Raw genomic sequence first — 51108 nt, forward strand, 5'->3', positions numbered from 1 at the left:
TGCTATTGGCCTTAAATCAACGATAATAAAACTTGCGATATGATCAATTAAAATAGTTTCTTTACCGCCAATATCAACAGACAAGAAAAACATAATGATACCGATAAGACTTAAGAAAAATATTTTAACTAATGTAAAAATACTAATATCACGCCCATTTTCTGCCACATTCTTATTAGTAGCGTCCATACAATCCTCCGAAGTACAACAAATTAAAGTTTGCTACTATGCTATGAATTGTAATGCTCTTATTTGTATTGTATCTGGCACTTTCAAATTCACTACATATTTTGGATACTATCATACTTCATTTATTTGTCTTCACATTTTTATCAGACATCATATTTTATTTTAAAATAAACGATAAATTAATATAAATAACAATTAATTAACCAATAAAATCATTATAATTTTGTCTAGACAAAATAGCATCTCCATAAGAGAACTTGACAGCTAGATCTTTAAGTGATTTTATATATCCAACGTAAATTCAAGAATTAAGAGAACATGAATACACTAACATTTCAACCAATGATGATGCTTTAGAGGGTTACTCACTGAGTGACTCTCGAAACTGTATGAGTCACTCTAAAGCCCCATTGATTGTATTGTTAAAGCCAGAGTGATTAAACACTCTGGCTTTTTTAATGGATATTATATTTTGAGGAGAAAAATATGCCTGTCGTTATTCCAGAAGATTTACCCGCTACCCAAATTTTAAAGGATCACGGCATCTTTGTGATGAACTCTGAACGAGCTCAAAAACAAGATATTCGCCCAATTAAAATTTGTATTCTAAATCTAATGCCCGATAAAATTACAGCTGAAACTCAACTTTTAAGCAAACTCAGCAACGGAACATTACAAGTTGATATTACTTTAATGGCCATTGAAAACCATACTTCTAAAAATACTAAACAATTACATTTAGATACATTTTATAGTTATTTTAATGACATTAAAGATCAATATTTTGATGGCATGATCATTACGGGCGCCCCCATAGAGCTACTAGATTTTAAAGATGTGACTTATTGGGATGAATTAAGCACAATATTTGAATGGAGTCGTGAACACGTTTTCACATCGCTTTATATTTGCTGGGGTAGTCAAGCTGCTCTAAAATATTTTTATGATATAGATAAACGTACTTTTCCTGAGAAATTAACAGGTGTCTTTCCGCACATTAAAGAGAAAGAAGATTCACAATTATTAATAGGCATTGATGATGTATTCTACGTTCCACAATCGCGTAATACTGAAAGTGACCCTGAAGCCATTAGAAATCACCCTGATTTAGAAGTTATCGCTAGCTCAGAAGAAGCAGGTATACATATTGTTGCCAGTAAAAATGGCAGACAATTATTTATGAGTGGCCATCCTGAGTACAATAAAGATACACTTTTATTAGAATATCAACGAGACTTAGCACAAGGTTCGACTGTTATTCCTTGTAATTATTTTGTAGATAACAATCCTGAAAATGCGATACAAACTCGCTGGGTCAGCGCTTCTAGTATCTTTTTCCAAAACTGGTTGAACTATTTTGTTTATCAAGAAACAGATTATGACTTTACTTCTCGTCATACTGAGTCATAATAGACAAAAATATATAATTCGCTATAGATCAGGGAATGCTTCCTGATCTATAATATCTCACTCTATTATTGTATTAATGATTGCTCCATGAAAAAAACATTAGCCATTGTGATGTTAACAGTATTTGCTACAGGTTGTGCATCAACCAGTAGAAATAACTCATCTAAAAATTCTGTCGCACGCCATGCCCAACTAAGAGACAATCATATTGTGACGACAGAACTCAAAAAACAATTGAAACAATGGAAAGGCACACCTTATAAATTAGGTGGTGACTCTTTACGTGGTATTGATTGCTCAGCTTTTGTTCAACGTACATTCAATGATAAATTTGATATCCAATTACCCCGCACAACAGTTGCACAAACATCTCAAGGTGTTAAGATTAAAAAAGAGAATCTGAAACCTGGTGATCTCGTGTTCTTTAAAACAAATTGGGGTGGCAGCGGTTTACATGTAGGCATTTATAATGGTAATAATCAATTTATTCATGCCTCCACATCTAAAGGCGTTATGACATCATCGTTGGATGAAAAATATTGGAAACAAAGATTCTATCAAGCACGTAGATTACAAACACCTGCTGTAACCTAATAAATACATAATAAAAAGAGAGTGGTAATCCTCTCTTTTGATCATTTTTCAATTATCCTTCATTTATCTCAACTTCAACACTAATTAGCTGATATTTTTGGTTGTATTTCATTATTGCACGGTTTCGCCATAATAATTCTAAATCATCTGTATACAACTCGATTTTATCCACATACATCACAATTGCATCTAATGACACAAAGTCAAATAGCTCTTCTAATGTATATTCTGCCTCCCCATCATTGAGCCAATCACGATTCTTAATCATTAATAACTGCTCTAAACCTGCAATGAATGCATTTTCAAATTCATCACTTTCTAAGAAATCAATTAACTGATTGGCGACCACTTCAATATTTTCAGCTTCAGTTACTAAATTAATTTTAAGAGGCATCTCTGATAATTCAATACTACCTACATAACCTTTCAGAACTTCCTCATAAACTAAATCACCCAATACTGGATGCTTAATCATTAATGCACTCATTTATTAACGCTCTCTCTCAGGGTGATGCCCCCAATTTAACTTGGCTCGTAAAATTTCAAAATAACTGTAGTTTGATGGGTGAATTAAAGTAATTTTTGAGGCATTACTCACTAAATTCAGCTCCTCACCAATATTAAAGTCAAAAACAACCTGCCCATCACAACTCACACTCACAGTATGTTTAACGCTATCTTTCAACTTAACTTTAATCTTACGATCTGTCGGTAATACGATTGGACGATGACTAAATGTATGTGGAGAAATAGGGACAATTAATACTGCTGACAATGTTGGATAAACCAATGGCCCACCTGAAGACAATGCATAAGCAGTTGATCCTGTTGGTGTTGCAAAAATCACACCATCAGCCCAATAGCTTGTCAAATACTGATCATCCACATAAACATCCAACTCAATCATTCTAGAAATACTGCGCTGATGAATAACCACATCATTTAAAGCAAAAGAGCTAACATTATTATCAATGGTAATGCGAATTAACTCTCTTTCTTCAGTCGTATATTCACCACGTAAAATACATTCTAAACTCTCTTTTAACTGAGTTTCACGAATATCTGTTAAAAAACCTAATCGCCCTAAGTTAATGCCAACAAAAGGGATATTCAAATGGCAAGCTTTGCGAGCAATACCTAAAAATGTACCATCACCACCAAAAATAACAATAAGATCACAATCTTTTACAGCCCTTTCTAAGATAGATCTTGTATGTTCACTATCATTAGGAGGCAAAGCTAATACAACCGCCTCACAACCATTATTTCTAAGCACGCTCTCAGCTGCCTTAATTACTGATTCAAATGAAGGATTGCTAACATTATTACGGCTCACCAAAGCAACTTTTTTAAAATTGATCATCTCGGCTTATTAATCTAGGAATAAAGTGCTAAACTTTACCTTATTCTATGAGGATTTAAAAGCAAAGAAATGTCTGAAATCAAATTAACACAATATAGCCACGGCGCAGGATGAGGCTGTAAAATTGACCCCAAGGTTCTTGGGCAGATTTTAGCAGGCAGTGGTATACAAACTTCTGATCCAAATTTATGGGTGGGCAACCAGTCTCGAGATGATGCTGCTGTTTATGGCATTGACGAAAAAACTGGGATTATCTCAACCACAGATTTCTTCATGCCAATTGTGGACGATCCTTTTGATTTTGGCCGAATTGCAGCAACTAATTCCATCAGTGATATTTATGCCATGGGTGGCAAACCTATTATGGCGATCGCAATATTGGGCTGGCCAACGAATGTGCTTGCGCCTGAAATTGCTCGCACAGTGATAGAAGGCGGTAGAGCTATTTGTGATGAAGCTGGTATTGTTTTAGCAGGTGGCCATTCTATTGATGCACCTGAGCCAATCTTTGGATTATCTGTAACAGGTATTGTTGATAAATCTCATCTTAAACGTAATGATACTGCTCAAGTTGGCGATTACCTTTTCTTAACTAAGCCTTTAGGGATTGGTATTTTAACGACTGCAGAAAAACGAGGCTTATTAAAAGATGAAGATAAACACTCTGCACGTGATGTTATGATTCAATTAAATAAAGTTGGGGCTGAATTTGCAAAATATGATTATATTCATGCAATGACTGATATCACAGGCTTTGGCTTAATTGGCCATCTCTCTGAAATGACCGAAGGTAGTAATATTTCTGTGGAGCTATTCAGTGATGCTATCCCCTTGATTGAAAATGTTCGCCATTATGAATCACTAGGATCAATGCCAGGAGGAACTTTCCGTAATTTAGATAACTATGGATATCTTGTTGAAAAAAATAATGCCTTTGAACAATATAAACATATTTTAGGTGACCCTCAAACAAGTGGTGGTTTATTAGTTTCTGTATCACCAAATCATATCGAAGAATTTTTATCTTTATCATATGAATTAGGATTAAAAGACCTAAATCCCATTGGGCAAATGATTTCTAGCAAAGAGTATCGAATTTATCCTAAATCAAGCCTCATGTAATTATTATGCCATAGAGTTTCATAAATCTATGGCATATACTAACGCAACTAATTAACTAATACTTTATAATAGGTTGCATCCAATGCATAATAGAATCTTACCATTATTGCTTCTACATAGAAGTATTTTTATAATTTTTATACTTTGGATATTTATAACTTTTGCAAGCCTAGATAATATTCCTTGGTTTAGTGATTATTATGATGTTTGGCGTGCAGAACAAATTAGCATTTTAATACTTGCAAGTACTGGTTTTTTATTACTCCCTAAACGTATTCTGCTACTACACTCTAAAATTATATTATTCACAACATCGATAGCCTTATGTTATTTTTTAGCCTATTTTTTGGGCATACAAAACACTACATCCTTTCTTACTATCAGTTTAAATATATTACTAATCATTTCTATTACTTATTTTGCTATAACTTTTACTTTAGATTTTCAATGGTATGAAAAAACTTTATCTCTAGTTGCCTTTATGCCAATCCCCGCTGTAATTTACTTTTTCACAGGTATTATTATTCAATTTTTTGATCCAACATACACAGATCATGGTCATAATCATTTTCAAAATATTCGGTATTTCAATGATGCTTTATTACCTGCACTGCTTATTTTATGGTTGCGACCAAGCTTTTTAGCACAACCTAAATACAATAAAATCATAACAACTCTAAGTATTTTATATTTATATATTTTCTTGAGTGATGGTGCACGCGCCATTATGTTAGCTTTCGCACTAGCATTTACTACTATTTTAATCTTTGATTACTCTCGAAAATCAACAATTAAAATACCTTTAATTTATTTAATTTACGCTGTACTAGCATTTTATTCATTAGATTTTCTTTCAAGTACAATCAATGGTGGAACATCATTAGATAACCATGAACTGGTAAGATCTAGCAGTTCTGGCAGATTAGATTTATATATGTATTCATTACAATCTTTTATCGATAATCCTACTTCTGGTTTTGGCGTAGCAAATTTTACACTACCTGATAATCCTGCATTTTATGGCCAAGGTCATCCTCATAATATTATTTTAATGTGGCTCAGTGAAATGGGAATCTTAGGAGTAATACTAACATTATTACTCTGTTTTGCCTCACTCAAACTATTCTTAATTCGAAAACATTTATCTGTTTGGGGCTGGGTAGGCATATTCATGCTTTTAGCCAATGGCATGTTATCTGGTGCATTAATTTATCCATTCAGCCAAATGCTTACTTTGTTATTAATAACATACGTATATGCACAATACCAACAGACTCAATCTGTCATTCAATTATCTGACTCTACTTATAAATATACATTAGTTGCTATATTGTGTAGCAAGGCCATGTTGATTTTTGCAATACCTATTTTAATCATCACAACTTATTGGATTTATCCTTATCTAATCAACACCCCATTAAACTATCAAGATATAATATTAGACGATACTTTGATTTACCGCGCTCGAGGGCCATCAACATGGCAAGCCAATCCTATTATGAATTTTCCAAAAGAATAAATTGTCACAAAAAAGCTGACTTAATTTTCTAAGTCAGCTTTTTAAAACTTCATTCTCTATGAAATTAGTCTTTCAATGCTTTCAATAATTCTTTTGTCAATTCATAAATTTCTGCAACAGCGGGAATATTGACTCTTTCATCAGGTGAGTGCGCACCTTTAATTGTTGGTCCAAAGCTTACCATTTCTAAATCGGGGTACAGCTTACCAATTAAACCAGTTTCTAGACCCGCATGAATCACTTCAACACCCATTGGCACGCCATGCTTTTCTTCATAAATTTTTTGCAATATCTGTAAAGGTTTTGAATCCAAGTTAGGCTTCCAAGATGGATAATCATTTTTCGCTTGCCAGAAATAACCTGATAATTCACCCAAGTTTTTAGTTTTTGTCTTAATCATTTCAAAACCTTCTTGAGTTAAGAAGCGCGCTAATAAACCAACACTTAAGCCACCTTTTTCAGTAACAGATACCGTACCAATATTACAACTAGACTCTACAACAGGTAATATTGCTGAACGCTTCAAAACACCTTGTGGCAATAAAGTTAAAAATGACAATAAATGATGGGAATCTTGTGATGACATAGAAGCTGCTGATTCAGTTTCCTCATAAGATAACTGTACACCTTCATCAATATTTTGTAGACGATTTGCCAAGTGCTTCTGCCAATGTATAAAATGCTCTTTTAAGAAATCACCATGTGTTTCATCATAAGCAATCACCGCAGTTGCTTCACGTGTTAAGGCATTACGTAAAGTACCACCCACAAATGATACTAAACGAATCGGCATTTGTTGAGATAAAGAACTTAAGCACTCCGCCAATAAGGCATTTGCGCTTTCGCGGCCCTTATGAATATCAATACCTGAGTGACCACCTTTTAAACCTTTCAAAGTCACTTTAACAAATTGGCCATATTGATCTGCGTCATAATTTAAGCTTGCACTATAGCCGATATCAACACCACCCGCACAACCTACGAAACATTTGCCTGTTTCTTCACTGTCTAGGTTGATTAAATACTTACCTTGCATCCAACCTGCTTTCATTGCACGAACGCCACCCATTCCAGCTTCTTCATCCACTGTGAGTAGAATCTCCAATGGACCATGCTCAGCTTCGGGATCATCTAAAATCGCCATACCCATCGCAACACCCATACCGTTATCCGCGCCTAAGGTTGTACCTTTTGCTTTCACCCATTCGCCATCAATATACATATCGATTGGATCTTTATCAAAATCATGATCTGTACCATCATTTTTTTGGCAAACCATATCGGTATGACCTTGGATAATCACAGCTGGTGCATTTTCATAACCTTTAGTCGCAGGCTTACGAATTAAAAGGTTACCAATTTCATCTTGTAGAACTTCTAAACCTCTTTTCTCCGCTTCAGCTTTGAAATGTGCCTGAATTCTCTCTTCTTTTTTAGAAGGACGAGGAATTTGGTTCATTTCGTAAAAGTGTTTCCAAACCAATTCTGGTGATAACTTTAAAATTTCTGACATAGAAGTTCCTTGCTATGATTGATTAATACAAAGGTTCATCATAAAGAATTCCTATAGCTTTCTCAAGGCTATCTACTCCATGATCTTGGTAAAACATGTCTTTATATGGAATTTTTATGAAAACCACTCATAGCCTAATGTTATAATTATCCTGTTTTGCAAGAAACTTTTATAAATAGCCAATCTCAAAGAACAGCCTACAAAACTACTTAGGAGAAATTAATGCAACAACGCAATCTGCCCACAAAGCAATTCGCACTATTCTCGCTATTCGTTATTTTTTTATGTTCATCCTTATCATTTGCAATTGAGCATACAGAAACAATACCATCACAAGAAAGTGTTACAGATCAGCTTATAACAATTTCCAATGATATTAAAGAGTTACAAAATAAGCGAGCAAATTTATCTTCTGAAATCAAAAAAGAAAAAGATGATGCTCATAAAAAAGAACTAGAAGATAGTCTCAAACGTGCCAATGCTCAACTTAAAGAATATACTGAGCTATTCGAAAAAATTTCTTTAGGTGGCATTGATACTGCTAGATTTGATGTGCCTGCCAAACAAGCCATACAACAAGTGGATGACTATAATTGGCAAAAGGAACTTATCCAAATCGCACAGCCTGTCTTCACAGAAATGAAGAAAATTACAGATGCACCAAGGAAACGTGATTTATTACGTCTAGAACAAAAAGAAATTGATGAACGACTGTCACAACTCAATAAAGGTTTGAGCACGCTCAATCAAATTCAGATTTCTGAGCTACCGGAAAGCGCTCAAAAAAATCTCAAAGATATCCAAGATACTTGGAATAATTTTCATAAAGAACTAGAGCGGGAGCGCCGTTTAACAACCATTAAACTCGATGAATTAACTGTTAAAGAAGACTTTACAACTCGTTTAACAAAAGGCTCATGGAGTTTCATCAAAGGCCGAGGCTTATTATTAGTCATTACAATCTCTGTGATCTCTATATTATTATATAGCTTTAACCGTTTTTTAGTTCTATTAGAGTCACGTGAGAAAAATAAAATATCCATCAGATGGCGCATTTTCATGTTGCTCTATCAAATTATCACCACATTAATTACAGTAATAGTAACACTGGCTATTCTCTATTCTTCAGGGGATATGGTTTTATTTGGTATTGCTATATTAATTATATTAGCCTTTCTTGTTACATCACGTAATTCTATTCCAAAATATTTCATTAAGACACGTATTTTTCTCAATATGGGCTCAGCTCGTGAAGGCGAACGTGTCATTTATAACGATCTACCATGGAAAGTTAGCCGCATTAATCTATATAATGCATATTTAGTTAATCCATTACTAGAAAATGGTACTATTCGCCTAACTATTGATCAATTAAATACTATGATTTCTCGCCCAACTAAAATGGATGAAACATGGTTTCCAACTGTGGTTAATGATGTAGTTTTATTGCCTAATGGCTCTACTTATAAAGTTATGCGCCAAACACCTGAATATGTTTATTTAACTGCATCTAGTACAGAACTTATTTATCCTGCTAAAGATTTTATTAAGGATAAAATTATCAATATTACATATGGATACAGCACTTCTACAGAATTAGCAGTATGCTATGGTACAGTTAAGAATAATATTGAGTTTGCAATTCAAGCATTACGAGATAATCTCACTCAGTTCATTGAAAATGAAAACCCAGAAGCCTTTAAATTAATGAAAACGTTAACAGTTGATTTTAGCCGTGTGAATGAGAATGGTAGTGCCATTTTTATGATTTCTGCAGCTATGGGCTCTTATTCAACAGATTATAGATTATCTCTGATACGCACAATCCAAAGAGGATGTATGAAAATTGCTGAAAAACATCATTGGGACGTTGTGACTATCACTAAATACATTATTGAACAAGAAAGCGCTTCATAACTACCATTTTTCCTCAAAAATTTCAAAAAATCCTAATACAGTGGAGTATTAGGATTTTTTTTATATTTTTTCTGTTACAATCTGCTCTCTCTGCTGTTCCACTGTTTCAAAACATCATGCAATTAACCCAACAAACTGATTATGCTTTCAAGACACTTATTTATGCAGCTGTTCATTCTGAACGCTTAGTAAATATTTCAGAAATTTCTCACTATTACAATATTTCACGCAGCCATTTAACTAAAGTGATTGCTAAACTTACAAAATATCAATACCTGATCAGTATCAGGGGCAATCAAGGTGGATTAAAATTAGGTACTGACCCTTTTAAAATTAATCTTGGCCAGCTTATTCGTGACTTTGAACAATTTTCTATCATTGAATGTCACAGTGAAAATAATCAATGCAATATTTCTGAGCAATGCAGAATTAATCACATTATGGCAGATGCATTAAAAAGCTTTCTACAAGTATTAGATGGCTATTATCTTTCAGATGTTATCACTAATCCTAATCTGATCAGCATGATTAAAGGATAATTTAATATAAAAATCAGTATTTTATATTAAACAAAACATGTATAATATCTGCAAATAGTTTAGGAGGAAAAATATGATTAATGTCGCGTACATTAAAAAAGTTATTAAAGATAGAGGCTTAACTCTACAAAATGTTGCTGATCACTGCGATATGACCAAAGGTTATCTGAGCCAATTACTTAATAATAAAGTTCAAAACCCAAGCGCTACAAAACTCAATGCTTTGTACCAATACCTCAACATCAATCCACAAGAAGAAGAAAAAACTGTAGGCATTATTTTTGGCGCATTTTACCCATTGCATACAGGCCATGTTTATTTAATTCAAAGAGCCATCAGCCAAATGGATGAGTTACATATTATCCTTCGTTATAATGAAGAACGAGATTACCAAACTTTTAAAGATAGTGCCATGAGCAGACAACCTTCTTTAAAAGATCGTTTGCGCTGGCTATTACAAACATTTAAATATCAGAAAAATATTCATATTCATTATATTGATGAGGAAAATCTTTCTCAATCTGAGGAAGACCAGATTTTATGGGCTAAAAAAGTGGATTATTTTTTACAATCACACAATATTAAGCCCAATATGATTTACAGCAGCGAAAATAGCGATGTAGATTTCTATCTCAAGCATTTAAATCTGCCAACTAAAATTATTGATCCTGAGCGTAAATTCATGAATATTCGCAGTGAAGATATTCGTCGCTCACCATTATCATACTGGGAATATATCCCTACTGAAGTCCGCCCATTTTTTGTGAAAACCATTGCAATTTTAGGTGGTGACTCTAGTGGCAAAAGCACTATGATCAATAAATTAGCCAATATGTTTAACACAACTAGTGCTTGGGAATATGGTAAAGAATATATCTTCAAACACTTAGGCGGAGATGAACGTGCGTTACAATTTGATGATTACAACAATATCGCATTGGGACAAGCACAATATATTGATTTTGCTGTTAAACATGCCAATAAAATTGCATTCATTGATACTGCCTTTGTTACTACACAAGCATTTTGTATTAAATATGAAGGCAAACCTCATCCATCCGTAGAAGCAATGCTTAATAACTACTATTTTGACCTTGTAATATTCTTAGATAATAATACCCCTTGGATATCTGATGGTTTACGTCATTTAGGCTCAAACCAAGCACGTAAAGAATTTCAGTCTTTGCTAAAATTGATCTTAAATAAGCATAATATTCCTTATGTTGAGATCAATGCAGAAGAATATGACGAGCGATATTTACAATGCATAGAATTAGTCAAAGATGTGCTCAAAGCCTCAAGTTAACTTATTTAATACAGTCTTTATAATTCGCTCTGGCTCTTAGGGTTTTTATAATAAGCATTATAAAAACCCATACTTTCAATCCTAAAATACACGTAGAATAAATTAACTATAGATTTTTTACGTTATCTTAAGTTAAAATAACAATCAACCAATAACTAACAAATATAAGGTATTATTATGACAAAAGGATTTACATTAATTGAATTAATGATTGTTGTCGCTATAATTGGTATCCTATCAATGATTGCGCTGCCTTCATATCAAGACTACACTAAGCGAACTTATGTATCAGAGGGACTAGCCTTATCATCCTCTGTAAAAATGGCAGCTATGGAAACCTTTGTGACAACAGGCACATGGCCAACAACAAATACTGAAGCCGGCCTGCCTAATGGCAACCAAATTAAAGGATCAGCTGTTCACTCAATATGGATATCAAGCGTATCTACTGGCACTAACAATCCACACAGTCTTTCAGCTATTGTAATTATTTATAATGAAAAAGTAGTACCAAATCCTACATATTTCCCATCAACAGATGAAAATATTTCATTTACTGGAAATAATTATTTAGCACTATATCCATTAAACATAGCATCTGATACCCCTGAGACACAAGGCTCTATCCAATGGGAATGCTACCTTAAAGGTTCCGGCCTACTCAGCCGCTGGTTACCATCTACATGTCGATCAGCTGTTGATTTTTAGATCATCATAAATAAATAAAAAAGGGCTGAATCATCAGCCCTGTTTAAATGGTAAGAAAGAGAATTATTCTCGCCCCATAAACTCGCCTGTCTCCGTATTAACACGAATTTTTGTACCATTTTCAATATAGTCAGGTACTTGAACATCAATACCTGTTGACATACGAGCTGGTTTTGTACGCTTAGTGGCACTTCCACCTTTCAATTCAGGCGCTGTATCAACAATTTCCAATACAATACTTTGTGGAGGCGCCAATGCAATAGGGTTTTCATCAATCAAAGAAACGTAATAACCTTCTACGCCTTCAATAATATACCCTTTAATATCATCTACAATTTTTGCAGATAAAATATATTGCGTGTAATCTTCCACATCCATAAAGACATAATCTTCACCATCCATGTATGAGAAAGTTGCTTCACGTTTACGTAAATCTACAGACTCTAAATCATCATCTGCACGCAAAGATAAATCAACTTTATGTCCATCAGGAATGGAAAACATCTGAATACGGTAAGTAGTGTTACCACCACGTGCCGTAGGAGCTGATTTCTCTACTTCACGAACCACATAATAAAGCCCATTATGAGCTAAAACAGTATGTTTTTTAACCTCATTTGCCTTCATATCATTCCCTATTCAACAATTTTAACAACACTTAGCATGAATTAATGTAATCGCATGCTGATATGCTTCTTCCACTTGATCTGGACGACTAACATGAAAGTTTAAATCATGCAGATGTCCATCTGCCAAACTATAAATACAACCATGTACTGTAAAGCGCTGCCCTCGATCCCATGCATCCTGTACAATTGTAGTTTGTGTAATATTATATGCTTGTTCAATAGCATTTAACTCACACAAACGATCATGACGAGATGATACATCTTCACATAAATATAGAGAATGTTCTTCATATACATTACGAACATGTAAAAGCCAATTATCTGCTAAACCTACACGCTTACCATCTAAAGCAGCTTTTACACCAGAACAACCATAATGTCCCACAACCAATACATGTTTAACTTTTAAAATGTCAATGGCAAATTGAATCACTGATAAACAGTTAAAATCACTGTGCACAACCACATTTGCAATATTGCGATGTACAAAAACTTCTCCTGGAGAAATACCTGCAATTTGATTAGCAGGTACACGAGAATCTGAGCAACCAATCCATAAATATTCTGGAGACTGTTGATCTACTAAAGACTCAAAAAAACCTGGGTTTTCTTCTTTAACTTTAGCAGCCCAAGCTCTATTTTTTTCAATGATCTTTTCAAATGCCATTTTCAGACTTCCTCTTATGGATGATTAACCAATTGACTTAGCATCAATATCATAATAATCCAATTTCTTTTTCAAAGTAGAGCGAGTGATTCCTAATATTTCAGACGCTTTAGATTGATTACCGTTTGTGTACTCTAACACTTTTTCAAACAATGGACGCTCAACTTCCGATAAAACTAAACGATATAAGTTAGGTGGATATTTTCCATCTAATTGCAGAGAAATCTCATTCAATGCGGTTTTTACAGACTCACGCAATGGGATATGACTTTTGATTCTGCGTTGTGCGATCATTCTTTGTTACTCCTAAAATAAATTACGCAACAATCGGTTGATTGTTAATTAATGATGTCAAAATATGGTGCTGCTCATCCCTGCTTCTCGCAGCCATTAAAGTGGTTCGCCAATCTTTTCCATTGTCAAACCAAGATGAATACCATAATAAGTGTTTACGTGCGACTCGAACACCTTTCTCATCGCCATAAAGTTCATATAAACCATCAAGGTGCGTATTAATCACCTCAAATATCTCATCAATAGATGGTTGATATACAGTATCTTCCACAAGAGAGCGGAAAATCCACGGATTACCAAAAGCGCCGCGACCAATCATTAAGCCATCCGCTTTAGTGACATCCATTACATAACGTGCTTTTTCAACGCTTGTGATGTCACCATTGGCAATCACGGGGATAGAAATTTGAGATTTGATATCACGAATGGTTTCATATTCAGCATCCCCTGAAAAACCATCCTGACGTGTACGACCATGAATTGTCAGCATCTGAATGCCAGCTTTTTCTGCAATTTTAGCAATATTTAAAGCATTCTTATTCTCACGATCCCAGCCTGTACGAATTTTTAAAGTTACAGGCACATTAACTGCACCAACAACTGCTGAAAGAATATCCTTCACTAAACCTTCATCACGCATCAATGCAGAGCCTGCTGCTTTTTTACAAACCTTTTTAGCAGGACAACCCATATTGATATCAATAATATTAGCACCCAAACTTACGTTATAACGTGCTGCATTTGCCATATCTTCTGGCTCTGTTCCCAAAATTTGAATTGAAATTGGGCCAGTTTCACCATCTAAAACGACGCGATTTTTACTTTTATCCGTATCCCATAAATTTTCTTGAGCATTAACCATTTCGGACACAGCTAAGCCAGCACCTTCCGCACGACACAGTTTACGAAAAGGTAAATCCGTAATACCTGCCATTGGTGCCATAATGAATGGGTTATTGAGAGAAAGCTCACCTATTTTCATGCACGTTTAATTCCATGCACTAAAGCCCAGCCATCAATTGTGTTAAAAGGCTCCACAAAATCAAACCAAGGCGCGTATGCTTCTTTAATCATCTCAATATCAGAGATCAAAATACCCGCTAAAATAATATTTGCATTCGGTTTTGCTAAGGATGCTAATTTTTCTGCTAAAGCAGTTAATGGTAATGCCAAAATATTTGCCATCACTAAGTCAGCAGGTTCTGCTGAAAATTCATTAGATAATACGCAGTTGATTGTTACATCATTACGCGCTGCATTTTCATGGGTTGCTTTAATTGCTTGAGGATCAATATCCGTCGCATCACAACGAGATGCACCTAAAACGCGTGCAGCAATACCCAATACACCAGAACCACAGCCATAATCGATCGCTGTATGATTTTCTACTGATGATTTATGATCAGATAACCATGTTAAACATAATGCTGTTGATGGGTGTGTACCTGTACCAAATGCCAAGCCAGGGTCCAACATCACTGTAGCACAGTCTGGCTCAGGTGGCGCTAAATGGGTTGGGCAAATCCAAAGATTTGCGCCAAACTTCATTGCATGATAGTGATCCATCCATGAGCGTTCCCAATCAGTATTTTGTAAGTGATTTTCTTTGACAACTGGTAACGCATTAATTTCTGTAGATAAAACACTAGCAACACAAGAGAAAATTTCTTTCTCATCACAAGGCGTTTCAAATAACCCTGTAACTAACGTTTCTGGCCATAAAGGTGTTTCACCAGGTAATGGTTCTAATACTGGGTGATCTTCAGCATCACTATATGTTACAGCAATTGCGCCTGCAGTGAGCAACGCTTCATCTATTTCATCTGGTGAATATTGACCAGACTTCAGAGTCAGCTCAAACCATTCTTTCACGATGCAACTCCTGAAAAGTGTCTAATAAAAAGGCAATGAATACTATCGAATTTTTTACAGAAGTCAAGAAGACCTCATCTGACCGAGTGCAAACATTGTATATAAATTATACAGAAATTCCTATTTCAAATATAATTTCAAAGGAAAATATTTTTTTTATAAATTAGGATTTAATTTTCTGATGAGCCTTTCTTGTTCATCAGACTTTGCCGGCACTCTTAACAAAAGAAGGTCGAACAATTCAGGATCTTGCATCTCTAAAAGTTCAACAAGCAATGCCTTTTCATCCGCAGGTGCTGTTGGGTAATGGTGATCTAAATACCGATCAAATAATTGGTCCATTTCACGCATTCCTCTACGTGCGCGCCATCTAATTTTTGGTAACTGATCCATCACTATTCCTCATTTAAACTGGGCCGAGTATTCTAACATGGTTCTGTATGAACTGCTCTATCATTCTAAACATATGCTTCTATCAATAAAATTTTTTCAATTAATTTAAAAAAACTATCAAAATTTATAATAGAATGAGATGGCATTACTTAATTTGTAATGTATTTGTAGTTTATCAGTTTCTCACAATTTTAAAATGAGGAGTATGTATATGACAACAATTTCACCAGCAACATACGGTTTCCCAGTTCAACTCAAAAAAAGATATGACAACTTCATTGGTGGCAAATGGGTTCCACCTATTAAAGGAGAATATTTTGAAAATATCACTCCGATCACAGGCAAAGCAATCTGTGAAGTTGCATCATCATCTGTGGAAGATATTGAAGTTGCACTAGATGCTGCACATCACGCACAAAAAACTTGGGGCAAGACCTCGCCAGCTGAACGAGCATCTATTCTCAATAGAATTGCTGATCGATTAGAAGAAAACTTAGAATTATTAGCATCTGTTGAAACTTGGGATAATGGTAAAGCGCTACGTGAAACAATGGCTGCGGATATTCCACTGGGAATTGATCACTTCAGATACTTTGCAGGCTGTATTCGAGCCCAAGAAGGTGCATTAAGCCAAATAGATGAAAATACAGTTGCCTACCACTTTCATGAACCCATTGGCGTTGTTGGGCAAATCATTCCTTGGAACTTCCCTATTTTGATGGCATGTTGGAAAATTGCACCAGCACTGGCCGCTGGCAATAGCATTGTTCTCAAACCTGCCAAATTTACACCAATATCTATACTAGTTTTCGCAGAACTCATTCAAGACATCTTGCCACCAGGAACATTAAATATTATCAATGGCTCAGGAGCTGTCATTGGAGAACATCTCGCAAAATCACCTCGCATTGCTAAAGTTGGCTTTACTGGTTCAACTGAAGTTGGCCAGACCATTATGCGTTGTGCCGCTGAAAACGTCATTCCTGTTACATTAGAATTAGGTGGTAAATCACCTAATATTTTCTTTGAAGATGTCATGGCAAAAAATGATGGCTACTTAGATAAAGCATTAGAAGGCTTTGCCATGTTTGCCTTAAACCAAGGCGAAATCTGTACATGTCCAAGCCGTGTATTAATCCAAGAATCCATTTATGAGCAATTTATTGAAAAAGCAGTGAAACGTGTTAAAGCCATTCAGCAAGGCAATCCCATGGATCGTACAACCATGATGGGCGCACAAGTATCACAGCAACAAGTTGATACTATCATGAAATATATCCAAATTGGCAAAGATGAAGGTGCGGAACTTTTAACTGGTGGTAATCGTGCAGATTTAGGTGGTGATTTATCAGGCGGTTTCTATATTGAACCAACCATCTTCAAAGGTACGAATGATATGCGCATTTTCCAAGAAGAAATTTTTGGCCCTGTACTAGCAGTCACAACCTTTAAAGACGAAGAAGAAGCCTTAGCAATCGCTAACGATACAATTTATGGTTTAGGCTCCGGGGTTTGGAGCCGAAACGGTAATATCGCTTATAGAATGGGTCGTGGTATTCAAGCAGGACGAGTATGGACAAACTGCTATCACCAATATCCAGCACATGCTGCATTTGGTGGTTACAAAATGTCTGGCTTTGGCCGTGAAACTCATAAGATGATTTTAAATCATTACCAACAAACTAAAAACTTATTAGTGAGCTATTCAGAAGAGCCGATGGGATTTTTCTAAATATTAACACTTAGCTCATATAACAAAGCCTGATTAGAAATAATCAGGCTTTTAAACTATATCATTAAATATAAGATATTATCCACGGCAAGAAACTGATAATACCCTGCCTTTACGATAAACTATGCGACATTGCTGATTATTCTTCGCACCACCACACATTGCGGCTGAAATACTAATATTATTAACTTTGCAACCAGCTAAAGCCCCTTTACTATTATAAATCATACTCATACGGCCTGAAATAGCTTGTGGCGGCGCTGTTAAAATTGTTTCAGATTGAGCACCTTTTGCCCCCATTGTAGGCATAACCCCACGAATAGGTTGATCATTGGCAACATTACTAGCTGTATTAGCTTTTGCTACCGTTGGTGAACGCCGAGTATTTGCCACTATTCTTGCATTAATTTGATGTAATGTTTCTAAATTTGGCTCGCCTGTTACCTTATGACTATAGCGTTTTTGAAATGTTTCAATCATTTTTTTTGTTGTGGGGCCAGTCAAACCGTCAGCTTTCAATTTATAACCAAGCTTCACTAAACCTTCTTGCACACTTTTGACTGTTTGCTTTTTCAAGGTATTTTGCAAATCATCTGTAATGTCAGGATTAATAGGTAATTTATGATCTTTCTTGAATTTCTCAATAGAATCATTGGTAGCTTTACCCTGCAACCCATCAATTTTTCCATTGAAGTATCCTAATGCAGTCAAATATTCTTGAGCTTTTTGTGTTTTCTCTTTCAAAATACGTTGCTCTTCTAAGATATCTAAATACATTTGAACATAATTTTCTTTATTAACATCTCCCAATACTATTAATAAAATACCTATATCCAACTGAGTAGGATCTGATTCTGGCAATTTATATTGTTTTCGTAAATCCATCACAATCTTACGTGTTTTAGGACCAAGTGTACCTGTTGGCGCGTCTGCCAATAAACCTTTATCATTCAAATAACGCTGGATGCGAGTAATCGTTTGGCTATTCATCTTGGCATTTGTCTGACGCCCAACTTTACCATCTATACCTAAACCATTATCTGCTTGAAAAGCTTTAATAGATTCGGTTAATGCTTCACTAGACTTACCATCAACTTCATCCTTAAAGTATCCCAATACTGCCAACATTAATTGCAACTGAACTGTATCTTCAACACCATGATCAGGATTAAAGCTTGCAACGCTTCCAACAATATCATCGACATGCAATTCATCAGATGAAGTGGAAACAGAAGATTCATCTGATGCAACCACTGAAGTACCAATCGCTTCATCATCACCCTCTTCTTCTATGATACCATCCTCTTCTGAATGATCAATTTCAACACTTTGTGTATCTTCTATTGAAACATCATTCGTCATCTGACCTTCATTGAAAAGCATACTCAATGTTTCTGGCAGGAGCGAACCTATAGGTTGGATACCTGATACTTCCTCATAAGATTTTAAAGCATCTACTGTGCTTCTGCCCGGAATACCATCAATCCCCTGATCATATAACTCTAAATGCTTTAATTTTTCTTGAACTTTTTTCCAAATCATTTTTTCCAATGGTGCTTCCCATTTTGCGCTCATTATACCTGTCGGTTTTAAACCTATAGATACCTCAAAATCTTTAATTGCTTGTCGAGTGGAAGGTCCCATTTGCCCATCTAAAGTTCCCGCAGGAAACCCCGCTAATGTCAACCAAACTTGCAAGTTTAAAAGCTTACCTGCTGTTGCATTACTATCAATCAAAAAGCCTGCCGTCATTGCTTCTGTTTTTGTTGGCTCTTCAATTTTTGTATCATCTTCAACTTTAGGCTTAATTTCCTCAGCTGGTTTTGTAGGCTCAATGACTGTAGTAGGTACAGAAACTTCCATATCTTCCACTAGTTTAATTTCAGGCTCTGCTATATCAACATTAGAAACTTTAGTTACAAATTTATTTCTATTCTGAATAATATCTATTGTATTAGCATAAGATTTTTTCAATGCCACAATATCTGCCAATGACAAATGCCCTGTTTGCGGCAAATTTTCAGAAGACTGAAACGCTTTCAAAGCCTTAGCAGAAGCATCATCCCAAATACCTGTAATAAATTCTGAATCTTCATCGAACAATAATCCCTGAAGAAAACGAACACCATCCTCTTCTAAATCAGCATACCAATCAGGTGTAATCTGCTTTTGTGGCTTCAAACCACGAGTTGTTTGATAACGTAAGATTGCTTCTTCTAAACCCTTATCATAAATACCTTGCAGGTTGAAATTCTTTGAATTAACAGGCACACCCAACAATAAAAACCATAAACGAATACGTTCAATCATTTGAGAAGACACACCGGATGCAATCTTTTGAGAGACCATCCAGCGCTGTACATTCTCATCATCATTCAGTACGGCATAGTCATACATTGTAAAACCGTGTTTATCTACAGTATTTAATAATTTGGGAGATCTTTGAACCTCTGTTTTCACCCCATCTAAACCAGATGATGAAACAACTGTAAAAATATCTTGTTCTGTTTTAGAAAAATTCAGGAAAGCTGGGATAATAATAACAATCGCCAACCAACCGTATTTAAGGTATTTATTCATCTTTATTCCTTAATTGTTGGAATGAGTCCTTTTCTTAAAAGTACCAATAATAGAGAAATTGCTGCAGGTGTCACACCTTGGATGCGCGAAGCTTGACCTATTGTTTCAGGCTTCTGGCGGGTTAATTTCTCGCACTGTTCCCTAGATAAGCCTTTAATTGCTGCATAATCGATATTATGTGGCAATTTAGCTTCTTCAAATTTTTTATTGCGCGCTATTTCATCCATTCCACGTTGAATATAACCTTCATATTTTGTCTGAATAACCACTTCTTCAATTGCAATGCGAGATAAATCATCAAATTGAGGCGCTTCAGGTAATTTTTCTAAAGCTTCAAATGTTACTTCAGGACGTTTTAACAGTGTCAATGCTCGCATATTATGAGGCATAACTACGGAAGTTTCTGCTTGCAATTGTTTACCTTGCTCAGACTCCACTGCAACCATCCAATCACGTAAACGACCTTCTGCTGCAATACGATCTTCATTTTTCTGCAAATAATGTTGCCATTGGTCATCACTCACTAAACCTAATTCATAACCGATTGGTGTTAAACGTTCATCCGCATTATCTTCACGTAAAATTAAACGATATTCTGAACGAGATGTGAACATACGATAAGGTTCTTGAACGCCTTGTGTGATCAAGTCATCCAACATTACACCGATGTATGATTCATGACGAAGTGGATACCATTCTTCTTTACCCAAGTAATTACGTGCAGCATTTAATCCTGCGATCAAACCTTGTGCAGCAGCTTCCTCATAACCAGTTGTACCATTGATTTGTCCTGCAAAGTACAAGTTCTGAATTGCTTTAGTTTCTAACGTAAATTTCAAATCACGAGGATCAAAGAAATCATACTCAATCGCATAACCAGGGCGTGTAATGTGTGCATTTTCTAAACCTGGAATACTGTGAACTAAGTTGATTTGCACATCAAATGGCAAACTTGTTGAAATACCATTTGGATAATATTCATAAGTTGATAAGCCTTCAGGCTCTAAAAATACATGATGGCGATCTTTATCCGCAAAACGCATGATCTTATCTTCAACCGATGGACAATATCTTGGGCCAATGCCTTCAATTACACCTGCATACATTGGTGAACGATCTAAACCGCCACGAATGATTTCGTGCGTACGTTCATTGGTATAAGTTGTCCAACAAGAGATTTGGCGCGGATGTTGCAATCTTTCTCTCATGTAAGAGAAATATGGCACAGGATCATCACCTTTTTGTTCTTCCATACCTGAAAAATCAATCGTACGACCATCAATGCGTGGCGGTGTACCAGTTTTCAAGCGATGAATATTCAAAGGCAATTCACGCAATTTTTTCGCCAAACTATTCGATGGTGGATCGCCCATGCGACCGCCTTCATAATTGGACATACCAACATGAATCAAGCCTGATAAGAATGTGCCTGCTGTCAATACAACGGAATGACCATGAAAGCGAATGCCAGATTGCGTCACAACGCCTGTGATTTTATCACCTTCAATGATGAAATCATCCGCTGCTTGTTGGAAAATAAAGAGGTTTTCTTGCTCTTCCACATATTTACGGACAGCAGCACGATACAAAGCACGATCCGCTTGCGCACGTGAAGAACGAACCGCGGGGCCTTTAGATGCATTCAAAATACGGAATTGAATACCACCTAAGTCTGTCGCTTTCGCCATCAAACCGCCAAGTGCATCGATCTCTTTAACGATCTGCCCTTTCCCAATCCCGCCGATTGCTGGGTTACAGCTCATCTGCCCGATTGTTTCAATGTTATGTGTTAATAATAATGTGGGAACACCCAATCTTGCTGAAGCCATCGCTGCTTCTGTACCAGCATGTCCGCCACCGACGATAATTACGCCAAAATGTCTAGGAAAGTCCATAAATACACTTATATCTTAAAGAAAAGCAAAACAGCTATCTTATCAGTTTTATGATGAAATCCCAATAAGCCATACAGATATTTACATATAAGATTTTACATATAATTTATAAATTCACTGGTAAACTCACAATATATCTATTATCCTCGATATATAGATATATTAAAGGAGCGATCATGCAAAAGAAAATTCCGATTTCATTATTAGATTTAGTCCCTGTTGGCGAAGGGCAAACCATTGCAACAGCAATCAACCAATCTGTTGAATTGGCACAATGCGCTGAAAACGTAGGCTTTAAAAGATTCTGGTTGGCTGAACATCACAACATGGCTGGCATTGCAAGTGCTGCAACATCCCTTTTGTTGTGCCACATTGGGAATCATACACAAAAAATCAGAATTGGCGCAGGCGGAATCATGTTGCCTAACCATTCACCTTTAGTGATTGCAGAGCAATTTGGCACATTGGCAACGCTTTTCCCTGATCGCATTGATTTAGGTTTAGGTAGAGCGCCCGGAAGCGATATGACAACCGCAACTGCACTTCGTCGTAATCAACAAAAATCTGATCATTTCCCGAGCGATGTTGTGGAACTGCAATATTATTTGAACTCTGATGATGATACAGATTTAGTCAAAGCATTTCCCGGCCGAGGCACAAAGATTCCGTTATGGATGCTAGGTTCTAGTTTATTTGGTGCGCAATTAGCAGCACATCTAGGTTTGCCTTATGCATTTGCCTCACACTTTGCACCGCAAATGTTAAAACAAGCGGTGGAAGTTTATCGCCAGCAATTTAAACCATCAAAACAATTAGCTGAGCCTTATGTCAGCATTGCTGCAAATTTAGTCTTGAGCGAAACAGTTGAAGATGCTGAATATCACTTCACATCGAAACAGCAAGCTTTTACAAATTTAAGGCGCAATCAGGCAGGATTAACACCAAAACCAATCAAAGATATTGAAACCTTTTGGTCACCTGTCGAAAAACAAAGCACAAGCGCCGCGTTATCTTGTTCCTTTATCGGCACAGTGGATTCTGTGTCACCTCAAATTGATGCATTCCTAGCTGAATATCAACCGGAGGAATTGATTGTCACTTGCGGTATTTATGATCAAGCAGCACGTTTAAAAACATTAAAACTTGCCAAAGCATTACCACAATTTCAGTTTATGTAATTGAGTTCCAAAACGATCTAAAAAGCTCTTTTTCTCCTGAGGGAAAAGAGCTTAATCAATGAGTGCTAATTATTTAAGGCGCTTTGCCAATATCGTTGCAAACTGTAATTTCACACGATTGCCATTGGCATCTAAACGATGTAATTCACCCACATCTTCGTTATAAGTCACAATTTCCCAATCTTTATAATATTCCTGCAATTCGCCTTCTTTAAAAGTGAATGAGAAACCCTGATCACATGGATATTGCGCTGTATCCATTGCTGATACAATTAAGTTATAACCATTCACATTAGTATGCTCTTGCATATTACGAATAATATCTGGCACACGATCTGCATTCAAAAACATGAAAACTACGGTTGAGAAAATAAAATCATACTGCCCTTCGATTGCCCCTGTATTAATATCATAAATTGAAGGATTAATATTGGTTAATGCTTCTTTAGCAATAATATTCTTAAGGGCATAAATGCTATTGCCATTAACATCTACCGATGTCACATCAAACCCCAATGAATTCAGATACAAGCTATTACGCCCTTGCCCACAGCCGAGATCAAATGCTTTACAAGGCTGAATAATTTTAGTTGCCGCAACCACATCTGTATGTGGCATCGTTAAATCATAATTTTTATGATAATAATCAACTGTACGAACTTTACTCATTTTTCTTGTCTCACATTAAAAGATTTAATAGAGCATTATTATAACAGTTATCTTACGGATGATAGTGCTAACATCATTGTCTTAATTGAGTTATTTTTTACAAAAAATTTAGATTTATTTTTTTGACAAGCGTATAATTCGATGAAATCATTTGCAAATGAGAACTTTTATCAATTAAGTATTTAAGAAATAAAGGAAAATAAAGAGCATGTATACAAAAATCGGTCTCACAAGTTTGCTTATTCTAACTTCATATGGTTTTGCTCAAGAATACCCTGTTGGTCAGCCTATCATTGAAAATGGTATGGAAATTCAAGGGGTTTATTTGCAACCAATCACAATGGATACAGAAGAAGGTTCACATAAAATGCATCATTTACCGGCTGTAGAAGCTGATGTGCATTTAGAAGCAGATATTCATGCTGTGGAAGATAACCCAAATGGTTTTGCTGAAGGTGATTGGATTCCATATTTAGTTGTGGATTACTCTATCCAACGCATTGATAAAGATGGCAGCCCAAAACAGAGCGGCACTTTCATGCCAATGGTTGCTAATGATGGCCCTCATTATGGTGAAAACTTAAAATTAGATGGCGTAGGTAAATATAAAGTCAACTTTAAAATCTCACCACCTTCATACAACAAAGAAGCTACATTCGGCCGACATATTGACAAAGAAACTGGGGTTGCACCATGGTTTGAGCCCTTCAACGTAGAATGGGAATTTGACTATGCTGGTACTGGCCGTAAAGGTAGTTACTAGTCAAGCAAGATAAAGCGCATGAACACCAAATCATGCGTTTTTCTTATTTCAATCATCTATTTAGAGTTTAATAAAAATATCTATGAAAAAGCTCATTATATTATTTACACTTGGGTTATTCATTCTATCTGCTAACGCTATAGCAAAAGACAATAAATATACAGTTCAATTAGAAATGAATGATGGCGATCTAATCCCTTTAGTACTTGAAGTCCCTGCCAAAACCAAAATCAGAATTGAAGTCAAAAATATCGGTACTCAGCCTGCTGAATTTGAAAGCACACAATTACGAAAAGAAAAAGTATTAGCACCAGGCGCAAAATCTGTTGTTGTCATTGCACCATTAAAACCAGGTAGCTATGAATTTTTTGATGATTTCCACTTAGATCATCCTCGCGGCACAATTTTAGTTAAAGAATAAAAATTAAAGGCAACTCATGGGAAATGTATTATTTGTTGTATGGCGTGAAAGCTTTGAAGCCTTGCTCGTTATTGGCATTATCTACAGCTGGATCAAACGCCATCCTGACACTAAAAATGGCATGAATTTTTTATGGGGCGGCGTTGCTTTAGGCGTAGCTATCTCTATAATTCTAGCACTAGCAATCTATGGCGTTTTCAGCACATTAGAAGATATTTGGCAAACAAGCTTCATGATCTTCATGGAAATATTGGCCTGTATTTTGATTGTACAAATGGTTTATTGGATGAATAAACATGGTAAAGAAATGAGCCAAGCTTTAATTCAAGGCATCGATCGAAATACAAAAAAACATTCTTGGTGGGGAGCTCTTTTCATTATCGCCATTGCCATTGCACGAGAAGGCAGTGAAATTGTTGTCTTTCTCTCTGCAATCATCATGAATTTAACACCTGAAACAACTGGCGCTTTTGCCATTGAAGTATTAATAGGCTTAGCAATCGCAGGTGTCACATTAATTGCATTTATCTATACTTCCAAAATTATTTCTTGGAAATGGTTCTTCACAATTACAGGCATCATGTTGTTATTTTTAGCTGCAACACTCTTACTTCGCGCAACTGATGAGATTGCCAACTTATTCCTAGAATATGACATCGATTTACCAGAATTTTTTGAAATGTCATTATGGGATACCAGTAGCTTACTTGATGATGGTCAAGGTATAGGTAATTTCTTATCATCTTTCTTTGCTTACCGTTCTCAACCTACAGGGTTATCGGTTACTGTATTTATTGTTTATTGGATCATTGTTGGCTTAATATTTTGGAGAGGTTCTCGTGGACAAAAAAATCATTAGCCTATGCATTCTTATATTATCCACCACATTTGGCAATGCAAAAGTTGGTCGACAAGCCATTTTACAATCTAGCGATCAACCACCTATCGTTGCATTAGGTGATATTCCCAATCCTAAACAATTTCAGCCTGCCATTGATGCATATATGAAAATTGCCACAGAACGCATGCGAAATATTGAAACACTGCTAACACAATTATCAGAAGCATTAGAGCACAATGATTTAACATCGGCCCAACAAAAATATATAGAAGCTCATTATCAATATGAAACTATTCGCCCTGTTGTATTAGTGTTTGGCAACATTGATCGCATGATTAACTCAAGGGCTGAAGCATTTTTAGCACGCGAACAAGATCCTAATTTCAAAGGCTTTCATGCCGTTGAATATGAGCTCTTCGCACAAAAAAATGTTGAAAAAGCCTTGTTGGAAAATCAAAAGCTCTTAAAAAATGTGAAAGATTTAGCAAAACGTGTTGCAATTGAAACGATATTTTTGCCAAAACTCGTACAATCTGCACCTGATTTCGCAGAGAATATTTTAGAAAATAAGCTTTCTGGACATGACAATATCTATAGTGGTGCAGATTTAGGTGAAATTGTGGCCAATCTTGAAGGAATTGACCTTGTTATTACACAATTACAAGGCTTTATTCCACAAGAACTATTACAAACCACTTTGCCATTAGATATCAAAATCCGCTCACGATTACAAAAATATATGATAGATACTGGATTTATGCCCTACTCAGCATTAACAAATGAAGATAAACACGAATTGTATGGTGATGTTTCTGCATTAGCTGAACAATTAGCCAAGTTACGAAGCATATTAAAAGTACAGGTTTACCATCAATTTAATGGTTTAGATATTAAGAATGAGGAGAAATAAATATGTCCAATCATTCAATTTTTCGTCGTAATTTTTTAAAAGGTATTACATTAGGCAGCGCAGCTTTAATTGCGAACTCTGCTTTAGGTCAAAATAATACTAATAATAGTACATTCAAATACCCTAAACATTTTTATGATACTGTTCCCGCTTTAGGCATTCATCAAGCCGGCATCATCACGCCTGAACCAAAAGAAGCTACCTTTATCACCTTTAAATTATTGATTAAAAGTAAAGACGAACTTCAAGCATTACTCCAATCCATCTCTATCCGCATTCAATACCTTACCGCACCGCAATCCATCTCAGTAGATACAGATGTACAATTACCACCAAAAGAATCAGGATTATTAGGTGGCGATTTATTGCCAGACCAGTTAACCATTACATTATCTGTTGGTGCTTCATTATTTGATGATAGATTTGATCTCGCACAACTTAAACCAAATCATTTAATAGAAATGACGAGCTTTCCCAATGATCATTTAGATCCCAATTGGTGTGGTGGTGATATTTCCTTGCAATTTTGTGCTAATAGTAAAGAGATCATCATTTATGCACTGCGTGACATAATGAAACACCATTATCAACAAATGTCGCCAATATGGAAGATTGATGGTTTTTTACCTGCACGAGATATTGAATCAGGATCAACCGCTATTAATCTCTTTGGCTTTAAAGATGGCACAGGCAATGCCCCTAATACAGATGCTAAATTAATGGACGACATGGTTTGGGTGACCGAAAAAAATAAAGAACCTGAATGGTGCCTAGGAGGCTCTTATCAAGCCTTGCGTTTAATTCGTTTTAACCTAGAATTTTGGGATCGTACCCCGCTCGAAGATCAAGAAAATGATTTTGGCCGCATGAAGCGAACGGGCGCACCGATTGGCTTAGCTCATGAAATGGATGATCCACACTTCGATAAAGATCCACATGGTGATCGTGTACTATTTGATTCTCATATGCGCCGCGCTGAGCCTCGTGTACCCCATCGCTATAGTGCACCTCTGCGTCGCCGTAGCTATAGTTATTCATTAGGCTTAACCAATAGTGGATTATTGGATATGGGCTTAGTGTTTGTGTCGTATCAAAATGATCTCAAAAAGGGCTTCATTAATACCCAACGGAGATTAAATGGAGAACCGTTAGAACGTTATATCAAACCTTTTGGTGGCGGGTATTTTTTTGCGTTACCAGGCATGAAAAATTCTGAAAATTATTTAGGACAAACATTGCTAAATACATAAAATATATTAGCAAAAAAAAGCCCAGTTTTTTACAAACTGGGCCCAGCCCCCACACCTTGATTTATTTAACTACCAATCCGTTTTTATTTTTTATCGAATGGTACTGGTTTTGGTGTTTCATTCACCGATGGTGGTAAAATTGGCATCATCAACTGTGGTTGATCACCTGTTAATGTTTTCAAGAATGCAACAATACTTGAAACCTCTTCATCATTATAGTTACGCTTCAATTGTAAACGCCCCATTGTTAATACAGCTTCTTCTAATGTCGCAGCTGCACCGTCATGGAAGTACGGATAGGTTAATTCAACGTTACGTAATGTTGGCACTTTAAACATCATACGATCCGCATCCTTACCTGTCACTTCAACACGACCTTGTGCAGGATTCTCTGTCACATACTCTTCCATCAGCCCCATTTTTTGGAATGAACTTCCACCCATAGCAGTACCATAGTGACATGCGATACAGCCAGATGTTGTGAATAAATTATAACCTGCTAATTCCTGCTCATTCAGCGCACTATCATCACCTTTTAACCATTGATCAAAGCGTGAATTTGGCGTCACTAAAATCTCCTCAAAGGCAGCAATAGCATCTGTAATCTCATCAATTGTAATTTTTTGATCACCATAAACCGCTTGGAATTCTTTCACGTAACCTGGAATTGATTCGACCACTTCCACTGCTAACTCATGAGTAAAGCCCATCTCTTTAGGGTTAGCAATTGGTCCACCCGCTTGTTCTTTCAAGTCTTTTGCTCGACCATCCCAAAACTGCACGAAGTTATATTTTGAGTTCAATACAGTTGGTGAATTAATAGGCCCCTCTTGCCAATTATGACCAATAGAAGTCTTTAAGTTATCACTCCCACCCATCGATAAGTTATGACATGAGTTACAAGAAATAAAGCCAGATTTAGATAAACGTGGATCAAACCATAACTTTTTGCCCAACTCAACCTTGGCTGGATTCTCAATTGTTACATCATCGATTGGTTGAATAATCGCATCACGTTTAGCCTGAGCTAATGCCATACCACCCATTGCCATTGAAACCGATAAACCTATTGCTACCCAAAACTTATTTCTACTTTGCATATAGTCGCTCCCTACTATTAAAAGTTTAATGATCGATCAATCATCATTGAATAATTTAATAGCAAGTTTAATACAGATATGGCTATTAAAATAGTCTGCGCATTTTGGGGCTTTGTTATTCTTTTCGTTATTCGTTATAATGAGGGGTATTTTCTAATAATATTTCAAGGGGTCATCAATGCTAGACATTCAGTTACTTCGTCATAATCTCGACGATGTTGTAACCCGACTTAAAACACGCGGTTACGAGTTTGATAAAGCACAATTTATCGAACTAGATGAACGTCGTAAAGGATTGCAAATTGAAGTTCAAGAGCTTCAAAATCTACGCAACATCAACGCTAAACGCATTGGCCAAGCTAAAGCTAAGGGCGAAAATATTGATGAAATTTTAAAAGAAGTTTCCAATAATACTGAAAAACTAGAATCTTTAGAGAAAGAATTAAATGCTATCTTAAATGATTTTAATCAAATTCTTATGACGATTCCTAACTTACCAGATGCATCAGTACCAACTGGTAAAGATGAGAATGATAATGTAGAGATTCGTAGATGGGGCACACCTAGAGAATTTACATTTGAGATCAAAGATCATGTTGCATTAGGTGCGATTAATAAGGGTATTGATTCAGAATCAGGTGTTAAACTAACAGGCTCTCGTTTTACTGTTTTAAGAGATGGCGTTGCTCGTTTACATCGTGCTTTAGTTCAATTTATGCTAGATCTTCATGTAGAAGAGCATGGCTATACAGAACTCAATGTACCAATGATTGTCAATAGTGATAGTTTGCGTGGTACAGGCCAACTCCCTAAATTTGAAGAAGATCTATTTAAATTAACAGGTGAAGATCAATATTACTTAATCCCAACAGCTGAAGTACCTGTTACAAATCTAGTGCGTGATGAGATTATCCCTGAAAATGAATTACCCTTATCATTTGTTGCACATAGCGGCTGTTTTAGATCAGAAGCAGGCAGCTACGGCCGAGATACTCGTGGTTTAATCCGCATGCACCAATTTGAAAAAGTAGAAATGGTTCACTTAACTCATCCTTCCAAATCTTTTGAACAGTTAGAGCTAATGACACGTCATGCTGAAACTGTTTTAGAAAAATTAGGTTTACCTTATCGCACAATTGTATTGTGTACCGGTGATATGGGCTTTGGTGCAACAAAAACTTATGACATCGAAGTCTGGTTGCCAGGACAAGATAAATATAGAGAAATTTCTTCTTGTTCTAATTGCATTGACTTTCAAGCTCGCCGTATGCAAGCGCGTTTTAGAAATAGTGAAACCAATAAACCTGAATTATTACACACACTTAATGGTTCTGGCTTAGCTGTAGGAAGAACTTTAGTTGCTGTAATGGAAAATTATCAAGAAGAAGATGGTAGAATACGTGTACCTGACGTATTAATTCCATACATGAGAGGCAGAACTCATATTTAGAGTTCTATTTTAATATAGTAAAGAGGTTGAGCCATGTCATTAGAGATAACAGATGAATGCATTAATTGCGATGTTTGTGAGCCAGAATGCCCAAATGAAGCGATTTCAATGGGTCCTGAAATTTATGTTATCGATCCAAACTTATGTACAGAGTGTGTAGGACATTTTGATACCCCACAATGTATGGAAGTTTGCCCTGTTGAATGTATCAACAAGGATCCCGCGAAGCCAGAGACTCAAGATGAGCTAATGGCTAAATACGAGAAACTTCAAGCTGGAAAGTAAAAGTTTATGAAAAAAACTTCTCTTTTGTGTCTTACGGTTACAATTAGCCTTTTGAATAGCATAGCCATTGCTAGGCAATATCCTATGCCTGAAAAAGGTACTGATATTATTGGCTATACAGAAGTTATTTATCCTGAACCTGGTGAATCATTTGTTGATATTAGTGTAAAATATGAAGCAGGCTATGATGAGCTAAAGTGGGCAAATCCAAATGCCAACTATTGGACACCATCATCACAAATGCCAATCGTTTTACCTTTTGAATATATTCTACCCGGCAAAAAACGTGTTGGAATTGTTTCTAATATCCCCGAAATGAGAACTTATTACTTCCCTGCCAATGAAGATGTCGTGTACGTTTATCCTGTTGGCGTGGGTAGAATGGATTGGAAAACTCCTTTAGGCACATGGAAAGTTACTATTAAACAAGAAGCTCCACCTTGGTATCCACCTGAGAGTATTCGCCGTGAACATCAAGAGATGGGCAAAGGCATCTTACCAAGGGTTGTTCCAGCCGGACCAGACAACCCTTTAGGTAATCATGTCTTAAGATTAAATATTCCAAGCTATTTATTGCACGGCACCAATGATGTAACAGGTATTGGTATGCGAGTCACACATGGTTGCATGCGTTTCTTTCCTCAAAATATCGAAGAGCTACATCGCATAGTACCTAGTGGCACACCAGTATCTTTCATCAATGAACCGATTAAGGTTGGCTGGAAAGGAGATGAATTACTCATCGAAGTCCACCCTCCTTTAGAAGAAGATAATTTAGATACAGAAGGATTAAAAAAAATTGCCTATCGCATTTTAGCTCCTTATCAAAATGATCCAAATATTCAAATGGTTGACCGTCGTTTACTTGATCTTACCATCGAAAAAATGTCTGGTTTACCAACACATGTCGGTCAAAAAATTGACCCTAACACCTTAAATCCTCAACCACCGACAGGTGGTAGCGCAATTAATATTGACTGGGATAAATTTAAAAAATAGCAGGAGAGTTTGATGGCATCTATCGAAGAAAGTTTAGCGTTATTAGAACGTGGAACTGACGAAATTATTTCAATTGAAGGTTTAACTGAGAAGTTAAAAGAAAACCGTCCGCTTCGAATTAAAGTAGGTTTTGATCCTACTGCCCCTGATCTTCATTTAGGTCATACTGTTGTGATCAACAAAATGAAACACTTCCAAATGTTAGGCCACGAAGTGAATTTCTTAATTGGTGATTTCACAGGCATGATTGGCGATCCATCGGGCAAAGATACAACACGTAAACCATTAACACGTGAACAAGTTGTTGAAAATGCAAAAACTTATCAAGAACAGATCTTTAAGATTTTAGATCCTGAATTAACTAATGTTGTATTCAACTCATCTTGGTTAGGCGAACTTGGTACAGTGGGGATGATTCAGCTTGCATCGCACTATACTGTTGCAAGAATGTTAGAACGCGATGACTTTGAAAAACGCTATAAAAATCACCAACCTATTGCTTTACATGAATTTATCTATCCATTATTACAAGGCTATGACTCAGTCAGTTTAAACACTGATGTTGAACTAGGCGGTACAGATCAAAAATTCAATTTATTAGTGGGGCGCGACCTTCAAAAAGCATATGGTAAAGCATCACAAAGTGTGATCACAATGCCTTTATTAGAAGGTTTAGATGGTGTAAATAAGATGTCTAAATCTTTAGGCAACTATATTGGTGTGGATGATACTCCAGTTGAGCAATTTGGTAAATTGATGTCTGTGTCAGATACCTTGATGTGGCGTTATTTTGATTTATTGAGCTTTGAATCTACAGCGACCATTGAAGGCTATAAAAAGTCTGTAGCTGAAGGCATGAATCCACGCGATATTAAATTCCTATTGTGTAAAGAGATCATCTCTCGTTTCCACTCAGAAGCAGATTATGAAATGGCACATCGTGACTTCATTGAGCGCTTCCAAAAAGGTAATCTACCTGAAAATATTGAAGAAATTACGATTGTTGCACCAGAAGGTGAAATACAAATTGCTGCATTATTAAAAGAAGCTGGACTTGTGACGTCCGTGTCTGAAGGTAATCGTTCTATTGATGGTGGCGCTGTTCGTATCGATCAAGAAAAAGTTTCTGATCGTGGACTTAAAATTTCAAAAGGCACAACAGCTGTTTTCCAAGTGGGTAAGCGCCGTTTTGCTAAAGTTACAGTTAATTAATTTTAGAGGTTTTTATGACTTTCGTTGTTACCGAAAATTGCATTAAATGCAAATACACAGACTGTGTAGAAGTTTGTCCTGTGGATTGTTTCCATGAAGGACCTAACTTTTTGGTGATCGATCCCGAGGAGTGCATTGATTGCACATTATGTGAACCAGAATGTCCTGCAAATGCAATTTTTTCTGAGGATGATCTTCCCGATGATCAAGTTCATTTCTTAGATTTGAATGCAGAGCTATCACGTGAATGGCCTGTCATTACACAAATGCAAGACAATGCTGATGCAGCAAAAGAATGGGATGGCAAACCTAATAAACTAAAATTATTAGAGCGATAGTTACGGATGGCGCGTCGATTAACTAAAAAACAGCACGAACGTATTTCTAACAAAAAAGTCGAGCAAATCGATGCGTTAAAAAATTTCGATCCTGACTCTCTCTTTAAAGGGAGAGTCATTGCTCAACACGGCCCACATTTGATGATAGAAGATGATGCGTATCAAATCTATCAAGCCAATATTCGCCAAAATTTAGAAACGATTGTTTGTGGTGATTATGTCTATTTCACTTTTGAAAATAATCTGCCTGTTGTTTTACAATTAATTCCTCGTCATAATGAATTAGCACGTGTTTCTTATGGCCAACGAAAAAAACTGATTGCAGCTAATTTAGATCAAATATTTATTGTCATTGCCCCAAAACCGGAGCCTAGCCCTTCTTTAATCGATCGTTATCTCATTGCTATTCGTGAATTTAACATCCCTATGGGTATTATTGTCAATAAAGCAGATATGATTGATGAATCAAACGATTTTTCTTTTATCGAGGACTATCAAAAAGCTTTTGATATTAAAGTAATTCTAACCTCACAAGATCATCCTGAATCTTTAAAACAACTCCATAATGAATTAGTAGGTAAAACCTCAATTTTTGTCGGACAATCAGGTGTTGGCAAGTCATCTCTGACCAACAAAATGATTCCTGAATTATCATTACAAACCCAAAGAATCAGTGCTACAACAGGCCTTGGCAATCATACGACATCAGCAACAACCCTCTATCATATGCCAGACCATCAAGGTTCTTTAATTGATTCTCCTGGAGTTCGTAGTTTTAATATTGATCATTTAACATTGAACTCTATCCAAAATGGTTTTCCCGATATTATGCCATTTGTGTTACAATGTAAGTTTAGCAATTGCCGACATTTACAAGATCCAGGCTGTGCAGTTCAAACAGCTTTAGATGATAATCTAATTTCAGAGCGCCGCGTCCAGAGCTTTTTACAAATCATGCAGACAGCCCTCTAGCTCACGAATAATAGCAAGTCAAAATTACTTGCTATTTATAGCAATCACTATACAATGCATTGCCTTTATATTTTTATATATAACTTTAATAATTCAACGAGCGGCAGCACTCAAGATTCTTCTGAACAAAAAGATTGCAACCAATCGCCTTGATCTTTCACTTAACGGTATTGAATTAAGGAGCTGTGATGTCACCTATTCTTTCAAAAAAAGCCTATGAGCCTTGGCGCGATCCTAATTCTGTGCCATATATCGAAATCATTGATTTAGTCAAAGTTTTTGATGAATACATAGCCGTCAACAATATATCCTTAGATATTTATCAAGGAGAATTCTTCTCTTTATTAGGTCCTTCAGGCTGTGGAAAAACAACTCTTTTGCGTATGTTGGCAGGTTTTGAAACACCTACATCAGGGAAAATTCTATTGGATGGCGAAGATATTTCACTCATCCCTCCTTATGAACGTCCTATCAATATGATGTTCCAAAGCTATGCATTGTTTCCACATATGACAGTGGAAGATAATATTGCCTTCGGTTTAAAACAAGAAAAAGTACCTAAACCTGAGATCAAAAAACGTGTCGATCAGATGCTTGAATTAGTACAAATGGGAAAGTTTGCTAAACGCAAGCCTCACCAATTATCTGGCGGGCAACGACAACGTGTAGCTTTAGCACGCAGCATCGTTAAAAAACCCAAACTATTATTATTAGATGAGCCATTAGGTGCATTAGATAAACGCTTACGTGAACAAACACAGTTTGAATTAATGACAATTCAAGAAGAATTAGGCATTACGTTTGTTATCGTAACCCATGATCAAGAAGAAGCCATGACAGTTTCTAGCCGTATCGCAGTTATGGATAGTGGCGAACTTGTACAAATTGCAACACCAACAGAAATCTATGAATATCCAAACTCCTTGTATGTTGCTGAATTTGTAGGCGATGTCAACATATTTGAAGGTGTTATTGCTGACATTTCCCCAATTCATACAACAGTGAATAGCTTTGAAGTGGAAGCACCTTTAATTTGTAATCAAGGGGTTGGTGCCGTTGTTGGCTCTCAAGCATGGATCGCTGTTCGCCCTGAAAAGCTAGATATTTCCTTAACACCTCCAGAAAATACAGAAAGCAACTGTATGATGGGTGAAGTTTGGGATATTGGGTATCTTGGTGATATGTCCATTTATCATGTCAAAATGGATAATGGTAAAATGGTCACAGCTGCACAAATTAACCATAAACGCGCGGTAGAACTTCCCATTAATTATGAAGATCGCGTTTACATCAGCTTTGATGCTGATTCTGCCGTTGTTTTGATTTCTTAATTGAGATCACAATAACTTAAGGAGGTTATTATGAAATACCCACAACAACAGTTGGGGACAATGAGTGGTCGTGCGGCAGAATTGATGTCACGCTTAAACTTTATCCACCGCAATTTAATGCGTTTTTGGCTCTATCGTAAATTTTTAGGTATTTTCAATAGCGCTAAAGTCATCATTGGCGTACCTTACCTATGGCTATTCTGCTTTTTTATTGTTCCCTTTTTGATTATTCTGCGCATTAGCTTTACCGAAGCCGAAATTGCATCTCCCCCCTACTCTTCTGTTTTAACATGGGTGGAAGATGGCATTTTAGAGATTAAGCTCAATTTTCAGAACTATATCACATTATGGCAAGATGATATTTATATCTCTGCTTATTTAAGCAGTATCAAAATTGCCATGATTTCTACTTTATTAACCTTTGTTATCGGCTTTCCAATTGCTTTAGCATTATCTAGACTACCAAAAAGATGGAGGCTATTCGGTTTAATGATGGTCATTTTACCTTTTTGGACCTCATTTTTAATCCGCATTTATGCTTGGATGACAATTTTATCCCCCTCAGGCGTTTTGAATAATTTCATCAATTTCATTGGGCAAGGCATTGGCCTAATTGACCCCTCATCTCCTGTTCAACTGCAATTATTAGGTACGGAATTTGCAGTTTATATTGGCATCATCTACTGCTATCTACCTTTTATGATTCTACCTATTTATGCAACGCTAGATAAAATGGATCATACCTTGGTGGAAGCTGCGATGGATTTAGGATGCCCGCCCATTAAAACCTTTTGGGTCATTACCGCAAGAATCTCTTTACCTGGAATTTTAGCAGGCTGCTTCTTGGTTTTCATTCCAGCCATGGGTGAATTTGTAATTCCTGATTTATTAGGTGGCTCTGATGTATTGATGATTGGCAAAGTACTTTATGATACATACTTACAAGGCATGGATTTACCATTAGTTTCAGCCATATCTGTTTCACTATTATTAATTGTAATCATTCCCATCTATCTTTTCCAACGCATTCAACAGAAGCAATTTGAATAAGGAACTGACATGAAACAGACATTAACACGTTTTAACAAAATCTCATTAGTGATCGGCTTTGCCTTTCTCTATATTCCTATCTTTATTCTCATTGTTTATAGCTTCAATGAGTCCAAGCTCGTCACAGTTTGGGGTGGTTTCTCTCTTAAATGGTACCCTGAACTTTTTAAAACAAAGGGCTTATGGGATGCTGCTAAAATTACATTATGGTTAGCGGTCTTAACTTCAACATTTGCAGTTATCTTAGGCACAATGACTGCATTTGCACTAGTAAAATTCAAAAGATTCCGTGGTCGAGTGCTCTTTTCAGGGATCACCTATGCACCAATGGTAATGCCAGAAATTATCATGGGCACATCCTTAGCTTTAACCTTTTTGGCATTAAATTTCAGCAAAGGCTTTTTAACTATCTTGCTTGCTCACATTACATTTACGATGTGCTATGTCACTGTTGTAATCCAATCTCGTCTAATAGGATTTGATCGTCACATCGAGGAAGCTGCAATGGACTTAGGTGCTGATCGTTTCAAAACATTCATCTACATTACATTACCCATGATCATGCCCGCTATAGTATCTGGCTGGCTATTATCCTTCACATTATCTTTAGATGATTTAATCATTGCTACTTTTACAACAGGCCCAGGCGCAACAACATTACCTATATGGATCTACTCTAAAGCTAGATTAGGTATCAGCCCCAATATTAATGCGTTATCCACTATCATTATTGGCGTTGTTGCAAGTATTGTTTTCTTAATTACGTTGTATTCACACCACAAAGAAAAGGTTGATCAACGCAATGAGGAATAAGCTATAAAAACCCCAAAATTTCACATATACTGTGTAGCATCTATGACACATCTAAATTTGAACTAGGTATTGAACATGAAAAGATTTCTATTAACTGTTGTATTAGGACTATTTGTAAACCAAACTTTGACTTGGGCAGATACTCTTGAGGAACAGCAAGAAGAGTTCCGAAAAGTTCTAACCATGCGATTTAAATACGAAAACCTTAAATCTATTCGAGACAATTATGAAAAAGAGCTCAATGTATTAGAGGCGCAGTATGAACGCAATAAACAAATTGAAGATTTCCAGAAAAAACAGCGTCCAGATAATATACAAACAGCAGTATATACAAAACCCTTCGCTTTCACTTCTGCAACAGAATGGGATCAATTACTTAAAGGATATTCCGAATCACTGACAGTTACAAAAATTCCTCGTAAGAATTCTACTGATCTTATTTTTCATTTCCCCAATATTTCAAGTGCTACGCAATCAAAATTTGAAACATATAAAATACAAACGCCTACGTGGAAAGTTATTTCTGTACTGTTATCTTCAGGCAAATTAATTCCAGTAGACAAAACTATTTCACCTAAACTAGATGAACAATCCATCACTGTAGAAACTAATAATGCATCCATTCTCAAAATTAATTTAGTCATGAACTATCAATTGCCATCAGAGAAAAACGCTAAAACAATCCTGACACAAAATAACCCCAATGGTAATGATATGATGTTACTGCCATCTTTTGACAATGTTGCAACATTGCAATTAACTCAAGAAAAAGCAAATTCTATTATTCATATTGATGCCATTGATGTTCGTAATAATACATTGGCGACAAAAACCCCTGAAAAAATTACAAACACTAATGATCTCTCCACACAAGCTATCCGCATTGATATGCTTAAAGGGTTCATAAAAGCATTAGATGATAAAGAAATTAAAAATCAAAAAGATGCCATAGAATATTTGGTCAATAATTCAGAATCATATTTAATCTCATCTAATAGCACAATCAGACAACTGTCTAAATCTTTTACAGGTAAAATTGAGCAAGTGGTTGTTTATACAATTGATACCCCGATTGAGAAACACTACGAATTCTCCATCTATTAAAAACAATTTAATTTATTAATGTAAATTTACATAAATAAATGAAAGTGATAATAATATAACTCCCTATCAATACAAGGAGTTATATGTTATGAAAACCATTAAAATCATAACCACTATTTTTGCAGTTTGTGGTTTTCTTTCTGTTGCATCTGCCTTAAATATTAATACAGCGGATGCACCAACTTTAAGCGCTGAACTCAAAGGTATTGGTATCACAAAAGCTGAAGCAATTGTGAATTTCCGCACCGAACATGGCCCTTTTTCTGAACCAGAAGATTTAATTGCTGTTCCTGGCATTGGCCCTAAATTAGTAGAAACAATTCGTGATCATATTACCTTCGATGATCAAGAGAAAGAAGCAACAGAATCTACACAATAATTTTTATCAACGATCATGAAACAAAGAGGTATGACACTCATCGAACTCATGATCGTTTTATCCATTATTAGTATCAGTGCTTTACTCGCTATTCCCTCTTTTTCTGAACTCTTTCATCAATATTATTATAAGAATGCGGCACTGATATTGAATAAAGATATTAGATTTGCCAAAACTACCGCAAACCAGCGAAAAATGCGCGTTTCTATGTGTATATCAATAGATCATATTACTTGTTTGGACGAGCCATCCATGCAATGGCATCAAGGTTGGATTGTTTTTCTAGATCCTAACAATAATTTTACACCAACACCGAATAATATACTTCGTCAAAGACCATCACAACACCCATCTGTTTACATTTATAGCAGTTATAATATTCAAAATGGGGTGCAATTCAATATTGGTAAAAAAGCAGGCCGCAGTTTAGGCACAGGATTAGCCAATGGTTATTTTATGATTTGCGGACAAAATCGAAACGCCCAAAAACTGATTATCAATGTATATGGACGTTTACGTAAGGAGGAACTAATGCATTGTGAAAACTAGAATTTTTTACCCATATAAAAATCGCTAGAAGTATATGCCTCATAAGCTTCTCTTAATCCCACCATTAATACAGCACACACAGGTAAGGCTAATAAAATACCAAAGAAACCAAATAAAGTACCACCTGTCATTAGCGCAAATATTACAGATACTGGATGCATTCCCAATTTATCACCCACCAATTTAGGTGTCAAAACAAAGCTTTCCAACAACTGCCCAATGCCAAAAACAATACCAACCAACAGGCATAATTTATAGTCATGCGTTTGGAACCAAGCCATCGCTAAACCTGATACAATTCCAGTAGTTGCACCTAAATATGGAATAAAGCTGATGAGCCCTGCAATCATACCAATCAATAGGCCAAATTCTAATCCAACAACTGTCAACCCTAAGCTATAAACTACAGCTAATACAAACATAACAGATAATTGACCTCTCATAAAACTACCTAACATATCATTAGCATCTGTTAAAAAAGTAGTAATTTTGCCACGTGCTCCTAAAGGAATCAGCTTAATCAGCTTACCATTGATTAATTCCCAATCACGCATAAAATAGAATGTCAGCATTGGAATTAAAAATAAACTTGTTACAAATCCAATGATTGCAAGTGTTGAAGATGTTAATGACCCTATAATTTTCTTCAAAGTTTCACTAATGACACCACCATAATTACTCAATGCCTCTTGTACAGTTGCAAAGTTAAGTTTAACGAATTCAGGTGACAACTCTTTACCTAATGGCTTAAAAATAATTTCTTGTAACCAATTGACAATTAAAGGCAACTTATTCAATAGTAAAATGACTTGATTAATCAACATAGGTACGAAAATTAATAGTAACAATAAAAATATAATCACTAAGACACAAAAAACTAATGTGACAGCCCACATCCTAGAAATTTTTGGAAAACGATGCTGTACCTTAGCAACTATAGGATTACCTATATATGCCAAGCCAAAAGCAATCAAGAATGGTGTTAATACAGATCGCAAAAGAAAAACCAGCCAACAGAAAAAAATCACACCCAACCATGTGATAATTTGTCGGTTCGTTAATAAACTCATAGCATACCTATCATAATAATTTAGTCATCGTGAGATTTTACATCAAAAGTATGTCAATGATTCGTTTTTAAAGTACAATAAGCCACTTATATTTTTCGATAGGAATTTTTTGATAGTGTACAAATTGTCAAAAAACATAATAATCTTATTATGTAGTATCACAGTATTGATATTCTCCGCATCTGCTCAAAGTAACCATTCAGAAGCTTTAACGATTGATACTAATGAGCAATCGACCATTGGTCTTTGGGTTAAAGATGGAGCTGCAATTAAAGAGTATCCTGTGTGTTATCAACTTTGGAAATGTGAGAGTGGGCGTCCTACTATGGGAGAAGCAATTACCTTACCTAAGGGCGAATGGGGACTTTGTGAAAATTATACAGATAAATCCTCAGATAATTTCTGTACCCAATGCAACGCACCTCCTCCTATTGAAGTTTGTGAATAGTAAAAGTGTAAATTATGTTCTATTTAATTGATGTACGAACCACAGAAGAATTTAATATGGGGCATTTAGATAATGCAATTCATATAGATTATCGAGAAATTCTTCAAGAAATTGATAATATCACCACTGATAAAGAGGCTGATATTTATTTATATTGCCGTTCTGGCGTACGTTCTGCAATTGCAGCCCAGTTACTACATAGTAGAGGCTACTACAAAGCAGAAAATATTGGTGGTTATGAAGCGCTCAAAGCTCATGTCGAATCACACAATCCATAATTTTATTCTCTTCGTATTTCATATATTGTAAGGCTATCTATGAAAAAAATTTTTCTAACATTATCTTTGATTGCTACTTTAGCAGCATGTACAACAACCACTCAAACAACTAACCATGATGCTACAAATTCAACAGCGTCATCTACACAATTTAGTGATCAATGGGTTTCACAATTAAAAACACATAAAACTGCATTAAGAAGCTGTATCGTATCTAATAAAGATATTCAAGCCATTCTATACATGGATCCTCAACCTAACGCAACTGTCTTTACCGTCAGTACCAAATCTGGCACAGTGTTAGATTGCTCAGTCAATCCAACCACCAACAATGTTATCAATATTGCACCACGCACAGCTAACTTACCGATCAATATCAATAAATTCTACCCTGTCGGAAAACGTTTACCTGATGTGTGCAAAGGGAAAGTTTCAATGCGTGATGAAGAAGATCGTTTAATGGGAATTGTTTGTTACTAGTATGACTTTAGTAGAAAAAATTGATCAGCTCCTCCCACAAACTCAGTGTGAACAATGTGGATTTAGGGGATGCTTACCCTATGCAGAATCATTAAGCAAAGGCGAATCGAATATTAATCGCTGCCCTCCTGGCGGTATACCTGTGATGAAATCACTAGCGAGATTATTAAATCAACCAGAAACGCCTATTGATCCTGAATGTGGCACGACGCTACCGCTACATACTGTTTATATCGATGAAACTTTATGCATAGGGTGTACGAAGTGTATTCAGGCTTGCCCTATTGATGCCATTGTGGGCACTAAGAAAAAAATGCATACTGTCATTCAGTCAGAATGCACAGGTTGTGATTTATGCATTCCACCTTGCCCTTTAGATTGCATCTATATCAAACCTAGTGAGGAAGCATTTGTTCCTGAAGTAGGCTTATCTGATATGCAAAAAATTCGTGCAAATAAATCACGTGCCCGATATCAAGCAAGGCAAAAGCGCAGTGAAAATCGTACAACTATCACAAAGACATTACCACCACAAGAGAAAATTTTGGCGAGCCGTTCAAGTGATGCAGATATGCTATCATTGATCGCAATGGCAAAAGCAAAGACACAAGCAAAGCACCAAGAGAGAGAATAATCATGGCAAAGTTGTATCAACGTAAAATGAATAAAGAGGAGATCCTTTCCTTTTTCACTAAATTACGCGATGACAACCCTACTCCGACAACCGAGTTAATTTATTCGTCACCTTTTGAATTATTAGTCGCGGTCTTACTGTCAGCCCAAGCAACAGATAAAGGTGTCAATAAAGCAACCATTCCAATGTTTAAAGTTGCAAATACTCCTGAGGCAATTGCTGCATTAGGTATTGAAGGCATTAAAGATTACATTAAAACGATTGGATTATTTAATACTAAAGCAGAAAACTTATATAAAACATGTGTCATTCTACGTGATAAATTTTCAAGTATTGTGCCTGATAACCGTAAAGATTTAGAATCATTACCAGGTGTTGGCAGAAAAACAGCTAATGTTATTCTCAATACTGCATTTAAACAGCCAACAATGGCAGTAGATACGCATATTTTTCGTGTAGGCAATCGTACAGGATTAGCACCGGGCAAAGATGTACTAGAAGTTGAACAAGAGTTACTCAAACGTATTCCCAAAGATTTTATGTTAGATGCTCACCATTGGTTAATTTTGTTGGGGCGTTATATTTGTGTGGCTAGGAAACCTAAATGCGCAGCATGTTTAGTATACAATGAATGCCACTTCAAGGAAAAAACCGCATGATCATTAAAGACCTAGGCTTAACCTTCTATGGTGAAGTTTACCAAGCAATGCAAGATTTCACTGACCAACGAGATTCTACAACGGAAGATGAATTTTGGGTAACTGAACACTATCCTGTTTTCACACAAGGATTAGCAGGAAAAGCAGAACATATTTTACAACTCAGCGATATTCCTATTATCCCCACAGATCGTGGCGGACAAGTAACCTATCACGGTCCTAAACAGTTAGTATTTTATCCTCTATTAAACATAAAAAAAGAACATATATCACCAAGGCCTTTAGTTTCTCTATTAGAAAAAACTACAATACGAGTATTGACAGACTGTGATATAGATAGCTACGCAAAACCTGATGCCCCTGGTATTTATGTACATCATGAGGGTGAGGAGAAAAAAATTTCTTCTTTAGGGCTAAGAATTAGAAAAGGCTGTTGCTATCATGGATTGGCATTAAATGTAGATATGGATTTACAACCTTTTTCTTATATTAATCCTTGTGGTTATCAAGGATTAAAAATGATCAACATTAGCGATTTACACAAAAATTTTGATATTAACATGCTAAAATCCAAGTTTATTGAATATTTTGTTGCTAGCTTCAATGAGCTTGTTGAACAATCACCAAGGAGAAAACATGCAAGCGAATAAACCTGTACAAGGCGAAAAATTAAGGGGTGCTGATAAGGTTGCTCGTATTCCAGTTAAAATTGAACCAACCACACCTGAAACACGTTTAAAAAAACCAACGTGGATTCGCGCCACTTACTCTGGTGGAAAACGTGTCATGGAACTCAAAGAGATTCTACGTGGTGCAAAGCTTGCAACAGTTTGTGAAGAGGCTGCCTGCCCGAACTTAGGTGAATGTTTCGGAAAAGGCACTGCAACATTTATGATTATGGGCGCTATTTGTACGCGTCGTTGCCCTTTCTGTGATGTTGGCCATGGCCGCCCTAATCCTTTAGATCAAGAAGAACCTAAAAATCTAGCTGAAACAGTGGCTGCAATGAGCCTACGTTATGTAGTTATTACCTCAGTGGATCGTGATGATCTACGTGATGGCGGCGCACAACATTTTTCTGATTGTATTACAGAATCTCGCGCAATGAATCCAAATCTCAAAATAGAAATTCTTACACCTGATTTCCGAGGCAGAATGGATGTTGCTATTGAAATTTTAGCCAAAAACCCACCTGATGTTTTTAATCATAACTTAGAAACCGCACCTCGCTTATACAAAGCAGCTCGTCCTGGCGCTGATTATCAATATTCTTTAGATTTGCTGAAAAACTTCAAAGAAAAATGCCCTAATGTACCGACTAAATCAGGATTAATGGTTGGTTTAGGTGAAACTGATGAAGAAATTTTAGATGTAATGCGTGACTTACGTGCACATAATGTTGACATGCTCACCATCGGACAATACTTACAACCGAGCCCCCATCACCTACCTGTGTTGCGCTATGTCACACCTGAAACATTTGCAATGTACAAAGAAGAAGGTCTAAAAATGGGCTTTAAAGAAGTTGCATCGGGCCCTATGGTTCGTTCTTCTTATCATGCTGATGTACAAGCATCATCACTTATTTCATAAGCAATGAATAATCAATGACTAATAAAGCCAAAGAGATCATCAAGCTACAGAAAATTGTATTTATAGTCAGTACAATTTTATTTATTATCAAAGTGTTTGCTTGGTGGCTCACTGGCTCTGTGGCAATTTTAACTGATGCTCTTGAAAGCATTATTAATGTTGTTGCTGGCGGATTTACACTATATAGCTTATATGTTTCATTTCTTCCAAAAGACCAAAATCATCCTTATGGACATGGTAAAATAGAGTTCATTGCAGCAGGTATTGAAGGTACACTGATTGCACTCGCTGGCATTTATATTTTCTATGAAGCCATTATGCAACTAATTGATAATAAACACACTATCCAGCAATTAGGCAGCGGTATTATATTAGTTGGACTCGCAGGAGCAATTAACTATATCTTAGGTTTTATCACTGTCAAAAAAGGTAAAGAACAAAAATCTTTACCATTAATTGCGGGCGGTAAACATTTAATGTCAGATAGTTACTCCTCCATAGCCTTAATTTTAGGTTTAGGCTTAGTGATGCTGACAGGATGGCTATGGCTAGACAGCGTCATTGCAATCTGTTTTAGCTTATTCATCTCCTATACAGGCTTTCATATTATTCGTGAAGCTGTAGCTGGCATTATGGATGAAGCAGATGAAGAACTCTTAAAAGAATATTTAGATGTGCTAAATCAACACCGTACTGAAAACTGGATTGATATCCATAATATTCGCTTCATCAAATATGGTAGTAATCTACATTTAGATTGCCACTTAACTGTACCTTGGTTTTTTAATACTCGCGAAGCTCACAAAGAATATGAAAAATTGCGTGAAATTACACACGAATATTTTGAACATCAAGTTGAACTTTTTGTCCACATTGATGATTGTGTACCTGAATCATGTGAGGTATGTTCACGTTTTGAGTGCCCATTAAGGCAAAGAAAATTCATTAAAAAAGTCATCTGGGATACGGAAAATACAACACAAATCCCAAGACATCGAATCGAAAATGTCCATCAACAACAGCAACAAAATACACCTATTTGATTCACATATTCATTTAGATGATCCTAGATTCACTGATGATTTATCACAGTTATTAACGGATGCACGTGGCCAAAATATCCATGATTGGATCATCCCTGCCACAACTGCGGAAACTTTCCAAAATATTCACCACATTACACAACAGCAACCACATTGTTATGCTGCCTATGGTCTTCATCCATATTTTATTGCTCAACATACAGATGAGTCACTATCTACCCTTCGATCAGCACTCATACAGTATCAACCGATTGCTATTGGTGAATGTGGTTTAGATGCTATGATTGAACAGCCAGAGCTGGATAAACAGATTTATTATTTTAAAGCCCAAATTCAGTTAGCCTTAGAGTTTGATTTACCTTTAATCATTCACACACGCAAGACCCTAGATCTCGTTTTAAAAGAAATTCGTAAACATCCAACATTACGAGGTGTATTACACAGCTTTTCAGGCAGTTTGCAACAAGCTAAAATAGCAATAGAACATAATTTTCTCTTAGGATTTGGCGGTACGATCACATTTACCAGAGCGCAAAAGTTAAGGCATATCATTACAGAACTCTCTCTCAATGACTTTATCATTGAAACAGATGCACCTTTTCAAAGAGGCGCCTATCGAGAAACAGGGATTAATTATCCTATAGATTTATTAGAAGTTGCCAAAACTATTGCTATTCTTCGTCAAGAACCATTAGAATTAATAGCAGATGCAACAACCAACAATACTCAAAAATTATTTAAGCTAAAGGATTTTAAATGATTATTCCTAAACACCTCTCCGAGTTACTCGGTATCGAATATCCTATCATTCAAGCTGCAATGGCTGGCGGATATGTCTCTGCTGAATTAACTGCTGCTGTTTCTAATGCAGGGGGTTTAGGCTCAATTGCCGCAGGTTATTTAAAACCAGAACAATTACAAACCCAAATTCATGATGTTAAAGCTTTGACGCATAAACCTTTCTTAGTCAATCTTTTTGTACCTCACCGAACCTACGTGAGTCGCGAACAAATGGATGAGTTTGTCATTAAAGCTTCAGATATGAATCCTGATATTAAAATTAATGAGGCAACGAATCTATACAATGAAAACCTTTGGGAGCTCAGCAGTATTGAATCGATGATAGATATTATCATTGCAGAGGAAGTTCCGATTGTCAGCTTTACGTTTGGTGTACCAAGTGATGATGTTATCCAACGCTTACATGAAAATAATATTTTGGTAATTGGCAACGCAACCCATTTATTAGAAGCTTATGTTTGGCAAGAAAAAGGCGCAGATGCGCTTATCTTACAAGGCAGTGAAGCTGGTGGTCATCGAGCGACATTCATTGGTGATCCTGTACAAGTTGCACAATCAGCCTTTACTTTATTGCAACAAGGATCGAGGGAATTAACGTTACCAATTATCTCAGCTGGCGGATACTTTGACTCAAAATCAATGGGTGCCGCATTTTGCCTAGGTGCATCCGCAGTTCTAGTAGGCACTGCTTTTTTAACAACACACGAAGCTAACACGACAGATAGCCATCGAAAAGCTTTGTTAAATAGTAATGAACTAGACAGTACATTGACGAAAAATTTAAGTGGTGCCTGGGCTCGCGCTATTCGCACAGAAGGTTTAAAACTATTAGAACAGAGTGATTTATCACTTTTGCCTTTCCCCGCTCATGGATTTTTTATCAAATCTTTAATTGCACAAAAAGAACCTGAGAAATATCGAGCATTATATGCTGGTGTCAACGCCCAATTTTGTGAAGAAATTTCTGCAACAACATTAATGAACCGATGGATCAATGAATTACAATGTCTATAAAGTATGATCATGTAAAGTCTCATGGCAATCCTCGTAATATTGCCTATTGCCATGAGATTCCTAACGGTGCAAAGCTTTCTATTTTATGGCTCAGTGGCTATTGTTCAGTTATGAATAGCACAAAAGCTAGTGCTATTTCTGAATGGGCTCAAAAAGAATCCATAGAAATGATACGTTTTGATTATTCAGGATTAGGTAAAAGTGAAGGAGAATTTGCAACAGCAAATCTTTCACAATGGCTTGATGAAGCATTATTGATTTATCAAAAAATTCAACATCGCCCAACGATCATCATCGGATCTTCTATGGGTGCTTGGTTAGCATTACGATTAACAGAAACATTACAACGCTCACATCAAACGCAACCAAAAGCATTATTACTATTAGCACCCGCTGTAGACTTTACACATGAAATCTTACTCAAAAAGTTACCAAAAGATTTATTGGGCCAATTAGAAAATCAAGGAGTCATAGCCATTCCTTCGCAATATGATGAGGAACCTTTAAAATTTTACCAACAATTTATTCAAGATGCTCAGCAACATAGATTATTGAACCACCCAAGCATAATTACAACACCCATAACTATCATTCATGGTGAACAAGATCATGATATCCCCATAATGTTAGGTATCAAAGTTGCTGCACATTTTAAAAACACACAACTCTTCACCATTAATGATGGCGAACATAGATTATCTCGAGCCCAAGATCTTCAATTTATTCTTAATACCTTAAAAAATTTAATATCATAAATAAAATTGTGAAATTTACAGTAATTTACTACGATATTCTATTGTTTAATTATAAAATTCGTTATAATCGTCTAAGTTAAATTTTTTGATACTTTGGGAGGTTTTATGAACTCATATTATGGCCAAGATAATAACTTGGTTCACACGCAAGAGAGTGCGTTAGCAGCGAATAAAATTATTCGTCAGGCTTATGCTTTAGTTGGCTTATCTCTCATTCCTACAGCTATTGGTGTTTGGGTCGGATTCATGATGAATGGGCTCCTAGTCAATATCATGCGCTCTAGTCCATTTATCTATTTCATCGGTGTTATGGCGGTATTCTATGGCTTGATTTTTATGATTGAAAAAAATCGTCGAAATAGTATGGGCATTGCTTTAATGTTTGTATTCACATTTGGCATGGGCTTTATGTTACAACCATTATTAGCAACTGTAGGATCAATGAGCAATGGCGTTAATTTAATCAGTACTGCTGTTTTTGGAACTGCTGCGATTTTTGTTGGCTTGGCATTAGTTGGTAACAACACAAGCAAAGACTACTCATTTCTAGGCCGTTATATTGGTATCTTATTTTTTGTATTAATGGTAACGATCATCTTAAACTATTTCTTCCTACAAATGCCGATGATCTCTTTGGTTGTCTCTTTTGCAGTGATAGCATTCTCATCTATGGCGATAGTTTACCGTATCAATATGGCTGCGCGTGGTGGTGAAGATAGTTATATTTCGCTAGCGTTAGATATCTATATCTCTTTATATAATATCTTCTCTAGTTTATTAAGAATCTTAGGCATCTTTGGTGGTGATGATTAATCACAACTAAAATTGGCTTGAAAACTATAAAACCAGCCTTGGGGCTGGTTTTTGCTTATTCAAAATCACATTTATAGATTAGTAATTTCAATATTATTCCAATCCACCAAAGGCGGAAATAGCCAGTCTTTTTGGAAAGAACGAAGAGATAATGTTGGGCAAAATCCTAATTTTACTCTATTAGGTTCTTCTTGATGCAACCTACGAATCACACTGATGACCAAATCCTTATCATAACCTCGATTAATAATTTGTTTAACTGACTGACTTCTCTCTATATACAATATTAGAATTTCATCAATGTCAGAAACTTTAGCGAGCTCTCCATTATTAAGAAAACTCTTTCTTACCATTAAATTATGCGAATATTCTAATTTTTCATAAGAAAAAATTTCTGCCTTTTTATATTTATTAATACATTCTGCTAATCCTATAACTTGCGCATAATAAACATCACTCAATGGCATAAATTCTGTAAATGCAAAACTAGATATATTCTCTTGCACTCCCATTGCCACTTCAGTTTTATGCCTACTATTCACTGGAAAAGCCTGTAAAAGTTTAGCAACTGAAATAAACATAGCTGCTTTAAAACGATCACAAGCTTCTTTCTTCCAAACATCATCCACTATATGACCACCTTGACCGATAAAGCCATGTACTAAATCATTCTCCAATTCCCAAACATATAATTTAGCCCCTAAATTATCCATAAAGGCTTTCACTTGAGATTGAATCTTTGGAGAATCAAAACGAGAACTGATATACAGGCCTGAAACATTATCCGCCCCCAAAGCTCTCATCGCGATATACAATATTACTTGGCAATTTAATGTACCATCCATCAATACCAACATTTTTTTTTCAGGCGTTTGTTCAATGAATGCTTTCATAACATATTTAATGGCCCAATATAACTCTTGCTTATAGGATTCTGGCTTTGGATAAATTGGATGATCATGATATTTTATCTGATTCATTGAAACAACAACAGAATCTTCTTCAAAAAACTTCAATAATACAGATGTTTTTCCCATTTCATTGGTAATGGATGAAGAACCTTCCAATAAAAAATCCCTTGTTACCCCCACGTGATTCACATACACAATGGGAGCATTTGTTGTTCTAGATAGTGAATGTAAACATTGTTCTCGTTCAATACTCAATTCTCGCGACCATGGAAATGCAGAACAACAGCAAAATAGGTCACAATCCACCATATCAACATCTAAAAATATTTCCTCAGATACTAAAATACCAATTCGTAAACCTTTAAAGTCAAATGTTGTTGATCCCTCACCTGATTTAAAATAACGATGTTCTGTACAAAATTTTTCTGAAGGAATGGTTGTTTTACGATGATTTCCAACAATTTTACCATCTGTCATAATTGCGATACTACTATAAAGCCCTGCATCTGTTTTCTCAGGATAACCTAATAATACAACTTCTTGAGGCTTAACATGCGCCGCTATTTGAGATAAAGCCCATTGACATGAATCTAAAAACTGATCTTTCAAAAAAAGATCATCAGCACCATAACCTGATACACATAACTCAGGAAAAATGATCAATTCCGCCCCATTTTGTTGTGCAACATGAATAGCATCTATGATGCGCTTTGTATTCGACTGAACATCACCGCCAATACTACTGACCTGCAT

General features: G+C 36.1%; 52 protein-coding genes and 2 pseudogenes. 38 read left to right on the forward strand and 16 right to left on the reverse strand.

The features are described from left to right. Nucleotides 1-189: pseudogene (locus BZK14_RS04760) on the reverse strand (hypothetical protein); the annotation flags it as partial. Nucleotides 190-675: 486 nt separating this feature from the next. Between BZK14_RS04760 and BZK14_RS04765 the strand changes: the two are divergent. Both BZK14_RS04765 and BZK14_RS04770 read left to right on the forward strand, forming a co-directional pair. Further along, the gene (locus tag BZK14_RS04765) at nt 676-1599 is read left to right on the forward strand and encodes a homoserine O-succinyltransferase (protein WP_077925423.1); all 924 of its coding nucleotides are present in this window, start codon (nt 676-678) and stop codon (nt 1597-1599) included. An 87-nt stretch (nt 1600-1686) separates the two neighbouring features. After that, on the forward strand, nt 1687-2193 hold the full coding sequence (locus tag BZK14_RS04770; protein WP_077925424.1) for an NlpC/P60 family protein: 507 nt from the start codon (nt 1687-1689) through the stop codon (nt 2191-2193). A 52-nt stretch (nt 2194-2245) separates the two neighbouring features. Here the strand turns inward: BZK14_RS04770 and BZK14_RS04775 are convergent, their stop codons facing one another. Further along, nucleotides 2246-2668 (reverse strand): hypothetical protein, encoded by a 423-nt coding sequence (locus BZK14_RS04775; RefSeq protein WP_245831163.1) that lies wholly within the window; start codon nt 2666-2668, stop codon nt 2246-2248. A gap of 15 nt (nt 2669-2683) precedes the next feature. Then, on the reverse strand, nt 2684-3556 hold the full coding sequence (locus BZK14_RS04780; protein WP_077925426.1) for an NAD(+)/NADH kinase: 873 nt from the start codon (nt 3554-3556) through the stop codon (nt 2684-2686). A 69-nt stretch (nt 3557-3625) separates the two neighbouring features. Between BZK14_RS04780 and selD the strand changes: the two genes are divergently transcribed. Both selD and BZK14_RS04790 read left to right on the forward strand, forming a co-directional pair. Beyond that, complete coding sequence (selD, locus tag BZK14_RS04785) at nt 3626-4678, forward strand: selenide, water dikinase SelD (protein WP_077925427.1); 1053 nt, start codon at nt 3626-3628, stop codon at nt 4676-4678. A gap of 82 nt (nt 4679-4760) precedes the next feature. After that, entirely contained in the window at nt 4761-6197 is a 1437-nt protein-coding gene (locus tag BZK14_RS04790) for an O-antigen ligase family protein (RefSeq protein ID WP_077925428.1), read from the forward strand. A 64-nt stretch (nt 6198-6261) separates the two neighbouring features. On the opposite strand, the gene BZK14_RS04795 is transcribed toward BZK14_RS04790, so the two are convergent. Further along, nucleotides 6262-7710, reverse strand: a complete 1449-nt coding sequence (locus tag BZK14_RS04795) for an aminoacyl-histidine dipeptidase (protein ID WP_077925429.1) — start codon at nt 7708-7710, stop codon at nt 6262-6264. A 222-nt stretch (nt 7711-7932) separates the two neighbouring features. Here BZK14_RS04795 and BZK14_RS04800 point away from each other — a divergent pair, with 222 nt between their 5' ends. The 4 genes from BZK14_RS04800 to BZK14_RS04815 all read left to right on the forward strand — a co-directional run bounded on the left by BZK14_RS04800 (nt 7933) and on the right by BZK14_RS04815 (nt 12180). Continuing rightward, a complete protein-coding gene (locus BZK14_RS04800) occupies nt 7933-9627 on the forward strand; it encodes a coiled-coil domain-containing protein (protein WP_077925430.1) in 1695 nt (564 codons plus the stop codon). Nucleotides 9628-9743: 116 nt separating this feature from the next. Beyond that, complete coding sequence (locus BZK14_RS04805) at nt 9744-10166, forward strand: RrF2 family transcriptional regulator (RefSeq protein ID WP_077925431.1); 423 nt, start codon at nt 9744-9746, stop codon at nt 10164-10166. Nucleotides 10167-10239: 73 nt separating this feature from the next. Beyond that, on the forward strand, nt 10240-11472 hold the full coding sequence (gene nadR / locus BZK14_RS04810; RefSeq protein WP_077925432.1) for a multifunctional transcriptional regulator/nicotinamide-nucleotide adenylyltransferase/ribosylnicotinamide kinase NadR: 1233 nt from the start codon (nt 10240-10242) through the stop codon (nt 11470-11472). Between the two features lie 177 nt (nt 11473-11649). Further along, nucleotides 11650-12180 (forward strand): pilin, encoded by a 531-nt coding sequence (locus BZK14_RS04815; protein ID WP_077925433.1) that lies wholly within the window; start codon nt 11650-11652, stop codon nt 12178-12180. 63 nt (nt 12181-12243) lie between these two features. On the opposite strand, the gene efpL is transcribed toward BZK14_RS04815, so the two are convergent. The 6 genes from efpL to BZK14_RS04845 form a co-directional block, all read right to left on the reverse strand. Then, nucleotides 12244-12807, reverse strand: a complete 564-nt coding sequence (gene efpL / locus BZK14_RS04820) for an elongation factor P-like protein EfpL (protein ID WP_077925434.1) — start codon at nt 12805-12807, stop codon at nt 12244-12246. Nucleotides 12808-12828: 21 nt separating this feature from the next. Next, entirely contained in the window at nt 12829-13476 is a 648-nt protein-coding gene (gene can, locus BZK14_RS04825) for a carbonate dehydratase (protein WP_077925435.1), read from the reverse strand. Between the two features lie 24 nt (nt 13477-13500). Further along, nucleotides 13501-13770, reverse strand: a complete 270-nt coding sequence (locus BZK14_RS04830; RefSeq protein WP_008315064.1) for a helix-turn-helix domain-containing protein — start codon at nt 13768-13770, stop codon at nt 13501-13503. Between the two features lie 22 nt (nt 13771-13792). Next, nucleotides 13793-14752: a tRNA dihydrouridine synthase DusB gene (dusB, locus tag BZK14_RS04835; protein ID WP_077925436.1), complete on the reverse strand. Its 960-nt coding sequence runs from the start codon at nt 14750-14752 to the stop codon at nt 13793-13795. Continuing rightward, complete coding sequence (prmA, locus tag BZK14_RS04840) at nt 14749-15642, reverse strand: 50S ribosomal protein L11 methyltransferase (protein ID WP_077925437.1); 894 nt, start codon at nt 15640-15642, stop codon at nt 14749-14751. The genes dusB and prmA overlap by 4 nt, the downstream gene beginning before the upstream one ends. 156 nt (nt 15643-15798) lie before the next feature. Further along, nucleotides 15799-16035: an FAD assembly factor SdhE gene (locus BZK14_RS04845; RefSeq protein WP_077925438.1), complete on the reverse strand. Its 237-nt coding sequence runs from the start codon at nt 16033-16035 to the stop codon at nt 15799-15801. A gap of 211 nt (nt 16036-16246) precedes the next feature. Between BZK14_RS04845 and exaC the strand changes: the two genes are divergently transcribed. Continuing rightward, nucleotides 16247-17767, forward strand: a complete 1521-nt coding sequence (gene exaC / locus BZK14_RS04850) for an acetaldehyde dehydrogenase ExaC (protein WP_143691345.1) — start codon at nt 16247-16249, stop codon at nt 17765-17767. A 78-nt stretch (nt 17768-17845) separates the two neighbouring features. Here the strand turns inward: exaC and BZK14_RS04855 are convergent, their stop codons facing one another. Together BZK14_RS04855 and mnmG are read right to left on the reverse strand one after the other, a co-directional pair. Continuing rightward, a complete protein-coding gene (locus BZK14_RS04855) occupies nt 17846-20347 on the reverse strand; it encodes a peptidoglycan-binding protein (RefSeq protein ID WP_077925440.1) in 2502 nt (833 codons plus the stop codon). Nucleotides 20348-20349: 2 nt separating this feature from the next. Further along, nucleotides 20350-22242, reverse strand: a complete 1893-nt coding sequence (mnmG, locus tag BZK14_RS04860) for a tRNA uridine-5-carboxymethylaminomethyl(34) synthesis enzyme MnmG (protein WP_077925441.1) — start codon at nt 22240-22242, stop codon at nt 20350-20352. A gap of 176 nt (nt 22243-22418) precedes the next feature. On the opposite strand from mnmG, the gene BZK14_RS04865 reads away from it, so the two are divergent. Then, nucleotides 22419-23420, forward strand: a complete 1002-nt coding sequence (locus tag BZK14_RS04865) for an LLM class flavin-dependent oxidoreductase (RefSeq protein ID WP_077925442.1) — start codon at nt 22419-22421, stop codon at nt 23418-23420. Nucleotides 23421-23489: 69 nt separating this feature from the next. Here BZK14_RS04865 and tehB read toward each other — a convergent pair. Next, nucleotides 23490-24077 (reverse strand): annotated as a pseudogene (gene tehB, locus BZK14_RS04870) (SAM-dependent methyltransferase TehB); the annotation flags it as partial. A 220-nt stretch (nt 24078-24297) separates the two neighbouring features. Here tehB and BZK14_RS04875 point away from each other — a divergent pair. From BZK14_RS04875 to efeB, 5 genes are all read left to right on the forward strand, one after another. Then, nucleotides 24298-24852: an iron transporter gene (locus BZK14_RS04875; RefSeq protein WP_143691347.1), complete on the forward strand. Its 555-nt coding sequence runs from the start codon at nt 24298-24300 to the stop codon at nt 24850-24852. Nucleotides 24853-24934: 82 nt separating this feature from the next. Beyond that, entirely contained in the window at nt 24935-25273 is a 339-nt protein-coding gene (locus BZK14_RS04880; RefSeq protein ID WP_143691349.1) for a cupredoxin domain-containing protein, read from the forward strand. A 16-nt stretch (nt 25274-25289) separates the two neighbouring features. Continuing rightward, on the forward strand, nt 25290-26132 hold the full coding sequence (locus BZK14_RS04885; RefSeq protein ID WP_077925446.1) for an FTR1 family iron permease: 843 nt from the start codon (nt 25290-25292) through the stop codon (nt 26130-26132). Further along, nucleotides 26113-27024 (forward strand): EfeM/EfeO family lipoprotein, encoded by a 912-nt coding sequence (locus tag BZK14_RS04890; protein WP_077925447.1) that lies wholly within the window; start codon nt 26113-26115, stop codon nt 27022-27024. The genes BZK14_RS04885 and BZK14_RS04890 overlap by 20 nt, the downstream gene beginning before the upstream one ends. A gap of 2 nt (nt 27025-27026) precedes the next feature. Beyond that, nucleotides 27027-28274, forward strand: coding sequence for an iron uptake transporter deferrochelatase/peroxidase subunit (gene efeB / locus BZK14_RS04895; protein WP_077925448.1), 1248 nt, complete (start codon nt 27027-27029; stop codon nt 28272-28274). Nucleotides 28275-28357: 83 nt separating this feature from the next. On the opposite strand, the gene BZK14_RS04900 is transcribed toward efeB, so the two are convergent. Then, nucleotides 28358-29374 carry a cytochrome-c peroxidase gene (locus BZK14_RS04900; protein ID WP_077925449.1) on the reverse strand — a complete coding sequence of 339 codons (1017 nt, stop codon included), beginning with the start codon at nt 29372-29374 and terminating at the stop codon, nt 28358-28360. A gap of 178 nt (nt 29375-29552) precedes the next feature. Here BZK14_RS04900 and serS point away from each other — a divergent pair, with 178 nt between their 5' ends. The 12 genes from serS (at nt 29553) to BZK14_RS04960 (ending at nt 39856) form a co-directional block, all read left to right on the forward strand. Then, complete coding sequence (gene serS, locus BZK14_RS04905) at nt 29553-30824, forward strand: serine--tRNA ligase (RefSeq protein ID WP_077925450.1); 1272 nt, start codon at nt 29553-29555, stop codon at nt 30822-30824. A gap of 33 nt (nt 30825-30857) precedes the next feature. Continuing rightward, the gene (locus tag BZK14_RS04910; RefSeq protein ID WP_077925451.1) at nt 30858-31109 is read left to right on the forward strand and encodes a YfhL family 4Fe-4S dicluster ferredoxin; all 252 of its coding nucleotides are present in this window, start codon (nt 30858-30860) and stop codon (nt 31107-31109) included. Between the two features lie 84 nt (nt 31110-31193). Further along, nucleotides 31194-32108: a L,D-transpeptidase family protein gene (locus tag BZK14_RS04915; RefSeq protein WP_245831165.1), complete on the forward strand. Its 915-nt coding sequence runs from the start codon at nt 31194-31196 to the stop codon at nt 32106-32108. Between the two features lie 12 nt (nt 32109-32120). Continuing rightward, nucleotides 32121-33320, forward strand: coding sequence for a tyrosine--tRNA ligase (gene tyrS / locus BZK14_RS04920; RefSeq protein WP_077925453.1), 1200 nt, complete (start codon nt 32121-32123; stop codon nt 33318-33320). Nucleotides 33321-33334: 14 nt separating this feature from the next. Beyond that, nucleotides 33335-33658 (forward strand): ferredoxin FdxA, encoded by a 324-nt coding sequence (gene fdxA / locus BZK14_RS04925; protein ID WP_077925454.1) that lies wholly within the window; start codon nt 33335-33337, stop codon nt 33656-33658. 6 nt (nt 33659-33664) lie between these two features. Next, a complete protein-coding gene (gene rsgA / locus BZK14_RS04930) occupies nt 33665-34630 on the forward strand; it encodes a ribosome small subunit-dependent GTPase A (RefSeq protein WP_245831167.1) in 966 nt (321 codons plus the stop codon). A 188-nt stretch (nt 34631-34818) separates the two neighbouring features. Beyond that, a complete protein-coding gene (locus BZK14_RS04935; protein ID WP_077925455.1) occupies nt 34819-35961 on the forward strand; it encodes an ABC transporter ATP-binding protein in 1143 nt (380 codons plus the stop codon). Nucleotides 35962-35991: 30 nt separating this feature from the next. Continuing rightward, complete coding sequence (locus BZK14_RS04940) at nt 35992-37011, forward strand: ABC transporter permease subunit (protein WP_077925456.1); 1020 nt, start codon at nt 35992-35994, stop codon at nt 37009-37011. Nucleotides 37012-37020: 9 nt separating this feature from the next. Next, a complete protein-coding gene (locus tag BZK14_RS04945; protein ID WP_077925457.1) occupies nt 37021-37824 on the forward strand; it encodes an ABC transporter permease in 804 nt (267 codons plus the stop codon). A 75-nt stretch (nt 37825-37899) separates the two neighbouring features. Beyond that, entirely contained in the window at nt 37900-38928 is a 1029-nt protein-coding gene (locus BZK14_RS04950) for a hypothetical protein (protein ID WP_077925458.1), read from the forward strand. Nucleotides 38929-39016: 88 nt separating this feature from the next. Beyond that, nucleotides 39017-39307, forward strand: a complete 291-nt coding sequence (locus BZK14_RS04955; RefSeq protein WP_077925459.1) for a ComEA family DNA-binding protein — start codon at nt 39017-39019, stop codon at nt 39305-39307. A 15-nt stretch (nt 39308-39322) separates the two neighbouring features. Next, nucleotides 39323-39856: a GspH/FimT family pseudopilin gene (locus BZK14_RS04960; RefSeq protein ID WP_077925474.1), complete on the forward strand. Its 534-nt coding sequence runs from the start codon at nt 39323-39325 to the stop codon at nt 39854-39856. On the opposite strand, the gene BZK14_RS04965 is transcribed toward BZK14_RS04960, so the two are convergent. Beyond that, on the reverse strand, nt 39853-40926 hold the full coding sequence (locus tag BZK14_RS04965; protein WP_077925460.1) for an AI-2E family transporter: 1074 nt from the start codon (nt 40924-40926) through the stop codon (nt 39853-39855). The genes BZK14_RS04960 and BZK14_RS04965 overlap by 4 nt on opposite strands. Before the next feature lie 462 nt (nt 40927-41388). Between BZK14_RS04965 and BZK14_RS04975 the strand changes: the two genes are divergently transcribed. The 11 genes from BZK14_RS04975 (at nt 41389) to BZK14_RS05025 (ending at nt 49444) form a co-directional block, all read left to right on the forward strand. Next, nucleotides 41389-41652 (forward strand): rhodanese-like domain-containing protein, encoded by a 264-nt coding sequence (locus BZK14_RS04975; RefSeq protein ID WP_077925462.1) that lies wholly within the window; start codon nt 41389-41391, stop codon nt 41650-41652. Between the two features lie 39 nt (nt 41653-41691). Then, nucleotides 41692-42132: a lipoprotein gene (locus BZK14_RS04980; RefSeq protein ID WP_077925463.1), complete on the forward strand. Its 441-nt coding sequence runs from the start codon at nt 41692-41694 to the stop codon at nt 42130-42132. Between the two features lies 1 nt (nt 42133). Further along, a complete protein-coding gene (locus tag BZK14_RS04985) occupies nt 42134-42766 on the forward strand; it encodes an RnfABCDGE type electron transport complex subunit B (protein ID WP_077925464.1) in 633 nt (210 codons plus the stop codon). Between the two features lie 26 nt (nt 42767-42792). After that, a complete protein-coding gene (nth, locus tag BZK14_RS04990) occupies nt 42793-43425 on the forward strand; it encodes an endonuclease III (protein WP_077925475.1) in 633 nt (210 codons plus the stop codon). Beyond that, complete coding sequence (gene lipB, locus BZK14_RS04995; RefSeq protein ID WP_077925465.1) at nt 43422-44075, forward strand: lipoyl(octanoyl) transferase LipB; 654 nt, start codon at nt 43422-43424, stop codon at nt 44073-44075. Before nth ends, lipB begins: the two co-directional genes overlap by 4 nt. Further along, complete coding sequence (lipA, locus tag BZK14_RS05000) at nt 44062-45018, forward strand: lipoyl synthase (RefSeq protein WP_077925466.1); 957 nt, start codon at nt 44062-44064, stop codon at nt 45016-45018. The genes lipB and lipA overlap by 14 nt, the downstream gene beginning before the upstream one ends. 14 nt (nt 45019-45032) lie before the next feature. Further along, nucleotides 45033-46061, forward strand: coding sequence for a cation diffusion facilitator family transporter (locus tag BZK14_RS05005; RefSeq protein ID WP_077925467.1), 1029 nt, complete (start codon nt 45033-45035; stop codon nt 46059-46061). After that, complete coding sequence (locus BZK14_RS05010) at nt 46024-46821, forward strand: TatD family hydrolase (RefSeq protein WP_077925468.1); 798 nt, start codon at nt 46024-46026, stop codon at nt 46819-46821. The genes BZK14_RS05005 and BZK14_RS05010 overlap by 38 nt, the downstream gene beginning before the upstream one ends. Then, nucleotides 46818-47876, forward strand: coding sequence for an NAD(P)H-dependent flavin oxidoreductase (locus tag BZK14_RS05015; protein ID WP_077925469.1), 1059 nt, complete (start codon nt 46818-46820; stop codon nt 47874-47876). Before BZK14_RS05010 ends, BZK14_RS05015 begins: the two co-directional genes overlap by 4 nt. Further along, nucleotides 47867-48631 (forward strand): alpha/beta fold hydrolase, encoded by a 765-nt coding sequence (locus BZK14_RS05020; RefSeq protein ID WP_077925470.1) that lies wholly within the window; start codon nt 47867-47869, stop codon nt 48629-48631. The genes BZK14_RS05015 and BZK14_RS05020 overlap by 10 nt, the downstream gene beginning before the upstream one ends. Nucleotides 48632-48736: 105 nt before the next feature. Further along, the gene (locus tag BZK14_RS05025) at nt 48737-49444 is read left to right on the forward strand and encodes a Bax inhibitor-1 family protein (RefSeq protein WP_077925471.1); all 708 of its coding nucleotides are present in this window, start codon (nt 48737-48739) and stop codon (nt 49442-49444) included. Nucleotides 49445-49515: 71 nt separating this feature from the next. Here the strand turns inward: BZK14_RS05025 and BZK14_RS05030 are convergent. Further along, nucleotides 49516-51108: nitrilase-related carbon-nitrogen hydrolase (locus BZK14_RS05030; RefSeq protein WP_077925472.1), on the reverse strand; the 1593-nt coding region annotated here is incomplete at its 5' end.

The organism is Wohlfahrtiimonas larvae, from assembly GCF_002006755.1.
GTDB classification, from domain to species: domain Bacteria; phylum Pseudomonadota; class Gammaproteobacteria; order Cardiobacteriales; family Wohlfahrtiimonadaceae; genus Wohlfahrtiimonas; species Wohlfahrtiimonas larvae.

Bases quoted from the DNA above. Each gene is read 5' to 3' on its own strand.
- BZK14_RS04765 (WP_077925423.1), top strand. From the start codon at position 676: ATGCCTGTCGTTATTCCAGAAGATTTACCCGCTACCCAAATTTTAAAG.
- BZK14_RS04770 (WP_077925424.1), top strand. From the start codon at position 1,687: ATGAAAAAAACATTAGCCATTGTGATGTTAACAGTATTTGCTACAGGT.
- BZK14_RS04775 (WP_245831163.1), bottom strand. From the start codon at position 2,668: ATGATTAAGCATCCAGTATTGGGTGATTTAGTTTATGAGGAAGTTCTG.
- BZK14_RS04780 (WP_077925426.1), bottom strand. From the start codon at position 3,556: ATGATCAATTTTAAAAAAGTTGCTTTGGTGAGCCGTAATAATGTTAGC.
- BZK14_RS04790 (WP_077925428.1), top strand. From the start codon at position 4,761: ATGCATAATAGAATCTTACCATTATTGCTTCTACATAGAAGTATTTTT.
- BZK14_RS04795 (WP_077925429.1), bottom strand. From the start codon at position 7,710: ATGTCAGAAATTTTAAAGTTATCACCAGAATTGGTTTGGAAACACTTT.
- BZK14_RS04800 (WP_077925430.1), top strand. From the start codon at position 7,933: ATGCAACAACGCAATCTGCCCACAAAGCAATTCGCACTATTCTCGCTA.
- BZK14_RS04805 (WP_077925431.1), top strand. From the start codon at position 9,744: ATGCAATTAACCCAACAAACTGATTATGCTTTCAAGACACTTATTTAT.
- nadR (WP_077925432.1), top strand. From the start codon at position 10,240: ATGATTAATGTCGCGTACATTAAAAAAGTTATTAAAGATAGAGGCTTA.
- BZK14_RS04815 (WP_077925433.1), top strand. From the start codon at position 11,650: ATGACAAAAGGATTTACATTAATTGAATTAATGATTGTTGTCGCTATA.
- efpL (WP_077925434.1), bottom strand. From the start codon at position 12,807: ATGAAGGCAAATGAGGTTAAAAAACATACTGTTTTAGCTCATAATGGG.
- can (WP_077925435.1), bottom strand. From the start codon at position 13,476: ATGGCATTTGAAAAGATCATTGAAAAAAATAGAGCTTGGGCTGCTAAA.
- BZK14_RS04830 (WP_008315064.1), bottom strand. From the start codon at position 13,770: ATGATCGCACAACGCAGAATCAAAAGTCATATCCCATTGCGTGAGTCT.
- dusB (WP_077925436.1), bottom strand. From the start codon at position 14,752: ATGAAAATAGGTGAGCTTTCTCTCAATAACCCATTCATTATGGCACCA.
- BZK14_RS04845 (WP_077925438.1), bottom strand. From the start codon at position 16,035: ATGGATCAGTTACCAAAAATTAGATGGCGCGCACGTAGAGGAATGCGT.
- exaC (WP_143691345.1), top strand. From the start codon at position 16,247: ATGACAACAATTTCACCAGCAACATACGGTTTCCCAGTTCAACTCAAA.
- BZK14_RS04855 (WP_077925440.1), bottom strand. From the start codon at position 20,347: ATGAATAAATACCTTAAATACGGTTGGTTGGCGATTGTTATTATTATC.
- mnmG (WP_077925441.1), bottom strand. From the start codon at position 22,242: ATGGACTTTCCTAGACATTTTGGCGTAATTATCGTCGGTGGCGGACAT.
- BZK14_RS04865 (WP_077925442.1), top strand. From the start codon at position 22,419: ATGCAAAAGAAAATTCCGATTTCATTATTAGATTTAGTCCCTGTTGGC.
- BZK14_RS04875 (WP_143691347.1), top strand. From the start codon at position 24,298: ATGTATACAAAAATCGGTCTCACAAGTTTGCTTATTCTAACTTCATAT.
- BZK14_RS04880 (WP_143691349.1), top strand. From the start codon at position 24,935: ATGAAAAAGCTCATTATATTATTTACACTTGGGTTATTCATTCTATCT.
- BZK14_RS04885 (WP_077925446.1), top strand. From the start codon at position 25,290: ATGGGAAATGTATTATTTGTTGTATGGCGTGAAAGCTTTGAAGCCTTG.
- efeB (WP_077925448.1), top strand. From the start codon at position 27,027: ATGTCCAATCATTCAATTTTTCGTCGTAATTTTTTAAAAGGTATTACA.
- BZK14_RS04900 (WP_077925449.1), bottom strand. From the start codon at position 29,374: ATGCAAAGTAGAAATAAGTTTTGGGTAGCAATAGGTTTATCGGTTTCA.
- serS (WP_077925450.1), top strand. From the start codon at position 29,553: ATGCTAGACATTCAGTTACTTCGTCATAATCTCGACGATGTTGTAACC.
- BZK14_RS04910 (WP_077925451.1), top strand. From the start codon at position 30,858: ATGTCATTAGAGATAACAGATGAATGCATTAATTGCGATGTTTGTGAG.
- BZK14_RS04915 (WP_245831165.1), top strand. From the start codon at position 31,194: ATGCCTGAAAAAGGTACTGATATTATTGGCTATACAGAAGTTATTTAT.
- tyrS (WP_077925453.1), top strand. From the start codon at position 32,121: ATGGCATCTATCGAAGAAAGTTTAGCGTTATTAGAACGTGGAACTGAC.
- fdxA (WP_077925454.1), top strand. From the start codon at position 33,335: ATGACTTTCGTTGTTACCGAAAATTGCATTAAATGCAAATACACAGAC.
- rsgA (WP_245831167.1), top strand. From the start codon at position 33,665: ATGGCGCGTCGATTAACTAAAAAACAGCACGAACGTATTTCTAACAAA.
- BZK14_RS04935 (WP_077925455.1), top strand. From the start codon at position 34,819: ATGTCACCTATTCTTTCAAAAAAAGCCTATGAGCCTTGGCGCGATCCT.
- BZK14_RS04940 (WP_077925456.1), top strand. From the start codon at position 35,992: ATGAAATACCCACAACAACAGTTGGGGACAATGAGTGGTCGTGCGGCA.
- BZK14_RS04945 (WP_077925457.1), top strand. From the start codon at position 37,021: ATGAAACAGACATTAACACGTTTTAACAAAATCTCATTAGTGATCGGC.
- BZK14_RS04950 (WP_077925458.1), top strand. From the start codon at position 37,900: ATGAAAAGATTTCTATTAACTGTTGTATTAGGACTATTTGTAAACCAA.
- BZK14_RS04955 (WP_077925459.1), top strand. From the start codon at position 39,017: ATGAAAACCATTAAAATCATAACCACTATTTTTGCAGTTTGTGGTTTT.
- BZK14_RS04960 (WP_077925474.1), top strand. From the start codon at position 39,323: ATGAAACAAAGAGGTATGACACTCATCGAACTCATGATCGTTTTATCC.
- BZK14_RS04965 (WP_077925460.1), bottom strand. From the start codon at position 40,926: ATGAGTTTATTAACGAACCGACAAATTATCACATGGTTGGGTGTGATT.
- BZK14_RS04975 (WP_077925462.1), top strand. From the start codon at position 41,389: ATGTTCTATTTAATTGATGTACGAACCACAGAAGAATTTAATATGGGG.
- BZK14_RS04980 (WP_077925463.1), top strand. From the start codon at position 41,692: ATGAAAAAAATTTTTCTAACATTATCTTTGATTGCTACTTTAGCAGCA.
- BZK14_RS04985 (WP_077925464.1), top strand. From the start codon at position 42,134: ATGACTTTAGTAGAAAAAATTGATCAGCTCCTCCCACAAACTCAGTGT.
- nth (WP_077925475.1), top strand. From the start codon at position 42,793: ATGAATAAAGAGGAGATCCTTTCCTTTTTCACTAAATTACGCGATGAC.
- lipB (WP_077925465.1), top strand. From the start codon at position 43,422: ATGATCATTAAAGACCTAGGCTTAACCTTCTATGGTGAAGTTTACCAA.
- lipA (WP_077925466.1), top strand. From the start codon at position 44,062: ATGCAAGCGAATAAACCTGTACAAGGCGAAAAATTAAGGGGTGCTGAT.
- BZK14_RS05005 (WP_077925467.1), top strand. From the start codon at position 45,033: ATGACTAATAAAGCCAAAGAGATCATCAAGCTACAGAAAATTGTATTT.
- BZK14_RS05010 (WP_077925468.1), top strand. From the start codon at position 46,024: ATGTCCATCAACAACAGCAACAAAATACACCTATTTGATTCACATATT.
- BZK14_RS05015 (WP_077925469.1), top strand. From the start codon at position 46,818: ATGATTATTCCTAAACACCTCTCCGAGTTACTCGGTATCGAATATCCT.
- BZK14_RS05020 (WP_077925470.1), top strand. From the start codon at position 47,867: ATGTCTATAAAGTATGATCATGTAAAGTCTCATGGCAATCCTCGTAAT.
- BZK14_RS05025 (WP_077925471.1), top strand. From the start codon at position 48,737: ATGAACTCATATTATGGCCAAGATAATAACTTGGTTCACACGCAAGAG.